Annotated in this window: 53 protein-coding genes, 1 pseudogene and 1 riboswitch (2 of these 55 only partly in view); of the genes and pseudogenes, 44 read left to right on the top strand and 10 right to left on the bottom strand. The window is 71.6% G+C overall.

Going from position 1 to position 56,935, the window contains the following annotated elements; genetic code table 11:
- From B5557_RS36705 to B5557_RS36755, 11 genes are all read left to right on the top strand, one after another.
- Window positions 1–415, top strand: the 3' portion of a protein-coding gene (locus B5557_RS36705; protein WP_079663526.1) for a PH-like domain-containing protein. It extends 164 nt beyond the left edge of the window; only the last 415 of its 579 coding nucleotides appear in the window; its start codon lies off the left edge, out of view; its stop codon occupies window positions 413–415.
- Entirely contained in the window at window positions 412–1,554 is a 1,143-nt protein-coding gene (gene carA, locus B5557_RS36710; protein WP_079663527.1) for a glutamine-hydrolyzing carbamoyl-phosphate synthase small subunit, read from the top strand. The genes B5557_RS36705 and carA overlap by 4 nt, the downstream gene beginning before the upstream one ends.
- The gene (carB, locus tag B5557_RS36715; RefSeq protein WP_079663528.1) at window positions 1,547–4,855 is read left to right on the top strand and encodes a carbamoyl-phosphate synthase large subunit; all 3,309 of its coding nucleotides are present in this window, start codon (window positions 1,547–1,549) and stop codon (window positions 4,853–4,855) included. Before carA ends, carB begins: the two co-directional genes overlap by 8 nt.
- A gap of 52 nt (window positions 4,856–4,907) precedes the next feature.
- A complete protein-coding gene (locus B5557_RS36720) occupies window positions 4,908–6,014 on the top strand; it encodes a quinone-dependent dihydroorotate dehydrogenase (RefSeq protein ID WP_079663529.1) in 1,107 nt (368 codons plus the stop codon).
- Window positions 6,011–6,853: an orotidine-5'-phosphate decarboxylase gene (gene pyrF, locus B5557_RS36725; RefSeq protein WP_079663530.1), complete on the top strand. Its 843-nt coding sequence runs from the start codon at window positions 6,011–6,013 to the stop codon at window positions 6,851–6,853. Before B5557_RS36720 ends, pyrF begins: the two co-directional genes overlap by 4 nt.
- A gap of 279 nt (window positions 6,854–7,132) precedes the next feature.
- Window positions 7,133–7,456, top strand: a complete 324-nt coding sequence (locus B5557_RS36730) for an integration host factor (protein ID WP_003977346.1) — start codon at window positions 7,133–7,135, stop codon at window positions 7,454–7,456.
- Window positions 7,457–7,516: 60 nt separating this feature from the next.
- Window positions 7,517–8,110 (top strand): guanylate kinase, encoded by a 594-nt coding sequence (gene gmk / locus B5557_RS36735; RefSeq protein ID WP_079663531.1) that lies wholly within the window; start codon window positions 7,517–7,519, stop codon window positions 8,108–8,110.
- A gap of 40 nt (window positions 8,111–8,150) precedes the next feature.
- Window positions 8,151–8,423 carry a DNA-directed RNA polymerase subunit omega gene (rpoZ, locus tag B5557_RS36740; RefSeq protein WP_003988945.1) on the top strand — a complete coding sequence of 91 codons (273 nt, stop codon included), beginning with the start codon at window positions 8,151–8,153 and terminating at the stop codon, window positions 8,421–8,423.
- Window positions 8,424–8,543: 120 nt separating this feature from the next.
- The gene (gene coaBC / locus B5557_RS36745; protein WP_079663532.1) at window positions 8,544–9,746 is read left to right on the top strand and encodes a bifunctional phosphopantothenoylcysteine decarboxylase/phosphopantothenate--cysteine ligase CoaBC; all 1,203 of its coding nucleotides are present in this window, start codon (window positions 8,544–8,546) and stop codon (window positions 9,744–9,746) included.
- A 240-nt stretch (window positions 9,747–9,986) separates the two neighbouring features.
- Window positions 9,987–11,195 carry a methionine adenosyltransferase gene (metK, locus tag B5557_RS36750; RefSeq protein WP_079663533.1) on the top strand — a complete coding sequence of 403 codons (1,209 nt, stop codon included), beginning with the start codon at window positions 9,987–9,989 and terminating at the stop codon, window positions 11,193–11,195.
- Window positions 11,196–11,377: 182 nt separating this feature from the next.
- Window positions 11,378–13,561, top strand: a complete 2,184-nt coding sequence (locus tag B5557_RS36755; protein ID WP_079663534.1) for a primosomal protein N' — start codon at window positions 11,378–11,380, stop codon at window positions 13,559–13,561.
- Window positions 13,562–13,680: 119 nt separating this feature from the next.
- Here the strand turns inward: B5557_RS36755 and B5557_RS36760 are convergent, their stop codons facing one another.
- Window positions 13,681–14,226, bottom strand: a complete 546-nt coding sequence (locus B5557_RS36760) for a hypothetical protein (protein ID WP_079663535.1) — start codon at window positions 14,224–14,226, stop codon at window positions 13,681–13,683.
- A gap of 242 nt (window positions 14,227–14,468) precedes the next feature.
- Here B5557_RS36760 and fmt point away from each other — a divergent pair, with 242 nt between their 5' ends.
- Both fmt and B5557_RS36770 read left to right on the top strand, forming a co-directional pair.
- Window positions 14,469–15,401 carry a methionyl-tRNA formyltransferase gene (gene fmt, locus B5557_RS36765; protein ID WP_079663536.1) on the top strand — a complete coding sequence of 311 codons (933 nt, stop codon included), beginning with the start codon at window positions 14,469–14,471 and terminating at the stop codon, window positions 15,399–15,401.
- Between the two features lie 179 nt (window positions 15,402–15,580).
- On the top strand, window positions 15,581–16,999 hold the full coding sequence (locus tag B5557_RS36770; RefSeq protein WP_079663537.1) for an RsmB/NOP family class I SAM-dependent RNA methyltransferase: 1,419 nt from the start codon (window positions 15,581–15,583) through the stop codon (window positions 16,997–16,999).
- An 81-nt stretch (window positions 17,000–17,080) separates the two neighbouring features.
- Here B5557_RS36770 and argG read toward each other — a convergent pair whose 3' ends face one another.
- Window positions 17,081–18,535: an argininosuccinate synthase gene (gene argG, locus B5557_RS36775; RefSeq protein ID WP_079663538.1), complete on the bottom strand. Its 1,455-nt coding sequence runs from the start codon at window positions 18,533–18,535 to the stop codon at window positions 17,081–17,083.
- Window positions 18,536–18,799: 264 nt separating this feature from the next.
- Between argG and rpe the strand changes: the two genes are divergently transcribed.
- From rpe to B5557_RS36800, 5 genes are all read left to right on the top strand, one after another.
- Window positions 18,800–19,486 (top strand): ribulose-phosphate 3-epimerase, encoded by a 687-nt coding sequence (rpe, locus tag B5557_RS36780; protein WP_079663539.1) that lies wholly within the window; start codon window positions 18,800–18,802, stop codon window positions 19,484–19,486.
- 90 nt (window positions 19,487–19,576) lie between these two features.
- Entirely contained in the window at window positions 19,577–20,620 is a 1,044-nt protein-coding gene (locus B5557_RS36785; protein ID WP_079663540.1) for a sugar-binding transcriptional regulator, read from the top strand.
- 176 nt (window positions 20,621–20,796) lie between these two features.
- The gene (locus B5557_RS36790; RefSeq protein ID WP_079663541.1) at window positions 20,797–21,141 is read left to right on the top strand and encodes a barstar family protein; all 345 of its coding nucleotides are present in this window, start codon (window positions 20,797–20,799) and stop codon (window positions 21,139–21,141) included.
- A gap of 311 nt (window positions 21,142–21,452) precedes the next feature.
- Window positions 21,453–22,895: a GuaB1 family IMP dehydrogenase-related protein gene (locus tag B5557_RS36795; protein ID WP_079665191.1), complete on the top strand. Its 1,443-nt coding sequence runs from the start codon at window positions 21,453–21,455 to the stop codon at window positions 22,893–22,895.
- A gap of 222 nt (window positions 22,896–23,117) precedes the next feature.
- The gene (locus B5557_RS36800; protein WP_055638498.1) at window positions 23,118–23,570 is read left to right on the top strand and encodes an Lrp/AsnC family transcriptional regulator; all 453 of its coding nucleotides are present in this window, start codon (window positions 23,118–23,120) and stop codon (window positions 23,568–23,570) included.
- 21 nt (window positions 23,571–23,591) lie between these two features.
- On the opposite strand, the gene B5557_RS36805 is transcribed toward B5557_RS36800, so the two are convergent.
- On the bottom strand, window positions 23,592–24,332 hold the full coding sequence (locus B5557_RS36805; protein ID WP_079663542.1) for a GntR family transcriptional regulator: 741 nt from the start codon (window positions 24,330–24,332) through the stop codon (window positions 23,592–23,594).
- A gap of 212 nt (window positions 24,333–24,544) precedes the next feature.
- On the opposite strand from B5557_RS36805, the gene B5557_RS36810 reads away from it, so the two are divergent.
- From B5557_RS36810 to B5557_RS36845, 8 genes are all read left to right on the top strand, one after another.
- On the top strand, window positions 24,545–25,702 hold the full coding sequence (locus B5557_RS36810) for an ABC transporter substrate-binding protein (RefSeq protein ID WP_079663543.1): 1,158 nt from the start codon (window positions 24,545–24,547) through the stop codon (window positions 25,700–25,702).
- Window positions 25,699–26,595, top strand: coding sequence for an ABC transporter permease (locus tag B5557_RS36815; protein WP_079663544.1), 897 nt, complete (start codon window positions 25,699–25,701; stop codon window positions 26,593–26,595). Before B5557_RS36810 ends, B5557_RS36815 begins: the two co-directional genes overlap by 4 nt.
- Window positions 26,583–27,395 (top strand): ABC transporter permease, encoded by an 813-nt coding sequence (locus tag B5557_RS36820; RefSeq protein WP_079663545.1) that lies wholly within the window; start codon window positions 26,583–26,585, stop codon window positions 27,393–27,395. The genes B5557_RS36815 and B5557_RS36820 overlap by 13 nt, the downstream gene beginning before the upstream one ends.
- 3 nt (window positions 27,396–27,398) lie before the next feature.
- Window positions 27,399–28,487 carry an ABC transporter ATP-binding protein gene (locus B5557_RS36825; protein ID WP_079663546.1) on the top strand — a complete coding sequence of 363 codons (1,089 nt, stop codon included), beginning with the start codon at window positions 27,399–27,401 and terminating at the stop codon, window positions 28,485–28,487.
- A 23-nt stretch (window positions 28,488–28,510) separates the two neighbouring features.
- On the top strand, window positions 28,511–29,992 hold the full coding sequence (locus tag B5557_RS36830; protein WP_079663547.1) for an HAD-IA family hydrolase: 1,482 nt from the start codon (window positions 28,511–28,513) through the stop codon (window positions 29,990–29,992).
- A gap of 88 nt (window positions 29,993–30,080) precedes the next feature.
- Entirely contained in the window at window positions 30,081–31,178 is a 1,098-nt protein-coding gene (locus B5557_RS36835; protein WP_079663548.1) for an MFS transporter, read from the top strand.
- A 180-nt stretch (window positions 31,179–31,358) separates the two neighbouring features.
- Window positions 31,359–32,147 carry a carbon-nitrogen hydrolase family protein gene (locus B5557_RS36840; protein WP_079663549.1) on the top strand — a complete coding sequence of 263 codons (789 nt, stop codon included), beginning with the start codon at window positions 31,359–31,361 and terminating at the stop codon, window positions 32,145–32,147.
- A gap of 40 nt (window positions 32,148–32,187) precedes the next feature.
- Complete coding sequence (locus B5557_RS36845; RefSeq protein WP_079663550.1) at window positions 32,188–33,885, top strand: flavin monoamine oxidase family protein; 1,698 nt, start codon at window positions 32,188–32,190, stop codon at window positions 33,883–33,885.
- A gap of 19 nt (window positions 33,886–33,904) precedes the next feature.
- Here the strand turns inward: B5557_RS36845 and B5557_RS36850 are convergent, their stop codons facing one another.
- Window positions 33,905–34,666: a DUF5995 family protein gene (locus B5557_RS36850; protein ID WP_269460191.1), complete on the bottom strand. Its 762-nt coding sequence runs from the start codon at window positions 34,664–34,666 to the stop codon at window positions 33,905–33,907.
- Between the two features lie 149 nt (window positions 34,667–34,815).
- Between B5557_RS36850 and B5557_RS36855 the strand changes: the two genes are divergently transcribed.
- Entirely contained in the window at window positions 34,816–35,274 is a 459-nt protein-coding gene (locus B5557_RS36855) for an acyl-CoA thioesterase (RefSeq protein ID WP_079663551.1), read from the top strand.
- On the opposite strand, the gene B5557_RS36860 is transcribed toward B5557_RS36855, so the two are convergent.
- Complete coding sequence (locus tag B5557_RS36860) at window positions 35,234–36,457, bottom strand: MFS transporter (RefSeq protein ID WP_443031308.1); 1,224 nt, start codon at window positions 36,455–36,457, stop codon at window positions 35,234–35,236. The genes B5557_RS36855 and B5557_RS36860 overlap by 41 nt on opposite strands.
- A gap of 129 nt (window positions 36,458–36,586) precedes the next feature.
- Between B5557_RS36860 and B5557_RS36865 the strand changes: the two genes are divergently transcribed.
- The gene (locus tag B5557_RS36865; protein WP_079663553.1) at window positions 36,587–37,774 is read left to right on the top strand and encodes an ROK family transcriptional regulator; all 1,188 of its coding nucleotides are present in this window, start codon (window positions 36,587–36,589) and stop codon (window positions 37,772–37,774) included.
- Between the two features lie 220 nt (window positions 37,775–37,994).
- Here the strand turns inward: B5557_RS36865 and B5557_RS36870 are convergent.
- Together B5557_RS36870 and B5557_RS43985 are read right to left on the bottom strand one after the other, a co-directional pair.
- Window positions 37,995–38,186 (bottom strand): annotated as a pseudogene (locus B5557_RS36870) (NAD-dependent epimerase/dehydratase family protein); the annotation flags it as partial.
- Window positions 38,187–38,279: 93 nt separating this feature from the next.
- Window positions 38,280–38,498 carry a hypothetical protein gene (locus B5557_RS43985; RefSeq protein WP_079663554.1) on the bottom strand — a complete coding sequence of 73 codons (219 nt, stop codon included), beginning with the start codon at window positions 38,496–38,498 and terminating at the stop codon, window positions 38,280–38,282.
- A gap of 460 nt (window positions 38,499–38,958) precedes the next feature.
- Window positions 38,959–39,089, top strand: a riboswitch (FMN riboswitch).
- Window positions 39,090–39,235: 146 nt separating this feature from the next.
- Between B5557_RS43985 and B5557_RS36880 the strand changes: the two genes are divergently transcribed.
- From B5557_RS36880 to B5557_RS36920, 9 genes are all read left to right on the top strand, one after another.
- Window positions 39,236–39,871 (top strand): riboflavin synthase, encoded by a 636-nt coding sequence (locus tag B5557_RS36880; RefSeq protein WP_079663555.1) that lies wholly within the window; start codon window positions 39,236–39,238, stop codon window positions 39,869–39,871.
- On the top strand, window positions 39,868–40,509 hold the full coding sequence (locus B5557_RS36885; protein WP_079663556.1) for a nicotinamide mononucleotide transporter family protein: 642 nt from the start codon (window positions 39,868–39,870) through the stop codon (window positions 40,507–40,509). Before B5557_RS36880 ends, B5557_RS36885 begins: the two co-directional genes overlap by 4 nt.
- Window positions 40,506–41,795: a bifunctional 3,4-dihydroxy-2-butanone-4-phosphate synthase/GTP cyclohydrolase II gene (locus B5557_RS36890; RefSeq protein ID WP_079663557.1), complete on the top strand. Its 1,290-nt coding sequence runs from the start codon at window positions 40,506–40,508 to the stop codon at window positions 41,793–41,795. The genes B5557_RS36885 and B5557_RS36890 overlap by 4 nt, the downstream gene beginning before the upstream one ends.
- Before the next feature lie 64 nt (window positions 41,796–41,859).
- Window positions 41,860–42,345 (top strand): 6,7-dimethyl-8-ribityllumazine synthase, encoded by a 486-nt coding sequence (gene ribH, locus B5557_RS36895; protein ID WP_079663558.1) that lies wholly within the window; start codon window positions 41,860–41,862, stop codon window positions 42,343–42,345.
- 34 nt (window positions 42,346–42,379) lie between these two features.
- The gene (locus B5557_RS36900; RefSeq protein WP_079665193.1) at window positions 42,380–42,652 is read left to right on the top strand and encodes a phosphoribosyl-ATP diphosphatase; all 273 of its coding nucleotides are present in this window, start codon (window positions 42,380–42,382) and stop codon (window positions 42,650–42,652) included.
- Window positions 42,653–42,696: 44 nt separating this feature from the next.
- Window positions 42,697–43,554 (top strand): ATP phosphoribosyltransferase, encoded by an 858-nt coding sequence (gene hisG / locus B5557_RS36905; protein WP_079663559.1) that lies wholly within the window; start codon window positions 42,697–42,699, stop codon window positions 43,552–43,554.
- A 22-nt stretch (window positions 43,555–43,576) separates the two neighbouring features.
- On the top strand, window positions 43,577–44,059 hold the full coding sequence (locus B5557_RS36910; RefSeq protein ID WP_079663560.1) for a PH domain-containing protein: 483 nt from the start codon (window positions 43,577–43,579) through the stop codon (window positions 44,057–44,059).
- A 206-nt stretch (window positions 44,060–44,265) separates the two neighbouring features.
- Window positions 44,266–45,591 carry a hemolysin family protein gene (locus tag B5557_RS36915; RefSeq protein WP_079663561.1) on the top strand — a complete coding sequence of 442 codons (1,326 nt, stop codon included), beginning with the start codon at window positions 44,266–44,268 and terminating at the stop codon, window positions 45,589–45,591.
- Window positions 45,588–46,673, top strand: coding sequence for a hemolysin family protein (locus tag B5557_RS36920; RefSeq protein ID WP_079663562.1), 1,086 nt, complete (start codon window positions 45,588–45,590; stop codon window positions 46,671–46,673). The genes B5557_RS36915 and B5557_RS36920 overlap by 4 nt, the downstream gene beginning before the upstream one ends.
- 53 nt (window positions 46,674–46,726) lie before the next feature.
- On the opposite strand, the gene B5557_RS36925 is transcribed toward B5557_RS36920, so the two are convergent.
- A complete protein-coding gene (locus B5557_RS36925; protein ID WP_079663563.1) occupies window positions 46,727–48,610 on the bottom strand; it encodes an AAA family ATPase in 1,884 nt (627 codons plus the stop codon).
- A 438-nt stretch (window positions 48,611–49,048) separates the two neighbouring features.
- The gene (locus B5557_RS36930; RefSeq protein WP_079665194.1) at window positions 49,049–49,699 is read right to left on the bottom strand and encodes a uridine kinase family protein; all 651 of its coding nucleotides are present in this window, start codon (window positions 49,697–49,699) and stop codon (window positions 49,049–49,051) included.
- Between the two features lie 164 nt (window positions 49,700–49,863).
- On the opposite strand from B5557_RS36930, the gene B5557_RS36935 reads away from it, so the two are divergent.
- The 6 genes from B5557_RS36935 (at window position 49,864) to B5557_RS36960 (ending at window position 56,169) form a co-directional block, all read left to right on the top strand.
- On the top strand, window positions 49,864–51,255 hold the full coding sequence (locus tag B5557_RS36935; RefSeq protein WP_079663564.1) for a peptidase C39 family protein: 1,392 nt from the start codon (window positions 49,864–49,866) through the stop codon (window positions 51,253–51,255).
- A gap of 92 nt (window positions 51,256–51,347) precedes the next feature.
- Window positions 51,348–51,488 carry an SCO1431 family membrane protein gene (locus B5557_RS43315; RefSeq protein WP_107472667.1) on the top strand — a complete coding sequence of 47 codons (141 nt, stop codon included), beginning with the start codon at window positions 51,348–51,350 and terminating at the stop codon, window positions 51,486–51,488.
- Window positions 51,489–51,562: 74 nt separating this feature from the next.
- Window positions 51,563–52,222, top strand: coding sequence for a TetR/AcrR family transcriptional regulator (locus B5557_RS36940; protein ID WP_079663565.1), 660 nt, complete (start codon window positions 51,563–51,565; stop codon window positions 52,220–52,222).
- A gap of 106 nt (window positions 52,223–52,328) precedes the next feature.
- Window positions 52,329–53,501: an acyl-CoA dehydrogenase family protein gene (locus B5557_RS36945; RefSeq protein WP_079663566.1), complete on the top strand. Its 1,173-nt coding sequence runs from the start codon at window positions 52,329–52,331 to the stop codon at window positions 53,499–53,501.
- A 399-nt stretch (window positions 53,502–53,900) separates the two neighbouring features.
- Entirely contained in the window at window positions 53,901–55,016 is a 1,116-nt protein-coding gene (locus B5557_RS36955) for a hypothetical protein (RefSeq protein ID WP_079665195.1), read from the top strand.
- A 31-nt stretch (window positions 55,017–55,047) separates the two neighbouring features.
- On the top strand, window positions 55,048–56,169 hold the full coding sequence (locus tag B5557_RS36960; protein ID WP_079663568.1) for a phosphotransferase family protein: 1,122 nt from the start codon (window positions 55,048–55,050) through the stop codon (window positions 56,167–56,169).
- Window positions 56,170–56,197: 28 nt separating this feature from the next.
- Here the strand turns inward: B5557_RS36960 and B5557_RS36965 are convergent, their stop codons facing one another.
- A complete protein-coding gene (locus tag B5557_RS36965; RefSeq protein ID WP_079663569.1) occupies window positions 56,198–56,662 on the bottom strand; it encodes a hypothetical protein in 465 nt (154 codons plus the stop codon).
- Window positions 56,663–56,892: 230 nt separating this feature from the next.
- On the opposite strand from B5557_RS36965, the gene B5557_RS36970 reads away from it, so the two are divergent.
- Window positions 56,893–56,935, top strand: partial view of an Lrp/AsnC family transcriptional regulator gene (locus tag B5557_RS36970; protein WP_079663570.1) — the 5' end (the start) only. 398 nt of this gene lie beyond the right edge of the window; 43 of the gene's 441 nt are visible here — the first part of the coding sequence; it begins with the start codon at window positions 56,893–56,895; the stop codon falls past the right edge of the window.

A 56,935-nucleotide genomic window follows, 5' to 3' on the forward strand; every position in this document is an offset into this window, starting at 1 on the left:
CCCCGAGCTGCCCACCGCGCCGCCCGAGTCCGGCGAGGCGAGACTGACTGTGCTGTCGATGAGCGGCCGCTACCACGGCTCCACCACCGCGGGGCAGTGGCTCGACCGCATCGTGGCGCACGGCCTGGGCACCCGCAGCCGGGTCGAGCTCACCCTGACGGACGCGGGACTGGACGTCGTACGCCCCGGCGCGACCGACTTCTTCATCCCCGTCGGCGCGCTGCGCGAGGCGCTGCTCGGCAAGGGCATCGCCGGCAAGGTCCTCACCGAGGGCGGGCTGCTGGTGGTGACCTGGGCGCACGGCGACAAGCTGATCGACTCCGGCTTCCGCTCCGACCAGGCGGCCGAGCACACCGAGTGGGTGGACGCCATCAACTCCATGATCAAGAACAACACGACGGAAGGCGCACGATGACGACCTCCACCAGGGGGGCCACCAAGGTTCCCGCCGTACTCGTCCTGGAGGACGGCCGGATCTTCCGCGGCCGTGCCTACGGGGCCGTGGGGGAGACCTTCGGCGAAGCGGTGTTCTCCACCGGCATGACCGGCTACCAGGAGACCCTCACCGACCCGTCCTACGACCGCCAGATCGTCGTCGCGACCGCCCCGCAGATCGGCAACACCGGCTGGAACGACGAGGACGACGAGTCCAGCCGCATCTGGGTCTCCGGCTACGTCGTGCGCGACCCCGCGCGCGTGCCGTCCAACTGGCGCGCCAAACGCTCCCTGGACGACGAGCTCGTCGCCCAGGGCGTCGTCGGGATCTCCGGCATCGACACCCGCGCCCTCACCCGCCACCTGCGCGAGCGCGGCTCGATGCGCGCCGGCGTCTTCTCCGGCGAGGCGATCGCCGCCGACTCCGAGCTCCTCGCGCGCGTGCAGGCCCAGCCGCACATGAAGGGCGCGAGCCTCTACGAGGAGGTCGCCACCAAGGAGGCCTACGTCGTCCCGGCGGTCGGCGAGAAGCGGTTCACCGTCGCCGCCGTCGACCTCGGCATCAAGGGCATGACCCCGCACCGCATGGCCGAGCGCGGCATCGAGGTGCACGTGCTCCCGGCGACCGCCACCGAGGAGGACGTCTACGCCGTCGACCCGGACGGGGTGTTCTTCTCCAACGGCCCCGGCGACCCGGCCACCGCCGACGGTCCCGTCGCCCTGATGAGCGCGGTCCTCGCGCGCAGGACGCCGCTGTTCGGCATCTGCTTCGGCAACCAGATCCTCGGCCGCGCCCTCGGCTTCGGCACCTACAAGCTGAAGTACGGCCACCGGGGCATCAACCAGCCGGTCCAGGACCGTACGACCGGCAAGGTCGAGGTCACCGCGCACAACCACGGCTTCGCCGTGGACGCACCCCTCGACCGGGTCAGCGAGACGAAGTTCGGCCGCGCCGAGGTCTCCCACGTCTGCCTCAACGACGACGTCGTGGAGGGGCTGCAGCTGCTCGACCAGCCGGCCTTCTCCGTCCAGTACCACCCCGAAGCGGCAGCGGGCCCGCACGACGCCGCCTACCTGTTCGACCGCTTCGTATCCCTGATGGAGGGCCAGCGTGCCTAAGCGCACCGATATCCAGTCCGTCCTGGTCATCGGCTCCGGCCCGATCGTCATCGGCCAGGCCGCCGAGTTCGACTACTCCGGCACCCAGGCGTGCCGCATCCTGCGCGCCGAAGGCCTGCGCGTGATCCTGGTCAACTCCAACCCGGCGACGATCATGACCGACCCGGAGATCGCCGACGCCACCTACGTCGAGCCGATCACCCCCGAGTTCGTCGAGAAGATCATCGCCAAGGAGCGCCCCGACGCCCTGCTGCCCACCCTGGGCGGCCAGACGGCCCTCAACACGGCCATCTCGCTCGCCGAGAACGGCGTCCTTCAGAAGTACGGCGTCGAGCTGATCGGCGCCAATGTGGAGGCCATCAACAAGGGCGAGGACCGCGACCTGTTCAAGGAGGTCGTCGAGGAGGTCCGCAAGAAGATCGGGCACGGCGAGTCGGCCCGCTCGGTCATCTGCCACACCATGGACGAGGTCGTCGCGGGTGTGGACACCCTCGGCGGCTACCCGGTCGTCGTCCGCCCCTCCTTCACCATGGGTGGCGCCGGCTCCGGCTTCGCCCACGACGAGGAGGAGCTGCGCCGCATCGCCGGGCAGGGCCTCACCCTGTCGCCGACCACCGAGGTGCTCCTGGAGGAGTCCATCCTCGGCTGGAAGGAGTACGAGCTGGAGCTGATGCGCGACAAGCACGACAACGTCGTGGTCGTCTGCTCCATCGAGAACTTCGACCCCATGGGCGTGCACACCGGCGACTCGATCACCGTCGCGCCCGCGATGACGCTGACCGACCGCGAGTACCAGATCCTGCGTGACATCGGCATCGCCGTGATCCGCGAGGTCGGCGTCGACACCGGCGGCTGCAACATCCAGTTCGCGGTGAACCCCGAGGACGGTCGCGTGATCGTCATCGAGATGAACCCGCGCGTGTCGCGGTCCTCGGCCCTCGCCTCCAAGGCGACCGGCTTCCCCATCGCCAAGATCGCGGCCAAGCTCGCCGTCGGCTACACCCTCGACGAGATCCCCAACGACATCACGCGGGAGACCCCGGCCTCCTTCGAGCCGACGCTCGACTACGTGGTCGTGAAGGCCCCGCGCTTCGCCTTCGAGAAGTTCCCGAGCGCCGACTCCACCCTCACCACCACCATGAAGTCGGTCGGCGAGGCCATGGCCATCGGCCGCAACTTCACCGAGGCCTTCCAGAAGGCCCTGCGCTCACTGGAGAAGAAGGGCAGCCAGTTCACCTTCGTCGGCGAGCCTGGTGACAAGGACGAGCTGCTGCGCGAGGCCGTGCGGCCCACCGACGGCCGCATCAACACCGTCATGCAGGCCATCCGCGCGGGCGCCACCCCCGAGGAGGTCTTCGAGTTCACGAAGATCGACCCCTGGTTCGTCGACCAGCTCTTCCTCATCAAGGAGACCGCCGACGACCTGGCCGCCGCCGACCGGCTGGACGGCGGGCTGCTCCTCGAGGCCAAGCGGCACGGCTTCTCCGACCAGCAGATCGCCGAGATCCGCGGTCTGCGCGAGGACGTCGTGCGCGAGGTCCGGCATGCGCTGGGCGTGCGCCCGGTCTACAAGACGGTCGACACCTGCGCCGCCGAGTTCGCCGCGAAGACGCCGTACTTCTACTCCTCCTACGACGAGGAGAGCGAGGTCGCGCCCCGCGAGAAGCCCGCGGTGATCATCCTGGGCTCCGGCCCGAACCGCATCGGCCAGGGCATCGAGTTCGACTACTCCTGTGTCCACGCCTCCTTCGCGCTGTCCGACGCCGGGTACGAGACCGTGATGGTCAACTGCAACCCGGAGACCGTCTCCACGGACTACGACACCTCCGACCGCCTGTACTTCGAGCCGCTGACGCTGGAAGACGTGCTGGAGATCGTCCACGCGGAGGCGCAGGCCGGGCCGATCGCCGGTGTCGTCGTCCAGCTCGGCGGCCAGACCCCGCTCGGTCTGGCGCAGGCACTGAAGGACAACGGCGTGCCGATCGTGGGCACGCCCCCGGAGGCCATCCACGCGGCCGAGGACCGGGGCGCCTTCGGGCGCGTGCTCGCCGAGGCCGGGCTGCCGGCCCCGAAGCACGGCACGGCCACCACCTTCGCCGAGGCCAAGGCCATCGCCGACGAGATCGGCTACCCCGTACTCGTCCGGCCCTCCTACGTCCTCGGCGGCCGCGGCATGGAGATCGTCTACGACGAGACCCGGCTGTCGTCCTACATCGCCGAGTCGACCGAGATCAGCCCCACCCGCCCGGTCCTCGTCGACCGCTTCCTCGACGACGCCATCGAGATCGACGTCGACGCGCTCTACGACGGCGAGGAGCTGTACCTCGGCGGCGTCATGGAGCACATCGAGGAGGCCGGCATCCACTCCGGCGACTCGGCGTGCGCCCTGCCCCCGATCACGCTCGGCGGCTTCGACATCAAGCGTCTGCGGGCCTCGACCGAGGCCATCGCGCGCGGGGTGGGCGTCCGCGGCCTGATCAACATCCAGTTCGCGATGGCCGGCGACATCCTCTACGTGCTGGAGGCCAACCCGCGCGCGTCCCGTACGGTCCCCTTCACCTCGAAGGCGACAGCGGTGCCGCTGGCGAAGGCCGCCGCCCGGATCTCGCTGGGCGCGAGCATCGCCGAACTGCGCGCCGAGGGGCTGCTCCCGGCGACCGGCGACGGCGGCGAGCTGCCGCTGGACGCGCCGATCTCCGTCAAGGAGGCCGTGATGCCGTGGAGCCGCTTCCGGGACACCTCCGGGCGTGGCGTCGACACCGTGCTCGGCCCGGAGATGCGCTCCACCGGCGAAGTCATGGGCATCGACTCCGTCTTCGGCACGGCGTACGCCAAGTCGCAGGCGGGAGCGTACGGACCGTTGCCCACCAAGGGGCGCGCGTTCATCTCGGTCGCCAACCGCGACAAGCGCTCGATGATCTTCCCGGCGCGTGAGCTGGTCGGCCACGGCTTCGAGCTGCTCGCCACCTCCGGCACCGCCGAGGTCCTCAAGCGCAACGGCATCAACGCCACGGTCGTGCGCAAGCAGTCCGAGGGCCCCGGCCCGAACGGCGAGAAGACCATCGTCCAGCTCATCCACGACGGCGAGGTCGACCTCATCGTCAACACCCCGTACGGCACCGGCGGCCGCCTCGACGGCTACGAGATCCGTACGGCGGCCGTGGCGCGGTCGGTCCCGTGCCTGACGACGGTCCAGGCGCTCGCCGCGGCCGTCCAGGGCATCGACGCCCTCAACCACGGGGACGTGGGCGTCCGCTCGCTCCAGGAACACGCGGAACACCTGACCGCGGCCCGCGACTAGCAGCCGACGAGGGGGACACCGGAAACGGTGTCCCCCTCTGCATGAGGGAACCATGTACAAGATCTTCTTCAACCTCGTCTTCCGGCGGATGGACCCGGAGCAGGCCCACCACCTGGCCTTCCGCTGGATCCGGCTCGCCGCCCGCATCCCCGTGCTGCGCACGTTCGTCGCCGCCGCCCTCGCGCCCCGCCACAAGGAGCTGCGCACCGAGGCCTTCGGGCTGCGCATGCACGGCCCCTTCGGGCTCGCCGCCGGCTTCGACAAGAACGCCGTCGCGATCGACGGGATGTCGATGCTGGGCTTCGACCACGTCGAGATCGGCACGGTCACCGGCGAGCCGCAGCCCGGCAACCCCAAGAAGCGGCTGTTCCGGCTCGTGCAGGACCGCGCGCTCATCAACCGCATGGGGTTCAACAACGAGGGCTCGCTGGTCGTCGCGGCGCGCCTCGCCTCCCGTGAGCCGGTCTTCAAACCCGTGGTGGGCGTCAACATCGGCAAGACCAAGGTCGTACCGGAGGAGGAGGCCGTCGGCGACTACGTGAAGTCGACCGAGCGGCTCGCGCCGTACGCCGACTACCTGGTCGTGAACGTGTCCTCGCCGAACACGCCGGGGCTGCGCAACCTGCAGGCCACCGAGGCGCTGCGGCCGCTGCTGAGCGCCGTCCGGGAGGCCGCCGATCGCACGGTGACCTCGCGGCGCGTCCCGCTGCTGGTGAAGATCGCCCCGGATCTGGCGGACGACGACGTCGACGCGGTCGCCGACCTGGCCGTCGAGCTCGGCCTGGACGGGATCATCGCCACGAACACCACCATCGCGCGCGAGGGCCTCGGCCTGGCGTCCGACCCCTCCCTGGTGAAGGAGACCGGCGGTCTGTCCGGGGCGCCCCTCAAGGCCCGTTCCCTGGAGGTGCTGCGCCGCCTCTACGCGCGCGTGGGCGACCGCATCACCCTGGTGGGCGTCGGCGGCGTCGAGGACGCCGAGGACGCCTGGCAGCGCATCCTGGCCGGTGCCACGCTGGTACAGGGCTACAGCGCCTTCATCTACGAGGGGCCCTTCTGGGGCCGCGCGATCCACAAGGGGCTCGCCGCCCGCCTGCGGACGAGTCCCTACGCCACCCTCGCCGACGCGGTCGGCGCCGACGTGAGGAAGACGGCATGACCCCGGAGCCCTTCGGCGCGCGACTGCGTCGCGCGATGGACGAGCGCGGCCCGCTGTGCGTCGGCATCGACCCGCATGCCTCCCTGCTCGCCGAGTGGGGATTGAACGACGACGTCGCCGGCCTGGAGCGGTTCAGCCGCACGGTCGTGGAGGCGACGGCGGACCGGGTGGCCCTGCTGAAGCCGCAGAGCGCCTTCTTCGAGCGGTTCGGCTCGCGCGGGGTCGCGGTCCTGGAGAAGTCGGTGCAGGAGGCGCGGGCGGCCGGCGCGTTGGTCGTGATGGACGCCAAGCGCGGTGACATCGGCTCCACCATGGCCGCCTACGCCGAGGCCTTCCTGCACCCCGACGCCCCACTGTTCTGCGACGCCCTCACGGTGTCGCCGTACCTCGGCTACGGATCCCTGTCGCCGGCGGTGGCGCTGGCCCGCGAGAGCGGCGCCGGGCTGTTCGTGCTGGCGCTGACCTCCAACCCGGAGGGCGGCGAGGTCCAGCACGCCGTGCGGGCCGACGGCCGCAACATCGGCGCGACGATGCTGGCGCATTTGGCCGCCGAGAACGTGGGGGAGGAGCCGCTGGGCTCCTTCGGGGCGGTCGTCGGTGCCACCCTGGGCGACCTGTCGACCTACGACCTCGACATCAACGGTCCGCTCCTCGCGCCCGGTGTGGGCGCCCAGGGGGCGACGCCGGCTGACCTTCCCCGGGTCTTCGGGTCGGCGCTGCGCAATGTCGTGCCGAACATCAGCCGGGGCGTGTTGCGTCAGGGTCCCGACGTCGTCGCGCTGCGTGACGCCGTGGAGCGGTTTGCGCGAGAGGTGCGCGCCGCCGTGGCCGCCGCCTGAGGGGCTCCGACCGCCCGACCGGGGGCTCGGTCGGGCGGCCCCGGGCCGACTTGAGTCTGGATACATCCTCAAATCCGGGGCAGTATGTCTTGAATGTCCGGCCCTACGGAGGCTGACCAGGACTTTTCCTCTGTTCTCGCTGACTCCGGCGGAGTTGGCCGCTAGTCTCCGACGGAGAGTGAACGGGCAGCGCGTGTTGCTCGTAACTCACCAGGTGTGGGGCGACTAGGTTCCTCACCGGTCCGTATCCGACAGTTCGACATCCGAGGTGACGTAGGCGTGGCTCTTCCGCCCCTTACCCCCGAACAGCGCGCAGCCGCGCTCGAAAAGGCCGCCGCGGCTCGCCGGGAGCGGGCCGAGGTCAAGAATCGACTGAAGCACTCCGGCGCCTCGCTTCACGAGGTCATCAAGCAGGGTCAGGAAAACGACGTCATCGGCAAGATGAAGGTCTCCGCCCTCCTGGAGTCACTCCCGGGCGTGGGCAAGGTCCGCGCCAAGCAGATCATGGAGCGACTCGGCATCTCCGAGAGCCGCCGCGTGCGTGGCCTCGGCTCCAACCAGATCGCCTCCCTGGAGCGTGAGTTCGGCAGCACCGGCTCCTGATTCCCGGGTCCTGCGGGAAGGGAGTCCCGGGCACTCCGGGATTGCTGGAATAATCGCTGCATGGCTGCAACATTCCGGGGGACGACCCCCGAGCCCCCGGACGTACGTCCGCGGCTGACCGTGCTCTCCGGCCCCTCCGGGGTCGGCAAGAGCACGGTCGTCGCCCATATGCGCAAGGAACACCCCGAGGTCTGGCTCTCGGTGTCGGCGACGACCCGTAAGCCCCGTCCCGGTGAGAAGCACGGAGTCCACTACTTCTTCGTCACCGACGAGGAGATGGACAAGCTGATCGCCAACGGCGAGCTGCTGGAGTGGGCCGAGTTCGCCGGCAATCGCTACGGCACTCCGCGCGCCGCCGTACTGGAGCGCCTGGAGTCGGGCGAGCCGGTCCTCCTGGAGATCGACCTCCAGGGCGCCCGGCAGGTCCGTGAGTCCATGCCCGAGGCCCAGCTGGTGTTCCTGGCTCCTCCCTCCTGGGAGGAGCTCGTGCGCAGACTCACCGGGCGGGGCACCGAGCCGCCCGAGGTCATCGAGCGCCGGCTGGAGGCCGCGAAGATCGAACTCGCGGCCGAGCCGGAGTTCGACGAGACCCTGGTCAACACCTCCGTCGAGGACGTGGCGCGCGAGCTGCTAGCCTTGACGGATGTCGTGTGATCACGACCATTCTTTTTTCCCATCCATCGGAAGGTAGAGCGTGTCCTCTTCCATCTCCGCGCCCGAGGGCATCATCAACCCGCCGATCGACGAGCTCCTCGAGGCCACCGACTCGAAGTACAGCCTCGTGATCTACGCGGCCAAGCGGGCCCGCCAGATCAACGCGTACTACTCGCAGCTCGGCGAGGGCCTCCTCGAGTACGTCGGTCCGCTCGTCGACACCCACGTCCACGAGAAGCCGCTCTCGATCGCCCTCCGCGAGATCAACGCGGGACTGCTGACGTCCGAGGCCGTCGAGGGTCCCGCGCAGTAGTATTTTCGGCTCGCAGTTGGTTTTTCCACAGGCCCGGCAGCACGACTGCCGGGCCTGTGGTGTCTGATGGACCCGTACGCCGGGAGCCGCGGCGTACGAGGTCGAGTCCGGGGAGAGACGGTGGACAAGCCGAAGGTCGTTCTGGGGGTCAGTGCGGGCATCGCCGCCTACAAGGCCTGCGAGCTGCTGCGCAGACTGACGGAGTCGGGTCATGACGTCCGCGTCGTCCCCACCGCCTCCGCGCTGCACTTCGTCGGCGCCGCCACCTGGTCCGCCCTGTCCGGCCACCCCGTCTCCACGGAGGTCTGGGACGACGTCCACGAAGTCCCGCACGTCCGCATCGGTCAGCACGCCGACCTGGTGGTCGTCGCCCCCGCCACGGCCGACATGCTCGCCAAGGCCGCCCACGGCCTCGCGGACGACCTCCTCACCAACACCCTCCTCACCGCCCGCTGTCCGGTCGTCTTCGCCCCCGCGATGCACACCGAGATGTGGGAGCACCCGGCCACCCAGGAGAACGTGGCGACGCTGCGCCGCCGGGGCGCCGTCGTCATCGAACCGGCCGTCGGCCGGCTCACCGGCGTCGACACCGGCAAGGGGCGGCTGCCCGACCCGGCCGAGATCTTCGAGGTCTGCCGCCGTGTCCTGGCCAGGGGAGTGCGCGAACCCGACCTCGCCGGCCGGCATGTCGTCGTCAGCGCCGGCGGCACCCGCGAGCCCCTCGACCCGGTTCGCTTCCTCGGCAATCGCTCCTCCGGCAAGCAGGGCTACGCCCTCGCCCGCACCGCCGCCGCCCGCGGCGCCCGCGTCACGCTGATCGCCGCGAACACCGGACTGCCCGACCCGGCCGGGGTCGACGTCGTCCAGGTCGGCACGGCCGTACAACTGCGCGAGGCGGTCCTGAAGGCCGCCGCGGACGCCGACGCGGTCGTCATGGCCGCCGCGGTGGCCGACTTCCGGCCACAGACATACGCGGCGGGAAAGATCAAAAAGAAGGACGGCCAGGAACCGGAACCCATCGTTCTCGTGCGGAATCCGGACATTCTCGCGGAGATCTCCGCCGACCGGGCGCGCCCCAATCAGGTGGTTGTCGGCTTCGCCGCCGAGACCGACGACGTCCTCGCCAACGGCCGGACGAAGCTACGGCGCAAGGGGTGCGATCTGCTGGTGGTGAACGAGGTGGGGGAGCGTCGCACATTCGGCTCCGAGGAGAACGAGGCGCTTGTTCTGGGGGCCGACGGGAGTGAGACCCCGGTGCCGCACGGCCCGAAGGAGGCCCTGGCCGAAATCGTGTGGGACCTGGTGACGACCCGCCTGACCTGACTGTTTGATGCGCATCGCCGTTCCCTCGTAGCTCGCTCGAATCGGGTGTGGCGCCCCTGGCCAAGGCTGCCGGGCATTCGGCAGAATGCTCGTGCCGCAGGTCACAGCGCTCCCGAGAGGCGAGACGGGTGGGCCGGTGGTGGGGCACGACCGATAAACTGTTCTCGGATGACGCCGGGCGCAGCTCCCGTCGCGTCCGCCAATGATCAGCCAGCAGCCGCTGCAACCCCAGGGAGCGTTGTGTCCCGTCGCCTGTTCACTTCGGAGTCTGTGACCGAGGGTCACCCCGACAAGATCGCTGACCAGATCAGCGACACCATTCTCGACGCCCTGCTGCGCGAGGACCCGACCTCCCGGGTCGCGGTCGAGACCCTGATCACGACCGGCCTGGTGCATGTGGCCGGCGAGGTCACCACGAAGGCCTACGCGCCGATCCCCCAGCTCGTGCGCGACAAGATCCTCGAGATCGGCTACGACTCCTCCAAGAAGGGCTTCGACGGCGCCTCCTGCGGCGTGTCGGTGTCCATCGGCGCGCAGTCCCCGGACATCGCCCAGGGTGTGGACACGGCGTACGAGTCCCGGGTCGAGGGCGACGACGACGAGCTCGACAAGCAGGGCGCCGGCGACCAGGGGCTGATGTTCGGCTACGCCTCCGACGAGACGCCGACCCTGATGCCGCTGCCGATCTTCCTGGCGCACCGCCTCTCCAAGCGCCTGTCGGACGTCCGCAAGAACGGGACCATCCCCTACCTGCGCCCCGACGGTAAGACGCAGGTCACCATCGAGTACGACGGCGACAAGGCCGTCCGCCTCGACACGGTGGTCGTCTCCTCGCAGCACGCGAGCGACATCGACCTGGACTCCCTGCTGGCCCCCGACATCCGCGAGTTCGTCGTGGAGCCGGAGCTCAAGGCGCTCCTGGACGACGGCATCAAGCTCGACACCGAGAACTACCGACTCCTGGTCAACCCGACCGGCCGCTTCGAGATCGGCGGCCCGATGGGCGACGCCGGCCTCACCGGTCGCAAGATCATCATCGACACCTACGGTGGCTTCGCCCGGCACGGCGGCGGCGCGTTCTCGGGCAAGGACCCGTCCAAGGTCGACCGCTCGGCCGCCTACGCGATGCGCTGGGTGGCGAAGAACGTGGTGGCGGCGGGTCTGGCCGCCCGCTGCGAGGTCCAGGTCGCCTACGCGATCGGCAAGGCCGAGCCGGTCGGCCTCTTCGTCGAGACCTTCGGCACGGCCAAGGTGGACGTCGAGAAGATCGAGAAGGCCATCGACGAGGTCTTCGACCTGCGTCCGGCCGCGATCATCCGTGACCTCGACCTGCTCCGCCCGATCTACGCCCAGACCGCCGCCTACGGCCACTTCGGCCGGGAGCTCCCCGACTTCACCTGGGAGCGTACGGACCGCGTCGAGGCCCTGCGGAAGGCCGCGGGGCTCTGATACGCGGTTGACGCCAGGACTCCGCCCCACTCGCAAGGGCGGGGAACCTGTAGACGACGTCGGCTCCCGGGACCTGATGGTTCCGGGAGCCGACGTCGTTCTGGACGGGCGCGGCTCCCGGCTTCTGGGGGCGGAGCGTCCGAGGGCGGCCGTTGTCAGTGGCGTTTGGTAAGAATGCAGGCGTGAGCAGCGAGAACGGGCAGGGGGGCGGTGGGGCGGCCGGCGAGGGCGCCCCACCGGAGCAGCTCGCGCTGATTCGGGAGAGCGTGCGGCAGGCCAAGGCGCCGCGAGCCATGCCCCGGACGTGGCGGGGGGCCGCACTGGCCGAGGAGTTGCCCGTCGCGCGGGTGCTCGTCGACAAGGGTGTGCTGCACCTGGACCGCTACTTCGACTACGCGGTGCCGGCCGAACTCGACGCGGACGCGCAGCCGGGGGTGCGGGTGCGGGTGCGGTTCGGGGCCGGGCGCGGGCGGGTCAGGGAAGGGCGCCGCGAGGGCGGCGGGCTCATCGACGGGTTCCTCATCGAGCGGCTCGCCGCATCGGACTACTCCGGCCCGCTCGCGGCGCTCGCCCAGGTGGTGTCGCCCGAGCGGGTGCTGAGCCAGGAGCTGCTGGGGCTGGCGCGAGCCGTCGCCGACCGGTACGCGGGGAGCCTGGCCGATGTGCTGCAACTCGCGGTGCCGCCGCGCAACGCACGCGCCGAGCAGCGGCCCTCGCCCGCCCCGCTGCCCCCGCCGAGGGCGCCGGAGGCCGGGCCCTGGGCGCGGTACGAGCGGGGTGGCGCGTTCCTCGAGTCGCTGGCGGCCGGGAGCGCGCCGCGGGCCGTGTGGAACGCGCTGCCCGGTCCCGAGTGGAGCGAGGCGCTGGCGCGGGCCGTCGCCGCGACGCTCGCCTCGGGTCGCGGGGCCCTGGTCGTCGTACCGGACGGGCGGGCCGCCGCGCGGGTCGACGCGGCCCTGACGGCGCTGCTGGGGGAGGGCCGGCATGCGCTGCTCACCGCGGACGCCGGGCCCGAGAAGCGGTACCGCGAGTGGCTCGCGGTACGACGCGGGTCGGTGCGGGCGGTCGTCGGAACGCGCGCCGCGATGTTCGCGCCGGTTCAGGACCTGGGGCTGGTCGCGCTCTGGGACGACGGGGACGACAGTCACAGCGAGCAGCACGCGCCGCAGCCCCATGCGCGGGAGGTGCTGCTGCTGCGGGCCGCTCAGGACAAGTGCGGTTTCCTGATGGGAGGTTGGAGCTGCACGGTGGAGGGTGCCCAGCTCGTCGAGAGCGGCTGGGCACGGCCGTTGGTCGCCGCGCGGGAGCAGGTGCGGCGCTCCGCTCCGCTGGTGCGCACCGTGGGGGACCAGGACCTCGCTCGGGACGAGGCCGCCAGGGCCGCCCGGCTGCCCACCCTGGCCTGGCAGACGGTCCGGGAAGGGCTGCGGCACGGGCCGGTGCTGGTGCAGGTGCCCCGACGGGGGTACGTGCCGCGGATGGCGTGTGCGCAGTGCCGTGCCCCCGCTCGGTGCCGACACTGCTCCGGGCCGTTGGAGGCGCGGGACGGCGGCGCGGCGGGCGGGTCGTTGTGGTGCGGGTGGTGCGGGCGTGAGGAGGGCGCCTGGCACTGCCCGGAGTGCGGCTCGTTCCGGTTGCGGGCCCAGATCGTGGGGGCGCGGCGGACCGCAGAGGAGCTGGGGCGGGCGTTTCCCGCTGTTCCGGTGCGTACATCGGGGCGCGAGCAGGTGCTGGACACCGTGCCGGGGGCGCCCGCGCTCGTCGTGTCCACGCCAGGGGCCGAGCCGGTCGCCGAGGGCGGGTACGCGGCCGCGCTGCTGCTGGACGGCTGGGCCATGCTCGGCCGGCCCGACCTGCGGGCCGGGGAGGACGCGCTGCGCCGCTGGATCGCGGCCGCCGCGCTCGTGCGGCCCCAGGGGGACGGGGGGATCGTGGTCGTCGTCGCCGAGCCCACGCTGCGGCCCGTGCAGGCGCTGGTGCGGTGGGATCCCGTGGGGCACGCCGTGCGGGAGCTCGCCGAGCGCGCCGAGCTGGGGTTTCCGCCGGTGTCGCGGATGGCGGCGGTGTCGGGGACCGCGGAGGCGGTGGCCGCGTTCCTGGAGGCCGTCGAACTGCCTCGGGAGGCGGAGGTGCTGGGGCCGGTTCCGGTGCCGGCCGGTCCGGCGGGGCGGCCTCGACGGGCGGGGGCGCCGCCGCCCGGGGAGCAGTGGGAGCGGGCGTTGATCCGGGTTCCGCCGGGCAGGGGCGCCGCGCTGGCTGCCGCGTTGAAGGCGGCGCAGGCGGCTCGGATGGCTCGGGCTTCCCGGCCGACCCGGGGTGGGGAGGACGTTGTCCGGGTGCGGGTCGATCCGCCGGACATCGGGTGAGGCGCTGCGTGGTCGCGGATATGCGGCTGCCCTCTCGGGCTTGGGCCGAGAGGGCAGGGTGGGGTGGAGCGGTGCGGTGCTGTGTGGGGTGGAGGCGTGGTGGGGGCGGACGGGGTGCGTCAGCCGCTGCGCGGGCCGGGGAAGGCGGTCGGCCTTGCCTCATCCCGCAGTGCCGGGCTGCCGGCCGTCGGCTGGGTAGGCATCGAGCGGGCGGCGGGGACCGTGGGAACCGCCGGGAGGCTCGTGGTCACGCCGACCGAGCGGGCACCGGTCGGCTCCGTCGGACGGTCGGCCTCGGCGGTGGTCGCCTGGGCCGCGGCGCGGCGGGCGCCGTAACGGCGGTGGACGGCCTGCTTGGTGACCCCGAGCGCGGAGCCCACCGCGTCCCATGAGAAGCCGAGTGAACGGTCGAAGTCCACCGCCGCGGTGACCAGCGTCTCGACGCTGTCCCGCAGTTCCTGGGCCAGGCGGACCGTGGGGGCGGGAGCGCGCCCGTAGACGACGAAGCCCGTGGAGGGGCCGGAGCGGCGGGGGCGGTAGACGTTGCCCAGCTGGGCGGTGAGGGTGCGCAGTGCGTCCACCTGCCGGCGGACGCGCTCGATGTCCCGCACCAGCAAGTGCAGGCTGGCCCGGGCCTGGGCGTCGTGGGTTGCATGGTCGGCCATGAACAAGCCTCTCGAACCGGCGTTGAAGTAGGTGTGGTCAACTCTTTCTTGACCAACGCGGGTTCGCTCCGCTGGTCACGGTGTGGGGGCGTATGGGCATATGCGTACGCCCCCCGGGGCGGGGGTACGCGGGGTTCTCGCCGTCGGTGGCCTTCCCTCGGGTGCCGGGGCGTTGGTCGTTCCCGCCCCATAAACTTGTGTGTCGCCCGTCATTCGAACCGTCCGAGAGGCCCCGCCCACTCATGAAGCTCGTCTTCGCCGGTACCCCCGAGGTCGCTGTTCCCGCTCTGGACGCTCTGCTCGCCTCCGTGCGGCACGAGGTGGCCGCTGTCGTCACGCGGCCCGACGCGCCGGCCGGGCGGGGGCGGCGGCTGATCGCTTCTCCTGTCGCCCAGCGCGCGGAGGAGGCGGGCATCGAGGTGCTGAAGCCCCTCAAGCCCCGGGACCCGGAGTTCCTGGCGCGGTTGAAGGAGATCGCGCCGGACTGCTGCCCCGTCGTGGCCTACGGGGCGCTGCTGCCCAGGGTGGCGCTGGACATCCCGGCCCAGGGCTGGGTCAACCTGCACTTCTCGCTGCTGCCCGCCTGGCGCGGCGCCGCTCCCGTCCAGCACTCCATCATGGCGGGGGACGAGATCACCGGCGCCTCCACCTTCCTCATCGAGGAGGGGCTCGACTCCGGTCCGGTGTACGGGACGGTCACCGAGGAGATCCGGTCCACCGACACCAGCGGTGACCTGCTGACCCGGCTCGCCTTCGCCGGCGCCGGACTGCTCGCCGCGACCATGGACGGGATCGCGGACGGCAGCTTGAAGGCCGTGCCGCAGCCGGGCGAGGGGATCACGCTCGCACCGAAGATCACCGTCGATGACGCCCAGGTCGACTGGGCCACGCCGGCGCTGCGCGTCGACCGCGTCGTGCGCGGCTGCACCCCCGCGCCCGGCGCCTGGACCACCTTCCGTGGCGAGCGGCTCAAGCTGATCCAGGTCAAGCCGGTTCCCGAGCGGACCGATCTCGCCCCCGGCGCGCTGGCCGTCGGCAAGAACAGCGTGCATGTCGGCACCGGCTCGTACGCGGTGGAGCTGGTGTGGGTGCAGGCGCAGGGCAAGAAGCCGATGCGGGCCGCCGACTGGGCGCGCGGCGTCCGGATCGGGGAGGGCGAGACCGTCGGGGCGTAACGCTCCTGCACAAGCCCCACAAGCCCTGCAAGCCCCACAAGCCCCACAAGCCCCACAAGCCCCACAAGCCCTGCAAGGCAGGCGCACAAAGCCGGGAAGTCTGCCGCTGCCGCCGCCGACGTACGCTGGAACGTCAGTCTGTCTGCGCATCCCATCCTGTAATCCGGAGCACCTTTTTCGTGAGCGATCAGCACCAGGGTTCCCGCAAGCCGGGCAAGCCCTACCGTCGGCCCCAGAAGGATCCTGTCCGTCTCCTCGCCTTCGAGGTGTTGCGGGCGGTGGACGAGCGGGACGCGTATGCCAACCTCGTGCTGCCGCCGTTGCTGCGCAAGGCGCGGGAGAAGGGGGGCTTCGACGGACGGGACGCGGCTCTCGCCACCGAGCTGGTCTACGGGACGCTGCGCCGGCAGGGGACGTACGACGCCGTCATCTCGGCCTGTGTCGACCGGCCGCTGCGCGAGGTCGATCCGCCGGTGCTCGATGTGCTGAGCCTCGGCGTGCACCAGCTGCTCGGGACGCGCATCCCGACGCATGCCGCGGTGTCCGCCTCCGTGGAGCTCGCCCGGGTCGTGCTCGGCGACGGGCGCGCCAAGTTCGTCAACGCGGTGCTGCGCAAGGTCGCCCAGCACGATCTCGACGAGTGGGTCGAGAAGGTCGCCCCGCCCTACGACGACGACCCCGAGGACCACCTCGCCGTCGTGCACTCGCATCCGCGCTGGGTCGTCTCCGCGCTGTGGGACTCCCTCGGCGGCGGGCGGGCCGGCATCGAGGAGCTGCTGGAGGCCGACAACGAGCGGCCCGAGGTGACGCTCGTCGCCCGGCCCGGCCGGGCCACCACCGAGGAGCTGCTGCGGGAGGAGGCCGCGGTCGCCGGGCGCTGGTCGCCATACGCCGTGCGGCTCACCGAGGGCGGTGAGCCAGGCGCCATCGACGCCGTACGGGACGGGCGGGCGGGGGTGCAGGACGAGGGCAGCCAGCTTGTGGCGCTCGCGCTGGCCAACGCGCCGGTCGACGGGCCCGACACGAAGTGGCTGGACGGATGCGCCGGGCCCGGTGGCAAGGCCGCGCTGCTCGCCGCGCTCGCCGCCGAGCGGGGCGCCACTCTCCTCGCCTCCGAGAAGCAGCCGCACCGGGCGGGGCTCGTCGCCAAGGCCCTCGCCGGCAATCCCGGGCCCTACCAGGTCATCGCCGCCGACGGGACCCGGCCGCCGTGGCGGCCCGGTTCCTTCGACCGGGTGCTGATGGACGTGCCGTGCACGGGGCTCGGCGCCCTGCGTCGTCGGCCCGAGGCGCGGTGGCGGCGTCGGCCGGAGGACCTCGACGGGTTCGCTCCGCTGCAGCGAGGGTTGCTGCGGACCGCGCTGGAGTCCGTCCGGGTGGGGGGCGTCGTCGGCTACGCCACCTGCTCGCCGCACCTCGCCGAGACCCGGGCGGTGGTCGCCGACCTGCTCAAGCAGTTCCCGCAGGCCGAGCTGATCGACGCCCGGCCCCTGCTGCCCGGCGTGCCGGCGCTCGGCGACGGCCCCGACGTCCAGCTGTGGCCGCATCTGCACGGGACCGACGCCATGTACCTGGCGCTGATCAGGAAGACCGGCTGAGGCCGGAACGGTCGAAAGAGCCGGGCCCGACGCAACGGCGTCGGGCCCGGCCCTTCCTGTGTGATGCGTCCCCGTCCGGGGTCAGTCCGTGCCGAACTCCATCGCGGCGCGGTCCAGCAGCTCGTCGGCCTCGGAGACCTCGCCGCGCGAGGCGATGACCTCGGCGCCGCCCTCCGGGAGCTCCGGCATGGTGCCGATCAGACCGGTCGCGGCCGCCTGGGAGGCGCCGATGGTGGGGCTGCCGGTGCCGATCAGACCGAGGCCCGCGTACTGCTCCAGCTTGGCGCGCGAGTCGGCGATGTCGAGGTTGCGCATGGTCAGCTGGCCGATGCGGTCGACGGGGCCGAAGGCCGAGTCCTCGGTGCGCTCCATGGAGAGCTTGTCCGGGTGGTAGCTGAATGCCGGGCCCGTGGTGTCGAGGATCGAGTAGTCCTCGCCGCGCCGCAGCCGCAGGGTGACCTCGCCGGTGATGGCGGCGCCGACCCATCGCTGGAGCGACTCACGGATCATCAGCGCCTGCGGGTCCAGCCAGCGGCCCTCGTACATCAGGCGGCCCAGGCGCCGGCCCTCGTTGTGGTACTGGGCGAGGGTGTCCTCGTTGTGGATCGCGTTGACCAGGCGCTCGTATGCGGCGTGCAGGAGGGCCATGCCCGGCGCCTCATAGATGCCGCGGCTCTTCGCCTCGATGATCCGGTTCTCGATCTGGTCCGACATGCCGAGGCCGTGCCGGCCGCCGATGGCGTTGGCCTCCATCACCAGGTCGACGGGGGAGGAGAACTCCTTGCCGTTGATCGTCACCGGGCGGCCCTGGTCGAAGCCGATCGTCACGTCCTCGGCGGTGATCTCGACCGACGGGTCCCAGAACCGCACGCCCATGATGGGATCGACGGTCTCCACGCCGGTGTCCAGGTGCTCCAGAGTCTTGGCCTCGTGGGTGGCGCCCCAGATGTTGGCGTCGGTGGAGTACGCCTTCTCCGTGCTGTCCCGGTAGGGCAGGTCATGGGCGACCAGCCACTCCGACATCTCCTTGCGGCCGCCGAGCTCGGTCACGAAGTCCGCGTCCAGCCAGGGCTTGTAGATCCGCAGGTGCGGGTTGGCGAGCAGGCCGTAGCGGTAGAACCGCTCGATGTCGTTGCCCTTGAACGTCGAGCCGTCGCCCCAGATCTGGACGTTGTCCTCGAGCATCGCCCGGACCAGGAGGGTGCCGGTGACGGCACGGCCGAGGGGAGTGGTGTTGAAGTAGGCGCGCCCGCCCGAGCGGATGTGGAACGCGCCGCAGGTGAGCGCGGCCAGGCCCTCCTCGACCAGGGCGGCACGGCAGTCGACCAGGCGCGCGATCTCGGCGCCGTAGGTCTTCGCGCGGCCGGGCACCGAGGCGATGTCGGGCTCGTCGTACTGGCCGATGTCGGCGGTGTAGGTGCATGGGACGGCGCCCTTGTCGCGCATCCACGCGACCGCGACGGAGGTGTCGAGCCCGCCGGAGAAGGCGATGCCGACGCGCTCGCCGGCGGGAAGGGAGGTGAGGACCTTGGACATAGGAAGATTATGCATCAACTCGCATGGTCATGCAAAGGGCTCGGTGAGGCCTCAGATCTCCGACTTCTCCAGCACCTGTGTGGACTCGGCCGACCCCGGCAGCCGCGAGGCCGGGTCGACTCGGTTCGACGGGGGGCGGGGCCGACACAGGTGCGGCTCCGCCGCGCGGGCGCGAGAGGCCACCCACAGCCTGCGCCGGACAACGCACCGTAGCCCTCCAGGACCGATGCGCCCAACCCCCGGAGGGCATGGCAGGCTTGGGTCATGGCCGTGCAGATCAACCCCAGCATCCTGTCCGCCGACTTCGCCCGCCTCGCGGAGGAGGCGAAGGCGGTCGAGGGAGCCGACTGGCTCCACGTCGACGTCATGGACAACCATTTCGTCCCGAACCTCACGCTCGGTGTGCCGGTCGTGGAGTCACTGGCCCGTGCCACGGACACTCCGCTGGACTGCCATCTGATGATCGAGGCCCCCGATCGCTGGGCCCCGCAGTACGTCGAGGCGGGCGCCTCGTCCGTCACCTTCCATGTCGAGGCGGCCGCCGCGCCGGTGCGGCTCGCCCGCGAGATCCGCGCCAAGGGCGCCCGGGCCTCCATGGCCCTCAGGCCCGCGACGCCCATCGAGCCGTACGAGGACCTGCTGCCCGAACTCGACATGCTGCTGATCATGACGGTCGAGCCGGGCTTCGGGGGCCAGGCGTTTCTCGACATCATGCTTCCCAAGATCCGCCGCACCCGCGAGCTGATCGGCAAGCACGGCCTCGACCTGTGGCTCCAGATCGACGGCGGGGTCTCGGCCGCCACCATCGAGCGGTGCGCCGAAGCGGGTGCCGACGTGTTCGTGGCCGGCTCGGCGGTGTACGGCGCCGCCGACCCGGCGGAAGCGGTCCGTGGCCTGCGGGCTCAGGCGCAGGCGGCTACCGCCGGGGCCTCGTGGGCATGTGAACACTGAACCAACCACTTGCCGACAGGAATGTGAACGGCTCCCATCAGAGCTGATCGACTGCGCCGGATCTGCGAGGATGAACGGCGTATCCAGAGTGTGAACAGCAGTGAGGAGATCGCCGTGTCGGGTATGTCGGCGGGCCGGTCAGCCATGCGGATGGGACCCGCTGAGCTGGTGCAGGCGGCGGCCATGGCCCGCCGCTTCTACCTCGAGGGAAAGTCCAAGATCCAGATCGCGGAGGAGTTCGGCGTCAGCCGCTTCAAGGTGGCCCGGGTCCTGGAGACCGCCCTCGAACGGGATCTCGTACGGATCGAGATCCGTGTGCCGGCCGAACTGGACGCCGAGCGCTCCGACGCGCTCCGCGCCCGTTACGGCCTCAGGCATGCCGTCGTGGTCGAGTCCCCGGCCGAGGCCGAGGAGACCACGGACCCCGAGAACCTGGGGGAAGTCGCCGCCGACCTGCTCGGCGAACTGGTCAACGAGGGGGACGTACTGGGGCTGGCCTGGGGCCGGTCCACCATTCACATGGCGGCGGCGCTGGACCGGCTGCCGCCCTGCACGGTCGTGCAGCTGACGGGTGTGTACGACGCAGGGACCGCCGAACGCGGCTCGGTCGAGGCCGTCCGCCGCGCCGCACAGGTGTCCGGCGGCGACGCGCACCCCATCTACGCGCCGATGCTGCTGCCGGACGCGGCCACCGCGCAGGCCCTGCGCCACCAGACCGGGATCGCCCGGGCCTTCGAGTACTTCGACAAGGTCACGGTCGCCTGTGTCTCCATCGGCTCCTGGGAGCCGGGCATCTCGACGGTGCACGACATGCTCAGCGACGAGGAGCGGTCGCACTACGCCTCGCTCGGTGTCGCCGCCGAGATGTCCGCGCACCTCTTCGACGCCGAGGGCCGCAGGGTCGGCCGCGACCTGGGCGAGCGGTGCATCACGGTCAAGACCGACCAGCTGCGCCGCGTCCCCGAGGTCGTCGCCATAGCGGGCGGTCAGCGCAAGGCGGCCGCGATCGACGCGGTGCTGCGCTCGGGTCTCGTCACCAGCCTGGTGACGGACACGTCGGCGGCCGACTACCTGATGACGGCGGGACCGACACCGAAGCCGGCCCTCAACCGGGCGGACCCGGACGGGATCTGAGGGAGTGTCATGCCGGGACGGCCGTGACGGCGCCGAAGGCGTGCGGTCACGGCCGTCTCCCGTGCAGGGGCGGGGCGGACGGCCCGCCGGGCCACGGGTCGGCTCATTGTCACCGCGGTCGCCGGTGGGGTGTACTACAGCGGTGATCACAACCGGATGTTCAGGGCGGTACTGAGATGACCGACGCGACGCTCGCCGAGGCCCTCGGCGCCGGGGGCTGGGCCCACACGGAACTGGACCTCACCGGCGTCACCGGCAAACCCGCCTTCATGGACCGCTGCGCCCGCGCGCTCGGCCTGCCCGACTACTTCGGCCGCAACTGGGATGCCCTCGCCGACTCCCTGACCGACCTGCCCGCGACCCCGGCCGGGCGCGGCCGACTGATCGTGGTGCGGGCATGGCAGGAGTACGCGCGGACCGCGCCGCAGGAGTGGACCATCGCGCAGGAGGTCCTCACCGAGGCCGTGCAGCGCCTGCGCGGCACCGCGCGCCCGCTGGAGGTGGTCCTGGCGCTCGGTTGACGGCCGCGCCACCGCTCGCTCGGGCCCCGGCCGTCTTCCTCGCCGACCGCGTCCGCGCGCCGACCGGCCTTTCACCCGGACCCCCGGGCCCCCGGAAGCCCGGACACGGACAGGGCCGCTACGAGGCGGACAGGGTGGACTGCGGCCACCGCAGCCGCCGCCTTCGGAGGATCCTCCCAAGGCCCCCGTGAGCTGCTTGGATGTTCTGTCCGGGCATTGCGGCCGGGCCTTCGTGGGAGAATGAAGTACGTGCTTCTCCCCCTGGCTGACCTGTCCGGGGGTCACCTCTGAACGACCGGGATGTGCAGCACGTGCGTTTCCTCAACGACATCCAGCCCGCCTACGACCTGACCTACGACGACGTCTTCATGGTGCCGAGCCGCAGCGCGGTCGGATCACGTCAGGCCGTCGACCTCTCCGCCCCGGACGGCACGGGCACCACGATCCCGCTGGTCGTCGCCAACATGACCGCCGTCGCCGGTCGCCGGATGGCCGAGACCCTGGCCCGGCGCGGTGGGCTCGTCGTGATCCCGCAGGACATTCCGATCGACGTCGTCACCGACGTCGTCTCCTGGGTCAAGAGCCGTCACCTGGTGCTGGACACCCCGATCGTGCTCGCCCCGCACCAGACGGTGGCCGACGCGCTGGCCCTGCTGCCCAAGCGGGCGCACAACGCGGGTGTCGTCGTCGACGAGGACTTCCGTCCCGTCGGCGTCGTCACCGACGCGGACCTCAGCGGCGTCGACCGCTTCACGCAGCTCGAGGTCGTCATGTCCCGTGACCTGCTGCTGCTCGACGCCGACATCGACCCGCGCGAGGCCTTCAACACCCTCGACGCGGCCAACCGGCGCTACGCCCCGGCCGTCGGCAAGGACGGCAAGCTCGCCGGCATCCTCACCCGCAAGGGCGCCCTGCGCGCCACGCTTTACACCCCGGCCGTCGACGCGCACGGCAGGCTGCGCGTCGCCGCGGCCGTCGGCATCAACGGCGACGTCGCGGGCAAGGCCAAGCAGCTGCTCGACGCGGGCGTGGACACGCTCGTCATCGACACCGCGCACGGCCACCAGGAGTCGATGATCGGCGCGATCCGCACCGTGCGCGCCCTCGACCCGCGGGTGCCGATCGTGGCCGGCAACATCGTCTCCGCAGAGGGCGTCAAGGACCTGATCGACGCGGGCGCCGACATCATCAAGGTCGGCGTCGGACCCGGTGCCATGTGCACCACCCGCATGATGACCGGCGTGGGCCGGCCGCAGTTCTCGGCAGTCCTGGAGTGTGCCGCCGAGGCGAAGAAGTACGGCAAGCACGTGTGGGCCGACGGCGGTGTCCGCCACCCGCGCGACGTCGCGATGGCACTGGCCGCCGGCGCGTCCAACGTGATGGTCGGGTCCTGGTTCGCGGGCACGTACGAGTCCCCGGGCGACCTCCAGCACGACGCGGACGGCCGCCCGTACAAGGAGTCGTTCGGCATGGCCTCCGCGCGGGCCGTCCGCAACCGCACGTCCGAGGAGTCGGCGTACGACCGGGCTCGCAAGGCGCTGTTCGAGGAGGGCATCTCCACCTCCCGGATGTTCCTCGACCCGGCCCGTCCGGGCGTCGAGGACCTGATCGACTCGATCATCGCGGGCGTCCGCTCCTCCTGCACGTACGCGGGCGCGGGCTCGCTCGAGGAGTTCGCCGAGAAGGCCGTCGTGGGGATCCAGAGCGCGGCCGGCTATGCGGAGGGCAAGCCGCTGCACGCCAGCTGGAGCTGAGCCGGCTCCTCGCCGCACGCCCCCGGCGAAGACCGGGGGCGTGCGGCGCCCGCGTCACCTGGGTGGTCTTCGGAGTCTGGATGACGGTCGGGCTCGTGTTCTACTTCCTCTACGGCCACCGCCGCTCCCGACTACCAACCACCGCGCCATCCGCGACCCCCGCGTCATCCGACACCCCCGCGCCCTCTGAGAAGTGAACATCCCAGAAGTGAACGACCCACAGTGCTGAACGATCTCGACGAACGCATCGTGCACGCCCTCGCCGAGGACGCCCGCCGCTCCTACGCGGACATCGGACACCTGGTCGGCCTGTCCGCGCCCGCCGTGAAACGGCGCGTGGACCGGCTGCGGGCCACCGGAGCCATCACCGGCTTCACCGTGCGGGTCGACCCGGCGGCCCTCGGCTGGGAGACCGAGGGTTTCGTCGAGATCTACTGCCGGCGCAACACCTCCCCGGAGACCATCCAGCGGGGCCTGGAGCGCTACCAGGAGGTCGTGGCGGCGTCCACCGTCACCGGCGAGGCGGACGCGGTCGCCCAGGTCTTCGCCGCCGACATGCGCCATTTCGAGCGTGTGCTGGAGCGGATCGCGGGGGAGCCGTTCGTGGAGCGCACCAAGTCGGTGCTGGTGCTGTCCCCGCTGCTGCGCCGCTTCTCCTCGGGCTCGCCGACATGAGCCGATCCGGCGTGGGTCGGCCTACTCGGCCGTCTTGCGGGCCAGCGCGTTGCTCTCGATCGAGTTGTGCACGCTGAAGCTGACCGCGTCCGAGCGGTATCGGTCGTCCGACCACTCCACCGGGCGGCCCTCACGGGTCGTCGTGACCCGGCGGATCCGCAGCAGGGGACTGGTGCGGCGGACGGCGAGCAGCTCGGCGTCCTGGGCGCCCGCCGCCACCGCGTCGATGACATGCTCGCCGTAGGCGAAGACCAGGCCGGTGTCGTCGAGGAGACGCTGGGTCACCGAGGGGCAGTCCGGCTCGATCGACTCCACGGCCGGGGAGATCCAGTCCGCGTACACGGTCCGCTCCAGGAGCACCGGCTCACCGTCCAGACCGCGCAACCGCAACACGTGCAACACGGGTGTCCCGTCACGGAGTTGGAGGCGCACGGCGTCCTCGGCGCCGGCCGGGCGGTACTCCTGTGCGACGACCCGGCCGGTCGCCTCGCGGCCCATCGCACGCGCCCACTGGGCGAAGCTGCGCAGTTCGGCGAAGCTCTGGCTGCGGCGGCTGGCCAGGACGACGCGGCGGGCGCCCTGGCGGGATCCGATGAGTCCCTCGGCGGCCAGCGCCGCGATGGCTTGGCGGACCGTGCCGCGCGAGACGCCGTAGCGGGCGGCGAGGTCGGTCTCGGCGGGCAGCCGTGCGCCGACCGCGTACTCCTCGCGGTCGATCGCCCGGCGCAGCGCGTCGGCGATCTCCTCGTGTCGCGCGGCCATGTTTCCCCTCTGCTTCGACTGCTGTACACAGTCTGACCAGCCTAGTCCACCTGCGGCGCGACTCGGAGCCGGTCACAACTGTGCGGGAAATAGGGGCTCATAGTTTCGCCAGTGTTTACGAAGGGGACACCACCGACGTGCGTACTGAGGTCAACTTGTTCAGACAAGTTCTCCTCATCTCCTGCATTCCAGCGCGTCCCCCTGGAGAAGCCGTGACCGTGCCCCTGCCGAGAACCGCCGTCCGTGGCGGCGCCCTCGCCGCCGTCGCCGTACTCGCCCTGAGCGCCTGTGGCGCCGCCCCCGAGACCACCTCCGCCACCGCGGACGGCAAGAGCGCCGCCACGGCCACCTCCGCCGCCGACTTCGGCGGCCTCGACGCCCTGGTGAAGGCGGCGAAGAAGGAGGGCACGCTGAACGCCATCGCGCTGCCCCGCGACTGGGCGAACTACGGCGCCCTCATCGACGGTTTCCAGAAGAAGTACGGCATCAAGGTCGCCGTCGAGAGCCCCGACGGCACCAGCCAGGACGAGATCAACGCCGTCACCTCCAGGAAGGGTCAGGATCGCGCACCGGACGTCCTCGACCTCGGCAGCTCCTTCGCGCTGAGCGCCGCCCAGCAGGGCCTGCTCGCGCCGTACGAGGTGGCGTCGTACGCCGACATCCCCGCGGGGCAGAAGGACGCGAAGGCCCGCTGGTACAACGACTACGGCGGCTACATCTCCATCGGCTGCGACGCCAAGCGCGTCAAGACCTGCCCGGCCACCTTCGCGGACCTGCTCAAGCCGCAGTACAAGGGCCAGGTCGCCCTCAACGGCAACCCGACCAAGTCCGGCTCCGCGTTCGGCGGCGTCTGGGCGGCCTCCCTCGCGAGCGGCGGCTCCTTCGACGACATCCAGCCCGGTCTCGACTTCTTCGCCAAGCTGAAGAAGAACGGCAACTACACGCCCGTCGAGTCGACGCCGGCCACCGTCGAGAAGGGTGAGACGCCCATCAGTATCGACTGGGACTACCTCAACGCCGGATACGCCGACGAGTTCAAGTCCAAGGGCGTGGACTGGAAGGTGTCCGTGCCCAGCGACGGCCAGTTCTCCCAGTACTACTCCCAGGCGATCAACAAGGACGCCCCGCACCCGGCGGTCGCCCGCCTGTGGCAGGAGTACCTCTACAGCGCCGAGGGTCAGAACCTGTGGCTCAAGGGGTACGCCCGGCCCGCCCTGATGACCGCCATGGAGAAGGCCGGCACCCTCGACAAGACGGCCGCGGCCAAGCTGCCCGAGGTCTCCGGGACGCCCGCCTTCCCGACCGAGGACCAGCAGAGCAAGGCCAAGACGGTCCTCGGGCAGGGCTGGGCCAAGGCCGTCTCCGGATGACCTCCACCGCCGTACGGGTCGACATGGCGCCCGCCGCTGAGGTGAAGCGGCGGCGCCGGTCGCTGGGCTGGCTCGCCGTCGTCCCGCTGCTCGCGTTCACCGCGCTCGCCTTCGGGCTGCCCGCCGTAGCCATGCTCGACGGCGCGTTCACCGTCAAGGACCCGGCCACGGGCGCCACCTCGTACACCGTCGACAACCTCACCGCCTCACTGCGGGACGCGTATCTGACGGCCCTGCTCGGCAGCGTGAAGCTGTCCGCCGTGTCGGCGGGGCTGGGGGCGCTGCTCGGACTGCCGCTGGCCCAGGCCGTGGTGACCTCCCGCTTCCGCACGCTGCGTGAGGCCGTGCTCACCGCGTCCGGGGTGCTGGCCAACTTCGGCGGCGTCCCGCTGGCCTTCGCCTTCGTCGCCACGCTCGGCAACGCCGGTGTGCTGACCCGGCACTTCGGGCTCACCGACCAGGGCTGGAACCTGTACAGCTTCTGGGGACTGGTGATCGTCTATCTGTACTTCCTGATCCCGCTGATGGTCCTCACCATCACCCCCGCCCTGGAGGGGCTGCGCTCCCAGTGGCGCGAGGCGGCGCAGAACAACGGCGCGACCCCCGCGCAGTACTGGCGGCACGTCGCCCTGCCTGTTCTGCTGCCCTCGCTGCTCGGGGGCCTGGTGCTGCTGTTCGGCAGCGCCTTCGCCGCGTACGCCACCGCTGCCGCCATGGTGGGCAGCTCCATTCCGCTGGTCACCCTCCAGATCGCCGACGCCATCTCCGGCAACGTGCTCGTCGGCCAGGAGAACGTGGCGCTCGCCCTCAGCCTCGACATGGTGCTGGTCGCCGGCCTGGTCATGGCGGTCTATCTGCCCCTGCAACGACGGAGCGCTCGATGGCTCGCCTGAACATGTGGCGGTGGGCTGTCCTCGGCCTCGCCGGCCTGTACTTCCTGGTGCCGCTGGCCGCTTCGGTCGTCTTCACCGTCGACGTGCCCGGGCAGGGCGTCACCTTCGACGCCTACACCCAGATCCTCTCCACCGACGGCTTCGGATCCAGCCTGCTGCTCTCGCTGGAGCTGGCCATCGCCACCATCGCCGTCGTCCTGCTGCTGATGGTGCCCGCCATGGTCGCGTTGCGGCTGGGCGCGCCCCGGCTGCGGCCGGTCGTCGAGGTGGTGTGCTCACTGCCCCTGGTCGTGCCGCCGATCGCGTTCGTCGCCGGCATCGGGACAGTGCTCAAATGGGGACCCGAGCATTTCTCGCGCACCCCGCTGTTCCAGACGTTCGTGGCGATCCAGAACCCCGACTTCCCCGTCGTGCTCGTCCTGGCGTACGTGGTGATGGCGCTGCCGTTCGCGTACCGGGCCCTGGACGCGGGTCTGCGCTCCGTCGACGTGGGCACCCTCGTCGAGGCCGCCCGCAGCTGCGGGGCCGGCTGGCCGCAGGCGCTCGTCCAGGCCGTCCTGCCCAACCTTCGCGGCGCGCTGCTCAACACCTCCTTCCTCACCCTGGCCCTGGTGCTCGGCGAGTTCACCGTGGCGCGACTGCTCGGCTTCCAGCCCTTCGCCGTCTGGATCGTCAACGTCAGCGGCTCGCAGGCCCAGCTGTCCGTCGCCGTGTCCGTGCTCAGCCTGCTCGTGACCTGGGTGCTGCTCCTCGTCCTCGCCGGTTTCGGCGGGCGCACCCGTTCTACTCCCCGGGGATGACCCATGACCGTGCTCGACAAGTCAGCGACGACCGCGACGAAGCCGCAGGCGCAGGCGGCGACCGTCGAATTCCGAGCCCTGCGCCGGGAGTTCGGCCCGACCGTGGCTCTCGACGGCCTCGACCTCACCGTCCGGCCGGGTGAGCTTCTCGCCCTGCTCGGCCCGTCCGGCTGCGGCAAGACCACCGCGCTGCGGATGCTCGCCGGGTTCGAACACCCCGACTCCGGCGAGGTGCTGGTCGACGGAGAGGACGTCACCAGGGTGCCGGCCCACCGCCGGGACGCCGGAATGGTCTTCCAGTCGTACAGCCTCTTCCCGCACCTCGACGCGCTCGACAACGTGGCCTTCGGGCTGCGGATGCGCAAGGTGCGCCCCGCCGAACGGCGCTCCCGGGCAGCCGAGTTGCTGGAACTGGTGGGCCTCGCCGACAAGGGCGCACGGTTTCCGCACCAGCTCTCCGGCGGCCAGCAGCAGCGCGTCGCCCTGGCCCGCGCCCTCGCCCTGCGCCCGCGCGTCCTGCTCCTGGACGAGCCGCTCTCCGCGCTCGACGCGAAGGTGCGGCTGACCCTGCGCGAGGAGATCCGGCGGCTCCAGCAGGAACTCGGCATCACCACCCTGTTCGTCACCCACGACCAGGAGGAGGCCCTGTCGATGGCGGACCGGGTCGCCGTGATGCACGCTGGGCGGCTCGAACAGTGCGCCGCCCCCGCCGAGTTGTACGGCCGGCCCGCCACGGCCTTCGTGGCCGAGTTCGTGGGCACGACAAGCCGGATCCCGGGCCGCCTCGAGGGCGGGACCGTCGAAGTGCTCGGGCGCCGCCTGCCCGTCGACGGCAGGATCCCGGCCGTGACCGACGTGGACGTCCTGGTTCGGCCGGAGGCGGTGCGCGTGCGGGCCGAGGACGGCGGGGACGCACGCGTCGTCGCCACCTCCTTCCTGGGCGCGGCCGTCCGCGTCACCGTCCGGCTCGCCGACGGCACCGACGTCAAGGCCGACCTGCCCGCCCACGAGGCCGCCGAACTCACGGCGGGCGCGGCGGTGGACGTCTCGCTCCCCGACCGCCCCGTCCTCGTCGTCGAACGTACTTCCTGATCGCCCCACCGAAAGAGGCAACCGTGACCCAACTCCCCCTCCAGGCCGTTCTGTTCGACATGGACGGCACGCTCGTCGACACCGAGCGACTGTGGTGGGAGGCGGTGGAACAGGTGGCCGGACGGCCCCTGACCGCGGCGGACCGGCCGGAGGTGCTCGGCCGTCCCGTCGAGCACACCGCCCACTGGCTGGCCACCACCACGGGCCGGCCGGCGCCGGAGCTCGCCGAGGTGCTCCACCGGGAGTTCGCGGACCGCGTCCGCACCGGCATCGTGCCGCGCCCCGGCGCGCTCGCCCTGCTCGGCGCCCTGGCCCGGGAGGGCGTGCCGACGGCCCTGGTGACCGCGTCGCCCAGGGCGGTCGCCGACACGATCCTCGACGCCCTCGGCGCGAGCCACTTCGCCGTCACCGTCACCGCCGACGACACCGAGTACACCAAGCCCGCCCCCGACCCCTACCTGGCTGCCTGCCGCGCCCTCGGCGTCGACCCGGCCGCCTGTGTGGCCGTCGAGGACACCGAGACCGGCGTGACCTCCGCCGAGGCGGCCGGCTGCACCGTGCTGGCGGTGCCGTCGCTGGCGCCCATCGGGAGCGCGCCCGGCCGGACCGTCCTGGCCGGCCTGCAGGGCGTCACCGCCGGGCTGCTGCGCTCACTGCTGCCGCACCGGCTCCGCGTCATGACCTGGAACCTCTGGTGCGGCGGGACGAAGGTCCGCGATCACCGGGCCAAACAGCTCAAGATCCTCACCGAGACCGACGTGGACGTGGTCGGCCTCCAGGAGACGTACGGCACCGCGACCGAGGAACTCGCCGAAGCCCTCGGCTGGTACCACCACCGGGCCGGGGAGAACCTCGGGATCATCAGCCGCCACCCGATCACGGCCGCCCTCGGCGACCCCGACGTCGGCTTCTACGGCGCGGTGGGCGTCCGCGTCGACGTCGACGGCAGCGAGGTCGACGTGTGGACGGCCCATCTGGACTGCGCTCCGTACGGACCCTACGAGTCCGCCTTCGACGATCTCGACGCGCAGACTTTGATCGCCCACGAGGGGGAGCGGCTCGCGCGGCTGCAAGACGCCCTGCGCCGGATCGAAGCGGGTCCGGACGTGCCCGTCGTCCTCGTCGGCGACTTCAACTGCCCCTCCCACCTTGACCGGCCCGACGTCGCCTGGCCGGTGACCAGGGCCGCCGAGGACGCCGGTTTCGCCGACTCCTACCGCGTGGCACACCCCGACCCCGTGCGGGAGCCCGGCGCCACCTGGTCTCCGGTCCACGTCGAGCACGAGGACGGCAGCGGACGCCCGGAACCGCAGGACCGGATCGACTTCGTGCTCCACCGGGGCCTCAGGGTGCTCGACTCCCGCACCCTTGTCACCGGCAGCCCCCGGCGGTGGCCGAACGTCGAGGACAACGACTGGCCCTCCGACCACGCCGCGGTCATCACCACGTTCGCGGTCCCCGGAAATCCGGTGGGCGGCGCGGTCCGAGCCGTCTACCATCGGTGACATGACCTGGCGACATTGATCCACGACCGGCCCCGACACCCGTCGACTGACCGCCACGCTGTACGCGTACGCGTTCCTCGACGAGTTCGTGCTGCTCTACCCGGTGTATGCGCTGCTGATGGCGGACAGCGGCCTGTCGGTCGGGCAGATCTCCTCCCTCTTCTTCCTGTGGTCGCTGACCGGCGTCCTGCTGGAGGTCCCCTCGGGCGCCTGGGCGGACGCCGTCTCACGTCGGCTGCTGCTGTGGCTCGGCCCGCTGCTGGGCGGGGCCGGCTTCGCGCTGTGGGTGCTGTTCCCGTCGTACTGGGCCTTCGCGGCCGGCTTCGTGCTGTGGGGCGCGCGCGGCGCCCTGGGCTCCGGGGCGCTGGAGGCGCTGGTGTACGAGGAACTGGACCGGGCCGGCGCGGCGGACCGGTACGCCCGGGTCATGGGCCGTGCGCACGCGGTGGGTCAGGCGGCCGTCATGGCGGCCATGGGCCTGGCCGGGCCGGTCTTCGCGCTCGGCGGCTATCCGGCCGTCGGCGCGGCGAGCGTGCTGGCCTGTCTGCTCTGCGCCGCGACCGCGACCCGCTTTCCCGAGCACCGGTCCCCGGACGCCGAGGCCGACGAGGGTCTCGCCGCCACGCTGCGCGACGGACTCGTCGGCGCCCGCCGGGACCGCGGCGTCCTCGGCGCCCTGCTGCTGGTCCCGGCCGTCACGGCGGTGTGGAGCGCGCTCGACGAGTACACCTCGCTGCTGGTCAGGGAGACCGGCGTACCCGACGCCGCCGTCCCCTATCTGCTCGTCGTGATCTGGGCCGGCGTCACGGCCGGCAGCCTGCTCTCCGGGAGGGCCGAGCGCCTCGACGGCAGCGGCCTCGCCGTGCTCCTCGCCGGCGCCGCGCTCGCCCTGGCGGCCGGCGCGCTGACGGGGAAGCCGGCCGGCATCGTCCTCGTTGCCCTCGCCTTCGGCGGCTTCCAGCTCGCGACCGTCCTGGCCGACGTCCGGCTCCAGCAGCGCATCGACGGCGCCGGCCGGGCCACCGTGACGTCTGTCGCGGGCCTCGGCACGGAACTGCTGACCATCGGCGTCTACGGCGCGTACGGCGCCCTCGGGTCGGCCTTCTCCCACGGCGCCGTGTTCGCGCTGTGCGCCGTGCCGTACCTGGTGACGGCGCTGATCGTGGCCGTGGGACGGCGGAAGTGAGGACACGCAACGAATCGCCGCCCGAGCCCCGACGCACGCAACGAACCGCTCACCGGCACGCAACGGCTCCTTCTTGTCCGGCCCGCGCGGCCGACCGTACCGTCTATCTGGCCCCTCGAAGGGCCGCCCGAACGGCCCTTGAACGGCCCCCTGAACCCCTTGTACCGGTGAGGATCACGCATGCGCACCGCCCTGCTCCAGAGCTCCGGCCGCCCCGGCTCCGTCGTCGAGAACCTCAAGGTCCTCGACGAGGCCGCGGGCCGGGCCGCCGCCGCGGGCGCCGGGCTGCTGGTCGCGCCGGAGCTGTTCCTGACCGGCTACGCGATCGGCGACGACATCGCCCGCCTCGCCGAACCCGCCGACGGGGACTCCGCGGACGCCGTCGCCGAGCTCGCCGCCCGGCACGGGCTCGCGATCGCGTACGGCTACCCGGAGCGCGACGGCGAGACGGTGTACAACGCGGCCCAGCTCGTCTCCGCCGACGGCGCCCGGCTCGCCGGCTACCGCAAGACCCACCTCTTCGGCTGCTTCGAGCACGAGCACTTCACGCCCGGCGACCGGCCGGTGGTCCAGGCCGAGCTGAACGGCCTCACCATCGGCCTCATGATCTGCTACGACGTCGAGTTCCCGGAGAACGTCCGTGCCCACGCCCTCGCCGGCACCGACCTCCTCGTCGTGCCGACCGCGCAGATGCACCCCTTCCAGTTCGTCGCCGAGTCGATGATCCCGGTGCGCGCCTTCGAGAACCAGATGTACGTCGCCTACGTCAACCGGGTCGGCCGGGAAGGGGAGTTCGAGTTCGTCGGGCTCTCCACCCTCGCCGGCCCCGACGGGGTCGCCCGGGCCCGCGCAGGACGCGGCGAGGAACTGCTGTTCGCCGACGCCGACCCGGTCGCCCTCGCCGCCTCCCGCGAGGCGAACCCGTATCTGAAGGACCGCCGCCCCGGCCTCTACGGGTCCCTGGTCTGACGCCCTCCCCCTCATTTCCCGTGCTAGGAGTCCGTACCCCATGACGTCCACCGTGCCCAACGCCGTCGAGCACGCAGACGAGCAGCAGTCGCCGATCACCATGTTCGGCCCGGACTTCCCGTACGCGTACGACGACTTCCTCGCCCATCCGGCGGGGCTCGGCCAGATCCCCGCGACCGAGCACGGCGCCGAGGTCGCCGTCATCGGCGGCGGACTGTCGGGCATCGTGGCCGCGTACGAGCTGATGAAGATGGGCCTGAAGCCGGTCGTCTACGAGGCCGACCGGATCGGCGGGCGACTGCGCACGGTGGGCTTCGACGGCTGCGACCCTTCCCTCACCGCGGAGATGGGCGCGATGCGCTTCCCGCCGTCCTCCACGGCCCTGCAGCACTACATCGACCTGGTGGGCCTGCGGACCCGGCCCTTCCCCAACCCCCTCGCCGAGGCGACCCCTTCGACCGTCGTCGACCTCAAGGGCGAGTCGCACTACGCCGAGACCGCCGAGGATCTCCCGCAGGTCTACCGCGATGTCGCCGCCGCCTGGAACAAGTGCCTGCAGGACGGCGCCGACTTCTCCGACATGAACCGCGCCCTGCGGGAGCGGGACGTGCCGCGCATCCGCGAGATCTGGGCGAGGCTCGTCGAGAAGCTCGACAACCAGACCTTCTACGGCTTCCTCTGCGACTCCGAGGCCTTCAGGTCCTTCCGCCACCGCGAGATCTTCGGCCAGGTCGGCTTCGGCACCGGCGGCTGGGACACCGACTTCCCGAACTCCATCCTGGAGATCCTGCGCGTCGTCTACACCGAGGCCGACGACCATCACCGGGGCATCGTCGGCGGCTCCCAGCAGTTGCCGCTGCGGCTCTGGGAACGCGAGCCGGAGAAGATCGTCCACTGGCCGTACGGGACCTCGCTCGCGGGCCTGCACGAGGGCGGCGAGCCCCGCCCGGCCGTCACCCGGCTGCACCGCACCGCCGGCAACCGGATCACCGTGACGGACGCGCACGGCGACATCCGCACCTACCGGGCGGCGATCTTCACCGCCCAGTCCTGGATGCTGCTGTCGAAGATCGCCTGCGACGACTCGCTCTTCCCGATCGACCACTGGACCGCCATCGAGCGCACCCACTACATGGAGTCCAGCAAGCTGTTCGTGCCCGTCGACAGGCCGTTCTGGCTGGACAAGGACGAGCAGACCGGCCGTGACGTGATGTCGATGACCCTCACCGACCGCATGACGCGCGGAACGTACCTGCTCGACGACGGCCCCGACAAACCCGCCGTCATCTGCCTCTCCTACACCTGGTGCGACGACAGCCTGAAGTGGCTGCCGCTGTCCGCGAACGAGCGGATGGAGGTCATGCTGAAGTCGCTCGGCGAGATCTACCCGAAGGTCGACATCAGGAAGCACATCATCGGCAGTCCGGTGACCGTCTCCTGGGAGAACGAGCCCTACTTCATGGGCGCGTTCAAGGCCAACCTGCCCGGCCACTACCGCTACCAGCGGCGCCTGTTCACGCACTTCATGCAGGACCGGCTGCCCGAGGACAAGCGGGGCGTCTTCCTCGCCGGCGACGACATCTCCTGGACGGCCGGCTGGGCCGAGGGCGCCGTCCAGACCGCGCTGAACGCGGTCTGGGGCGTCATGCACCACTTCGGCGGGGCGACCGACGCGAGCAACCCGGGCCCGGGCGACGTGTACGACGAGATCGCGCCGGTGGAACTCCCGGAGGACTGAGACCTCGCCGTACGAGGTCTCACAGCGGGGTGAGCATCATGCGGCCCGCGAAGCCGACGGCGGTGTCGAGCCGCCCGGTGAACTCCTCGGCCACGTCGGGGAGTCGGCGCAGCGCCCACAGCGCCCGGGCCGCCGTCCAGGTGGCGTCCCGGGCGCGTTCCAGGCTCCAGGAGCCGAGCAGGTGGGTGAGGGGGTCGGCGATCTGCAAGAGGTCGGGGCCCGGCATCAGCTCCTCACGGATGCGTTCCTCCAGGGAGACGAGAAGATCGCCCACGCGGTCGAACTCGTCCTCCAGCTCGGCCGGTTCGCAGCCGAGGCTACGACAGGCGTCCACGACGGCGAGTGCGAGGTCGTGCCCGATGTGCGCGTTGATGCCCGCGAGCGCGAACTGCAGGGGGCGTACGCCGGGATGGCGGCGGAACTGCAGCAGCGGACGCCAGCAGGCCGGTGGATGCGGGAAGGCCGGTGGAGGCGGGAAGACCGGTGGGCGCCGGTCGACCGGCGCGGGTTCCACTGCGCTCAGGTAGCGCTCCGCGAACCGTACGTCCAGTGTGGCGGCGGACCGCGCGTCCGGGAAGCGGCCGGTGTCGATGCGCCGGTCCACCTCCTGGGTCACCGCGAGGTAGACGCGGTTGAAGACCGCGATCCCGTCCCAGGCAGGCAGGGCGGCGTCGAGGGCACGCATCCGGTCGAGCACGTCGTCGACGCTCGTGTCGATCGTGTCCACGCGCGGCTCGACGTCTGTCCCGACGGGAGCGGTGAACTGTTCCAAGTGCGGCATGGGGGCAGGGTCGCAGTCCTGGGCGGCCCCGCGGGTCGGCGGGCCCGACGCTTCCCCGGAACGGGGGAACGAGACGTGCGGGTGAGCGACCGCTTAGTCAGCCCGTAGGATGGGGAGCGTCGTCTCATACCTGCACAGGAGTCCCATCCGTGACCGCCGAAGCCCCGATCGCCCCCGCCCTGTCCTACGGCCGGCTGATCCCCGTCACCGTCCACTTCGACGACCTGGACGCGCTCGGCATGCTGCACAACGCCCGCTACCCGCTGCTCGTCGAGCGAGCCTGGACGGAGTTCTGGCAGGCCAACGGCGTGCGCTTCGACGGCGACTGGGCGAGCGCCGGGGACGCCTGCAACGTGGTGAGGGAACTGCTGATCGGCTACGAGGCCCCGGTCACCCGCACCGGCGCCTACGCCGTCCACCTCTGGCTGGAGCGGCTGGGCGCCACGAGCCTGACCTACGGCTTCCGGCTCTGCTCGGCGGACGGCGCCACGACCTACGCGCGGGGCACCCGCGTCCTGGTGCGCCTGGACGCGAGCACCCTGCGCCCCACGCCGTGGAGCGACGCCTTCAGGGCCGCGGGCCGGGCACTGCTGCGGCCTGCGCACTGACCTTCGCGCCTGTCCGCCCGTCGCCGCCCCGCAGCACCGGCGCGAACACCGCGAGCCCGCACGACAGCGCCGTCACCACACCGAACGACACCATCAGGCTGGTCGCCTGCGCCACCCCGCCGATCAGACTCGGGGCGATCAGCCCGGAGGTGTACGTGATCGTCGCGACGCCCGCGATGGCCTGGCTGGGGTTCGGCCCGCTGTGACCGGCCGCGGCGAAGCACAGCGGTACGACGACCGCGATGCCCAGCCCCATCAGCCCGAACCCGCCCATCGCCACCGCCGGGTGCCCCGCGACGACGATCAACAGCCCGCCCAGCGCGGCGAGGACGCCGCCCGCCCGGACGGTGCGCACCGCGCCGAACCGGTTCACCAGCGCGTCGCCCGCGATCCGGGCCACCGCCATCGTGAACATGAAGCCGGTCGTGCAGGCCGCCGCGACCCCGGCCGACGAGTCGAGCTCGTCGCGCAGGTACACGGCCGACCAGTCCAGGCTCGCGCCCTCTGCGAACACCGCGCAGAACCCGACCGCGCCGATCAGCAGCGCCGAGCGGGGCGGCAGCGCGAACCGCGGGGGCGGCTCCTCGTCCTCGGTGGGCCGCAGGTCCAGCACCCAGCGGCAGAACAGCAGGCCGAGGACGGTCAGCACGGCCGCCGCCAGCAGGTGGTGCAGGCGGGCGTCCGACCCCAGGTGTGCGGCGAGCGTCCCGCCCGCCGAGCCGATCAGGGCGCCCGCGCTCCACATGCCGTGCAGTCCCGACATGATCGACCTGCCCAGCAGCCGTTCCACCTCCACGCCGAGCGCGTTCATCGCGACGTCGGCCATGCCGGAGGTCGCGCCGTAGACGAACATCGCCAGGCAGAGCGTGAGCAGGTTCGGCGCGAGGGAGGGCAGCGTCAGCGCCAGCGTCCACAGCGCGAGCAGTCCGCGCAGGGCCGTACGGCTGCCGAAACGGTGGGTGACCGAGCCGGCCAGCGGCATCGCGCAGGCCGCCCCGAACGCCGTGAAGGCGAGCGCGAACCCGAGCTGGCCGGTGGACACACCGGCGTGGTCCTGGATCCACGGCACGCGGGTGGCGAACGAACCGGTGACCGCGCCGTGCACGGTGAACACGGCCGCCACGGCGTACCGGGCGCGCCGCACCTCAGCCGGTGCGTGGATCACTTCGGCCACTCCGCTCATTCTTCCGCCTCCAGCCTTCGCGCCGCGCCGTCGCGATGCCGACGTAAACTATCAGGAACCCTGCCTGATAAATAGAGGGCGCTACGACGGCCGCCTGGAGCCCTCGACCGCCGTGGGAGGATTCCCGCCATGCCCGCATCCCCGAGCACCGCCCGGGCCATCAACGACCGGCTCGCCCTGCGGCTGCTGCAACACGAAGGCCCGTTGACGGCAGGGCAGTTGAAGCAGCTCACCGGCCTGTCCCGGCCCACGGTCGCCGACCTCGTCGAACGCCTCGCCGTCGCCGGTCTGATCGACGTCGTCGGAGAGGCGGGCGAGCAGCGCCGCGGACCCAACGCCCGGCTCTACGGCATCGTCGCCGACCGCGCCCACCTGGCCGCGCTGGACGTGCGCACGGACGGCGTCGCCGTGCTGGTGTCGGACCTGGTCGGCCGGGTGCTCGCCGAGGCATCCGTGCCGATCGGCGGCGACACGGGCACCGGGACGGCCGTGGAACAGGCGGTCACGCTGGTGGAGCGGACGGCGAAGGAGGCAGGGGTCGACCGGCTGCACAGCCTCGGCATCGGCGCGCCCGGCCTGATCGACCCGGCCTGCGGCGAACTGCGCGACTCCGGCGGGCTGCCCGAGTGGCACCGCCGCCTGGTGGCCGCCCTGCAGGAACGGTTCCCGCTCGCCCACGCACACGTCGAGAACGAGACCAACCTCGCCGCACTGGCGGAACAGCGCGAGGGCGCCGCCCGGGACCGCGACACCTTCGTCCTGCTGTGGCTCGGCCACGGCATCGGCGCGGCCGTCGTCCTGGACGGCGCCCTGCGCCGCGGAGCCTCCGGCGGCACCGGCGAGATCGGCTTCCTGCCCGTCCCGGGCACCGGCGGCCTGCCCTCGGCGACGGACTGCGAGGGCGGCTTCCACTCCCTGGCCGGCTCGGCGGCGATCGCCGCACTGGCGGGGGAGCACGGCCTGACGGCGGCGGCCGCGCACCCCGCCGAACCGGTGGCGGCGGCACTGGTCCGGCAGGCGGTGCAGCCGGCTCCCGGCGCCGCCGCCGACCGCTTCCTCGACGCCCTCGCCGACCGGCTCACCCTCGGCGTCGCCTCCGTCGTCGCCGTCCTCGACCCCGGCTGTGTGGTCCTCGGCGGCGAGGTCGGACAGGCCGGCGGTGAGGCGCTCGCCGACCGGGTGGCCCAACGCCTCCGCCGCATGGCCCCGCTCCCCACGGAGGTCCGCCCCAGCACCCTCGGCGGCGCCGCAGTCCTGCGCGGCGCCCTGCTCACGGCCCGAGAGTCGGCCCAGGAGGAACTCTTCGGGGCGCGATAGCCCCGGAGGGAACTTCTCCGGCCGGAGGCTCTCGGGCCGGCGCGCCGCCGGGCCGCAGAGATTCGGGGCACGGTGTTGCGGGGGTCGGAGCAGTTGGGAGTGCGGTGGCGCGTGGACCGCAGGTTTCGGGGTGGGGTGATGGTGGGGTCGGGGTGGGTCAGTGGGGGGTGTGGGTTGTGAGGTAGTTCTCGAACGTGCCCTTTCCCACCGCCCGTTCCGGGGCCAGGTGGCCTCCGGTGCGGAAGCCCCGATAGGCCGCGCCCCACGGCCCGGCCCCGCCCCTGCGCAGGTCGACGGCGTACGGCTCGGAGCGCCGGCTCAGCACCCGCACCTCGTGTCCGTCCGCCCGCAGCCGCGCGGTGACGAGCCGGCCGAGGGTTCCACTGCCACCGGTCACCAGGATCGTGCTCATGCTGTTCAGTCCCTTCGGACACCGGACGCTCCCGGTCGGAACGCCCTTCGGCAGCTGAGACCGAACAGCCCCCGCGGAATGTGACAGCCGCTGCTACACCCGCCCGACCTGACGCTCCACAAAGTCCAGCTTCTCCGGATTCATCACGACCTGAACCCCCGCGATCTCCCCGCCGAGACACTCGAACCCGAGCGCGGCCGTCAGCTCGCCGCCGTCCCGGACGAGCAGGCCCGGCGCGCCGTTGAGCTCGACGGTCGTGAACGTGGGACGGGTCGTGAAGTTCCGGAGCAAGCCGGCCAGGAAGCGCAGCACCTTCTCGCGTCCCAGGATCGGCCGCCGGGCCGTGGTGACCCGGCCGCCGCCATCGCTCCACCAGGTGACGTCGGCCGCGAGCAGCCGCTCCAGCGCGGCGAGTTCGCCGTCCCGGGGGGCTGTGACGACTCGTGCGCCGAGCCCAGCATCCGGTAGGCCAGCCCGAACAGCCGGGGGCGGTGGGCCTCGAACTCGTCGGCGCTCGCGGTCGTCATGGGATCACCCTGTCAGAGCCGCGACCGACCGGCCCGAGGAGACCCGGCGGCGGGCAAGGGCCGTCGTCACCGCCACCGGGCCGCACTTCGCAAACCCTAGAAAGGACTAGACCAGTACGTCAATGGGTGGGAGCTGTCCGGGATCGGCCCCGGCCCGAACCGGGCCTGACGGCCTGTGAGCCACCCCACACCCTTCACCTGTATGGACGCCTGCCGGCCGTGGCACACTGGCCGTGTACCTAAAGCAGCGCACTCCGGGGTCGGTGAAAGTCCGAACCGGCGGTTACAGTCCGCGACCCGGTCGCTTCCAGCGGCCGGTTGACCAGGTGAAATTCCTGGACCGACGGTTAAAGTCCGGATGGGAGGCAGTGCGCGGCGGGCGGGCATTCGTGCGCGCCGCCGTATATGTACTCGTCCACGGACGAGTCTGTCCGGCGTCGCCCCCGGTGCCGTCGCCCGTACAAGCTGTCGTCATCGACAGGCCCCGGAGTCCGTGCCCGAAGAGGCAGGAGGACCCGGGAAGTGTTCACCGGAATCGTCGAAGAGCTGGGTGAGGTCACCGCCGTCGAGAATCTCGGCGACGCCTCCCGCTTCCGGCTGCGCGGCCCCGTCGTGACCGACGGCGCGAGGCACGGCGACTCCATCGCTGTGAACGGGGTCTGTCTCACCGTCGTCGAGCACGAGGGCGACGAGTTCACCGCCGACGTCATGGCGGAGACCCTGAACCGCTCCAGCCTTGGCGCCCTCGGCGTCGGCTCCCGCGTCAACCTCGAACGCCCCACCGCCGTCGGCGCCCGCCTCGGCGGGCACATCGTGCAGGGCCATGTCGACGGCACCGGCGCCGTGTTGGAGCGCAAGCCCTCCGAGAACTGGGAGATCATCAAGATCTCCCTCCCCGCCGACCTCACCCGGTACGTGGTGGAGAAGGGTTCCATCACCGTCGACGGCATCAGCCTCACGGTCGTGGACGCCGGACTCGACCACTTCACCGTCAGCCTCATCCCCACCACCCTCGCCCTGACCACGCTCGGCCTCAAGCAGCCCGGCGACCCGGTCAACCTCGAGGTGGACATCGTCGCCAAGTACGTCGAGCGGCTGCTGACCACCACTCAGGGGGCTGCCGCTCAGGGAGCATCCCCTCAGGGAGCGGCGCAGTGAACTCGCTGAACTCCGAGGCCTTCGTCATGTTCGACCAGCACATCCTCTGGTCGGACATGATCGGCAACATTCTCGGCCTGATCACCCTCGCCCTGGGCTGGCGGCGCTCCCTGTGGACCTGGCCGGTGCAGTTCCTCTCCGGCCTCGTCCTCTTCGGCGCCTTCTACGGCCACCTGACCGGCAGCGCGGGCAAGCAGGTCGTCGTCATGGCCGTCGCCCTGTACGGCTGGTGGCAGTGGAACCGGAGCAAGGGCCGGTCCGCGGACGGCGCCATCACCCCGCGCTTCGCCACCTGGCCCGAGCGCGCGGCCATGGTCGGCGCCGCCGCCCTCGGCACGGTCGCCGTCGCCCTGCTCTTCAAGGCCTACCCGTCCCTGTCCTGGGACCCCTGGCCGGACGCCTACATCTTCGTCGGCACCATCGTCGCCATGTACGCCCAGGCGCGCGGCATGGTCGAGTTCTGGATCGCCTGGCTCCTCGTCGACGTCGTCGGCGTCCCCCTGAACTTCGCCAACGGCTACGCCTTCTCCGGCTTCGTGTACGTCATCTACGGCGCGCTGGTCCTGTGGGGCATGCGCGACTGGTGGCTGCGCTCCCGCAAGGCTTCGCAAACCGCTCTGGAAGGAGCGCCGGCATGAGTACGGCACCGATCCTCTACAGCACGGACGGCATCGAAGACTTCTCCCTCGACCCCGTCGAGCAGGCCATCGCCGACATCGCGGCCGGCCGCCCCGTCGTGGTCGTCGACGACGAGGACCGCGAGAACGAGGGCGACCTCGTCGTCGCCGCCGAGAAGGCCACCCCCGAGATCGTCGCCTTCATGATGAGCGAGTGCCGCGGCCTGATCTGCGCCCCCATGGAGAGCGACGAGCTGGAGCGCCTGAACCTCCCGCAGATGGTCGAGGACAACACCGAGTCGATGAAGACCGCGTTCACGGTCTCCGTCGACGCGAGCGCCGCCCACGGCGTCACCACCGGCATCTCCGCCGCGGACCGAGCCACCACCCTCCAACTGCTGGCGAGCGGTCAGGCGCAGGCCACCGACTTCGTCCGCCCCGGACACGTGTTCCCCCTGCGGGCCAAGCCCGGCGGCGTCCTGACCCGCAACGGCCACACCGAGGCCGCCGTCGACCTCGCCCGCCTCGCGGGGCTGCGCCCGGCCGGCGCGATCGTCGAGATCGCCGGCGAGGACGGCAGGATGCTCCGGCTGCCCGAACTGATCCCGTTCGCCCGCAAGCACGGCCTGACGATCATCTCCATCGAGGACCTGATCGCCTACCGCCGCGGCTCAGAGCCCACCGTCCGGCGTGAGGCCGAGACCCGGCTGCCCACCGTCCACGGCGCCTTCACCGCGTACGGCTACCGCTCCACCGTCGACGGCGTCGAGCATGTCGCCCTCGTCCACGGCGACCTCGGCGACGGCCGTGACGTCCTGGTCCGCGTCCACTCCGAGTGCCTCACCGGCGACGTCTTCGCCTCCCTGCGCTGCGACTGCGGCCCCCAGCTCGACGCGTCCCTGGAGCGCATCCAGAGCGAGGGCCGGGGCGTGGTGGTCTATCTGCGCGGACACGAGGGCCGCGGCATCGGCCTGCTGTCCAAGCTGCGGGCGTACGAGCTCCAGGAACAGGGCCACGACACCCTCGACGCCAACCTGGAGCTGGGCCTGCCCGCCGACGCCCGCGACTACGGGGCCGGCGCACAGATCCTCGAGGACCTCGGCGTGCACAGCGTGCGCCTGATGACCAACAACCCCGAGAAGACCGACGCGCTCGTCCGGCACGGTATCGAGGTGACCAGGCGCGAGCCGATGCCCGTCCAGGCGGGCGAGCACAACATCCGCTACCTGCGCACCAAGCGGGACCGGATGGGACACGACCTGCCCTGGCTGGAGACGGCCCCCGTGTCCCCCTGCGGCAACCAGTAGCACCAGCAGAAGCAGCACAGCCGGTAGCACCAGCAGACCGGTAAGAACAGCACTGAGGAGAGACGTGAGCGGCAAGGGCGCACCGGAACTGTCCGTACGCAATGTGGGTGACTTTCGGGTCGCCGTCATCGCGGCACAGTGGCACGAGAAGGTGATGGACGGTCTGGTCGACGGTGCCCTGCGCGCCCTGCACGACCTGGGCATCGACGAGCCGACCCTGCTGCGGGTCCCCGGCAGCTGGGAGCTCCCCGTCGTCGCCAAGGTGCTGGCCGGGCGGGGCTACGACGCGATCGTCGCCCTCGGCGTCGTCATCCGCGGCGGCACCCCGCACTTCGAGTACGTGTGCCAGGGAGTCACCCAGGGTCTCACCCAGGTCTCCGTCGAGACCGGCGTCCCCATCGGCTTGGGCGTCCTCACCTGCGACACCGAGGAGCAGGCCCTGGACCGGGCCGGCATCGAGGGCTCCCACGAGGACAAGGGCCACGAGGCGGTGACCGCGGCGGTGGCGACCGCGGCCACCCTCCGCTCAGTATCTGAACCCTGGCGGTAGGCCCACCGGCGATACGGCTAGGGTGGGCAGCACCATGTCCAAGAAGACGTTCGAGGAGCTCTTCGCCGAGCTCCAGCAGAAGGCCGCCAACGGCGACCCCACCACTTCCCGCACCGCCGAACTGGTCGGGAAGGGCGTCCATGCCATCGGCAAGAAGGTCGTCGAAGAGGCCGCCGAGGTCTGGATGGCGGCCGAGTACGAGGGCAAGGAGGCAGCCGCCGAGGAGATCTCGCAGCTGCTCTACCACGTCCAGGTGATGATGGTCGCCCGCGGAATCTCGCTGGACGACGTGTACGCCCACCTGTAAGCCGTATCCGCACCCACTCCGCACGAACGAAGGAAGCTCGCCTCATGCTGCGCATCGCCGTCCCCAACAAGGGTTCCCTGTCAGGCCCTGCGGCGGAGATGCTGCATGAGGCCGGCTACCAGCAGCGCCGGGAGTCCAAGGAGCTGCGGATCGTCGACCCGGGGAACGAGGTCGAGTTCTTCTACCTCCGCCCCCGCGACATCGCGATCTACGTCTCCTCCGGCCGCCTCGACATCGGCGTCACCGGCCGCGATCTGCTGATCGACTCCGGCGCCAACGCCGAGGAGATCCTCCCGCTCGGCTTCGCCCGCTCCACCTTCCGGTTCGCCGCCAAGCCGGGCACCGCGACCGGCGTCGAGGACCTCAAGGGCAAGACGGTCGCCACCTCCTACGAGGGCATCGTCGCGGGGCACCTCGCCGAACAGGGCATCGACGCCGCCGTCGTCCACCTCGACGGCGCCGTCGAGACGGCCATCGAACTGGGCGTCGCCGAGGTCATCGCCGACGTCGTCGAAACCGGCACCTCGCTGCGCAACGCGGGCCTGGAGGTCTTCGGCGACCCCATCATGACGTCCGAGGCCGTCGTGATCCGCCGCACCGGCGCGGACACCGAGGACGCCACCGAGCCGAAGGTGCAGCAGTTCCTGCGCCGCCTCCAGGGCGTCCTGGTCGCCCGGACGTACGTGATGATGGACTACGACTGCCGCGTCGAGCAGTTGGAGAAGGCCGTCGCGCTGACCCCGGGCCTGGAGTCGCCGACCGTCTCCCCGCTGCACAACGAGGGCTGGGTCGCCGTCCGCGCCATGGTCCCCGCCAAGGAAGCCCAGCGGATCATGGACGACCTGTACGACATCGGCGCGCGCGCCATCCTGACCACGGCCATCCACGCCTGCCGCCTCTGAGGCCCGAGAGATCCACGCGACGATGTCCAGACTGCCGGGTGGCGACCTGCCCACCCTCCCCGTCACCTTCCGGCCGGCCCGCACCCGCGCGGTGCTGCTCACGGCCGGGGTGGCGATCCTGCTCACCATCTCCACCATCGCGATGCTGCTGGAGAAACTCGGCCCGGGGGAGCGGCTCAGCTTCATCCTCACCGGCGCCCTCATCTTCTGGGCGCTGGCCCGGCTCGCCCGCGTGCGGGTCGTCGCCGACGACTCCGGCGTCACTGTGGTGAACATCGCAAGCAGGCGGCGGCTCGACTGGGCGGAGATCATCCAGGTGAACCTCCGTCCGGGCGACCCCTGGGTGTTTTTGAATCTCACCGACGGCACCAGCCTGCCCGCGCTCGGGATCCAGCCCGGCATCGACAAGCAGCAGGCCATCGCCGACACGCGCACCCTGCGGGCCCTCGCGGAAACCCGGTCCGGCCGGGACCCCGAAACGTCCCCAGGGCAAGATCAGGGCTGACTCGGGGCCGCCCACCCTGCCGCTGGAGCCCCTGTCTTGATTAATCTGGTGACGGAGGCGTTCCCCTTGTGCCTCCGCCCCTGTTGTGCCCTGCCGGGCTCACAGGGGTTCCTGCTACCCGAGGAGTGACTCCCTCCGGCGATGGACGGTTCGTCCTGTAGTACCTGCGCCGCCCCCACCCGACCTGGTTCGGAGGCGGCGGCATCATGACCATCCCCTTGCTGCTCCTGGCAGCCGCGTTCCTGCTCATCCTCGCCAACGGCTTCTTCGTCGCCGCCGAGTTCGGCCTCGTCACGGTCGAACGCCCGGAGGCCGAGAAAGCCGCGGCCGAGGGCGACAGACGAGCCCGTACGGTCGTCGAGTCGCTGAAGGAGCTGTCCTTCCAGCTGTCCGGCACCCAACTCGGCATCACCATCACCTCCCTCGTCGTCGGCATGCTCGCCGAACCGGCGCTGGCGGAGCTGCTGCACACCCCGTTCAGCGCGATCGGCATCCCCGAGGGCGCCGTCTCCGGGGGCGCCGTGGTCGTCGGCATGCTGCTGGCGTCCGCCGTGCAGATGGTGATCGGCGAACTCGTGCCCAAGAACTGGGCGGTGTCCAAGCCCCTGCAGGTCGCGCGGTTCGTCGCGGGCCCGCAAGCCGGCTTCTCCCGCCTCTTCCGGCCGGTGATCTCGGCCCTCAACACCGTCGCCAACCGCCTGGTGCGCGCCCTGGGCGTCGAGCCCACCGAGGAGCTGGCCTCCGCCCGCACCCCCGGCGAACTCGTCTCCCTGGCCCGTCACTCGGCCCAGGCCGGCGCCCTCGAACAGGACACGGCCGACCTCTTCGTACGGACGCTGTCGCTGGCCGAGCTGACCGCGCAGCACGTCATGACCCCGCGCGTGAAGGTCAGCGCCCTGCAGTCCTCGGCCACCGCGGAGGACGTGGTCAACCTGACCCGGGCCACCGGCCTGTCCCGGTTCCCCGTCTACCGCGAGAAGATCGACGAAATCGTCGGCATGGTCCACCTCAAGGACGCCCTGGCCGTCCCCGTCCACGACCGGCTGCGCACTCCGCTCGCCCGGATCGCCCGCCCGGCGCTGCTGGTCCCCGAGACCCTGCCCGTGCAGCCCCTGCTGGCCCGGCTGCGCAGCGAGCAGCCCATCGCCGTCGTCGTCGACGAGTACGGCGGCACGGCCGGTGTGGTCACCCTGGAGGACATCGTCGAGGAGATCGTCGGCGAGGTCCGCGACGAGCACGACGGCCAGGACACGCCCGAACTCGCCGCGGCCCCGCCCGAGGAGGGCAGGCCCGCCTGGGACGTGGACGGCAGCTGCCGCGTCGACACCCTCCAGCGCATAGGCCTGGAGGTCCCGGAGGGGCCGTACGAGACGGTCGCCGGGCTCGTCGCCGACCTGCTCGGCCGCATCCCGGCCGTCGGCGACCGTACCGAACTGCCCGGCTGGCGGCTCTCGGTACGCCGGGTCGGCCACTACCGGGCCGAACGGGTCCGGCTGGTGCGCACCGGCGTGGTCGTGGAGGTCACCCGATGAGCGTCCTCCAACTCGTCTTCGCCGCGCTGCTCGTGCTCACCAACGGCTTCTTCGTCGGCGCCGAGTTCGCGCTCGTGTCCGTCCGCCGCAGCCAGATCGAACCCCTCGGCACGGCACGGGCCCGCCAGGTCCTGTACGGCCTGGAGCGACTGCCGCAGATGATGGCGGCGGCCCAGTTCGGCATCACCGTCTGCTCCCTCACCCTGGGCGCGGTCGCCGAACCGACGGTCGCCAAGCTGCTGGAACCGCTCTTCGAGGGGATCCACCTCCCGCACGGCATGATCCACCCCCTGGGGTATGTCATAGCCCTGGCCGCGGTGGTCTTCTTCCACCTCGTCATCGGCGAGATGGTGCCGAAGAACCTCGCCATGGCGGCACCGGAGAAGGCCGCGCTGTGGCTCAGCCCCGGTCTGGTCGCCTTCGCCCGCGTCTGCCGGCCGATCACCGTGGCCCTCGGCGCCTGCGCCCGGGGCATCCTGCGGCTCTTCCACGTCGAGCCCAGGGACGAGGTCGAGGCCGTCGTCACCAGCGAGCAGCTCAACCGGCTGCTGGAGGACTCCGGACAGGCCGGGCTCCTCGCCCCCGAGGAGCAGGAGCGGCTGGAGGACGCGCTGGAACTGGGCTCCCGCCCGGTGACGGACGTCCTGTTGAAGCGCGAGTCCCTGGTCACGGTCAGCCCGTCGGTCACCCCGGGCGAGATCGTCGAGCTGACCGCCCGCACCGGCTACTCCCGCTTCCCGGTCGCCGCGGACAACGGCGCCTACATGGGCTACCTGCATGTGAAGGACGTCCTCGACCTGGAAGACTCCGAGCGGGCGGTGCCGCAGCAGGTGTGGCGTCCGATGACGACACTGCGGTCCGAACTCCCGCTGGACGACGCGCTGACGGTGATGCGCCGGGCGGCGACCCATCTGGCGCAGGTCGCCGACGCGTCCGGCAAGGTACTCGGCCTGGTCGCCCTGGAGGACGTACTGGAGCTGCTGGTGGGCGAGGTCACGGACCCCGCGCACCGGGAACTCCCCGAGGTCCGGCTGACGGAGCCCAGGGCGAGCGACGAGCCGGAGCAGGCGCTGGCCAGCTAGGGCGGGCCGCTGGAAGGCGGCCGGTGTGGTGCGGCGTCGAGCCGCGGGGTCCGTCATATCGCCGACGGATCCTGCGGCCCCCGTCCCGACAGCACCTCGCCGTACGCCTGCATCAGGTCCGGCAGCCGCAGTGTCGACAAGTCGTCCCGGGTCAGCATGCCCGGGTAGGTCGACAGCCGCAGATCACGGTACGCGCAGCTCTTCTCGTACAGGGTCCGCAGGAAACGCCCGTTGCCCAGCTCGTCGATCCACCCCTGGTCGACGACGTGCCCGGCGATCGAGCGCAGCTCGTCGAGTGCCTCCTCGTCCCACACGTCACCGTTCTCCGCGGCCAGCACCTCGCCGATGGAGGTCAGCTCCAGGGGCCGGTAGGAGGGGAAGTCGACGCGGGTGGTGAAACGGGAGGACAGTCCGGGGTTCGCGGCGAGCAGGCGGTCCATGCCCTCCGGGTAGCCGGCCAGGATCACCACCAGGTGGTCCCGGTTGTCCTCGGCCCGCTTCAGCAGCACCTGCAACGCCTCGTCGCCGTATGCGTCGCCCTTGCCGTAGCCGGAGTTGGAGAGCGAGTACGCCTCGTCGACGAAGAGGACGCCGCCGAGGGCGGAGTCGATCAGCTCGTTGGCCTTCACCGCCGTCTGGCCGAGGTACTCGCCGACCAGGTCGGCGCGCTGGGCCTCCACGAGATGGTCGCCGCCCAGCAGACCGAGGGCGTAGAAGACACGGCCGAGGATGCGGGCCACCGTGGTCTTGCCGGTGCCGGAGGGCCCGGAGAAGACGAAGTGCCGCTTCGGCGGCTGGACCGGCAGACCCTGCCCGGTCCGCAGGCGGGCCATGTTGAGCTGTGCGGACAGCGCTTTGACCTGGCGTTTCACCGGTTCCAGGCCCACCATGCGCTCCAGCTCGGCCAGCGCCTCCTCGAGTAACACGGGGTCCGTGGGCCCGGCCGGCAGCGGCGAGGGGACGCTGTTCTTCTCCCGCACCGCGGGCTCGGTCACCGGCGGCAGCGGGACGACGGGCGGCAGGTCGGAGGGCTCGCCGAGCCTCAGGTCCCGGCCCTCCGTGCCGAACAGCGGGTCGAAGCCGTCCGGCCCGTCCACCATGTCCTGCCCGACCCCGGTGAGCGTGATCGCCGCGAGGTCGGCCGCGTCGTCGTACCCGTCATAACCGTCGCCCTCGGCGATCGCGGCGAGCCGGGCCGAGGTGTCCATGAAGGCGGCGTCGACGCGGTGCACCGCCCGGTAAAGGGGGAGGGCCGCCGCCGAGCGGCCGGTGCCCTCGTGGGCCCTGGCCAGCCAGTACCGCAGCTCCTTGCGCTGCGGCTGCTCGCTGCGGCAGCGCATCAGCGCCGCCGAGAGCAGCGGCTCGGCCTGCCCGTACATCTCCAGGCGCACCCGGGCCATCCCGCCGAACAGGCCGGCCTCGATGCCCAGCAGCGGATCGTCGAGCAGCGGGTCGGTGTGCCGGACCAGCTGCTCCCAGTCCTTGACCAGATAGGCGCGGCAGGCGTGCAGGAAGCGGACCTGGTGATCGGTGTCGACGGGCGGGAGTCCGGCGAGCGCACGGTCCAGCTCGGGCACATGGCGGCCGTCCAGCCAGTGCGAGGCGTGCGCGAGGAGCAGATCGCGCGGGCTCTCCAGTACCGGCTGAACCCACCAGCCCAGCCAGTACCAGGAGTTGAGCGTGCGGCGGTGCCGGGTGCGCTGCTCGCCGAACCGCTCACGGTGCCGGAACATCCGCAGGAGCGCGGTCGTCGTGTCGACGCGCAGCGCGTGCAGCCCGAGCCAGCCGTCGGCCATCCCGGGATCGATCCGCACCGCCGTGCGGAACTCCTCCTCCGCCTGCGGATAGGCGCCCATCGTGTAGGCGTCCACGCCGCGCAGCCAGGCGAGGTCGGCCGCGTCGGCCGGGGCCTCGGGACCCTGCGTGCCGAAGTCCATCACGTCCCCCACAAACCGTGCCCCCGTCGGTGTGCCGGCGGGTTTCGCCCGTCGGCTGCCTTGGTCGAACCGCTGTGCCGCGGACCGGAGTTGCAAGGTGCGCGCAGCAACTGTCCAGGTCGCACCGAGGGCATCGTACCTGCGTGAGCGTCACCCGCCGTAGGGTGTCGTACCAGCCGCTCGGCGGTGTGGGAGCAGACGGGGGCGCATCCCGCGCGGTGACCCAGAGTGAGCGATCTGTGTCGCGTCGCGTCCGGAAAAGGGGCGGGAGACGGGCTGCGGACAGAACGAAGCCCCCGATCACGGGGGAACAACCGGGGGCTTCGCGTCCGAGGGCGGCTTCAATGCCGCACATTGAGAACGTAAGACCTGTACGGCCCGTCGGTCAAGCGGAGTTGAAGCAGTTGGCGAACTTCGAGCGGAGGGCCCTTCACAGGTTCACCACAATGCGGGTGGTCCCTCACGGTGGGTGACATCCTGGTGCGAACCAAGCTCTCCCGCCGGCCCCGACAGCACCTCGTACCCCTGCTTCAACTGCTGCACCAGCAGATCGGCATACGGTCGTGAGGGATCCTCGGCAAAATGACGGACTTCGGCCGGAACCCACTTGTCCCAGAAGTCCCGCTGTTCCTCTCCGTCCCGCGAGCGTCCACGCGCCCATGCCTCCTCGGGCGGCACATCCATCCACAGCAGGCACGCCAGAAACGGCCGCAGGGCGCGGCGGCCCGCGCCCACTCCCTCGATCAGGACGACGGGAGCGGCCGGGAGCGGCCGGGGCGGGCCGAAGCGGCGGGCGCGCCAGTCGTAGGCGGCGTAGTGCGCGCTCTCGCCCCGCCCGAAGGGCTCGATCACCTGGGGCAGCAGCCGCCCGGTCCACGCGAAGAGCTCGTCGTGGCTGGCGATGTCGTCCAGACGCAGCACCGGCGCGCCCCCCAGCTCCTCGGCGAGCCGGCCGGCGAAGGTCGACTTCCCCGAACCGGCGTGCCCGTCGACGCCGATCAGACGGACCGGCCCGCAGGACGGGGGCAGACGGCGGAGCCGGGAGGCGAGCTGGCGGATGGCGGGTCCTGGGGTGCGGAGAAAGGGCATCGGTTCGGCGCGAAAGTCTACGGCCGCACCGGCGCGCGCCGCGCCCATGCCAGTGACGCGGCGCCCTCTTCATGGGCGTGGCACGGCAAAGGTGCTGGAAGGCGTGCCCGCCCCCGTTCATAGTGGGCGCACAGCCGTGCCGACACCTCGGGGGTCATCCGCCCATGAGCAGAGCCGAACAGCCGTCCCGCAGAACGGTCCTCGCCGCCGCGGTCGTCGCCGCGACGGCAGGGGGCTCGGCCCCGACCGCCACGGCCGCCGACAGGGGCGCCGACGAAGCCGCCGCCACCGCGGACATGGGGGACGCCGAATCGGCCCCCGCCCGATCCGTCGACTACCGCGCCTGGACCACATACGCCGACTGGCGGGCCGGCACCGCCAAGGGCGCCCGAGCGGTGGCGGGCGTCCGCCCCGGAGTCGCCGTCGCGACCCCGCTCGGCACCGTCGGCTACACCGACCCGCACACCGGGACGACCGCGTCCTGGGAGTACGCGACCTGGACGTCCCCGCTGCACAGGCTCGCCGTCCCCTCGACCGAGGTGATCGCCTCCTGGAACGCGAGCACCCCGGCCGGGACCTGGCTCCAGGTCGAGCTGAGGGGCACCTACTCCGACGGCGCGGACACCCCCTGGTACGTGATGGGCCGCTGGGCCTCCGGCGACCAGGACATCAAGCGGACCTCGGTCGACGGCCAGAAGGACGGCAGGAGCACCGTCGGGACCGACACCCTCGCGATCGACGACGCCTCGACGGGCCTGCGCCTCACCTCCTACTGCCTGCGTCTCACCCTGTACCGCCGCCCCGGCACCGGCCTCACCCCGACGGTGTGGCGACTGGGCGCGATGGGCTCCGCCGTCCCGGACCGCTTCACCGTCCCCGTCTCCGCGCCCGGCCTCGCGCGCGAGCTGACCGTCCCGCGCTACTCGCAGGAGATCCACCGGGGCCAGTACCCCGAGTACGACAGCGGCGGCGAGGCCTGGTGCAGCCCCACCTCCTCGCAGATGATCATCGAGTACTGGGGCGGCCGCCTCACCCCGGAGCAACTGGCCTGGGTCGACCGCTCCTACGCCGACCCGCAGGTGTGCCACGCGGCGAGACACACCTACGACCACCAGTACGCCGGCTGCGGCAACTGGCCGTTCAACGCCGCCTACGCGGCCACCTTCAAGGACCTCCAGGGCGTGGTCACCCGGCTCTGCTCCCTCACCGACCTGGAGAGACTCATCGCGGCCGGGATCCCGGCCGTGACCTCCCAGTCCTTCCTCAAGGAGGAGCTCACCGGAGCGGGGTACGGCACCGCCGGACACCTGATGACCGTGATCGGCTTCACGGCCGGGGGCGATGTGATCGCGGGCGATCCGTTCTCGGCGGACGACAGTGCGGTGCGGCGCGTGTACCGGCGGCGGGAGTTCGAGAACATCTGGCTCAGGACCAAGCGGTACAACGCGAGCGGCAAGGTCGTCTCCGGTTCCGGGGGCGTCTGCTACCTCTACTTCCCGGCGCGTCCGACCGCGCCCCAGTGCACGGCCCTCACGGCGGTGGGCGTGCCCGTGTGAGGAAGGTCTCGGCCGCGAAAGCCCCGACGGGTGGCAAGGTGGACGGATCGGTGGGGGGAATCCACCCGGACGTCCGACCTCAGCGAGACACCATGACCGCACAGACAGCCACCACCGCCCGCGCCCGCACGGGCGGCCCCGACGCCGACGGCCCCAAGGTCCTCGAGCACGTCATGGGCTGGGTCCTCGTCGCGGTCGTCGCGATGCTGGTCACCCAACTCGGACTGCTCTGACGGGTGTGACTTGACGCACGGTTGACCTGACATACTGCGGATGTCCCGCCGACCGCCCGAGACCAGGGTCGAAATTGAATATCAGCGAACAGCGCGAAGTTGCCCGTCCCCGGGCACGCGGCACCGAGCGTTCACTGGCGCGCCGCGCCGAACTCATCTCCATCGGACGGAAGTTGTTCGCCGACACGTCCTACGACGCGCTGTCGATGGACGACATCGCCCGGCAGGCGCACGTCGCCAAGGGGCTGATCTACTACTACTTCCAGTCCAAGCGCGGCTACTACCTGGCGATCATCCAGGACTCCGTCGCCGACCTGGTCTCCTTCGCGGCGAGCGGCCTCGAACTGCCGCAGGTGGACCGGGTGCACCGCACCATCGACAGCTATCTGCGCTACGCGGAGCACAACCAGGCCGCCTACCGGACGATCGTCAGCGGCGGCGTCGGCTTCGACACCGAGGTGCACGCGATCCGGGACGGGGTGCGCGCGGCGATCGTGGCGACCATCGCCGAGGGCGCGTACGGCCGCGGCGACATCCCGCCGCTGCCCCGCATGGGCCTGCTCTCCTGGGTGTGCAGCGTCGAGGGAGCCACTCTCGAATGGATCGACCGCCCCGGACTCTCCCGCGAGGTCATGGGCGACCTGCTGGTGAAGACCCTCGGCGGCTCCCTGCGTGCCATCGAGGAACTCGACCCCTCCTTCCCGGCCCCGAAACCGGCCCGCCGCGAGGACTGACGCAGGTCCTTGCCTCTCCTTTGTGCTGCTCCCCGTGCGGCGACGACGTCCCGCGCGCATACTCACAGCGCGAGGCCGTCGGCCGGCCAGGGAGGAGGAGGCCGCCATGCCCGAGCGCGCGCCGACGCCGGTGGACCGGCCGCTGCCCACGGCCGAGGCCCGGGACCTCATGACCCTCGTCCGTGACCTCGCCCGCCGCGAGGTCGCGCCGCGGGCAGCGCAGGAAGAGGAGGCCGGCCGCTTCCCGCGCGAGCTGTTCACCCTTCTGTCCGCATCGGGGCTGCTCGGTCTGCCGTACGACTGCGCGTACGGCGGCGGCGGGCAGCCCTACGAGGTCTACCTCCAGGTCCTCGAAGAGCTCGCCGCGGCCCGCCTCACCGTCGGGCTCGGCGTCAGCGTGCACACCCTGGCCTCCTACGCCCTCGCGGCTCACGGCACGCGCGAGCAGCGGGCCGCGCATCTGCCCGCCATGCTCGGCGGCGGGCTGCTCGGGGCCTACTGCCTGTCCGAGCCGTCCTCCGGCTCGGACGCGGCCGCGCTGCGGACCAGGGCCGTACGGGAGGGCGACAACTGGGTGATCACCGGAACCAAGGCCTGGACGACGCACGGCGGGATCGCCGACTTCTACACCCTCATGGCCCGCACCGGCGGCGAGGGCGCCCGGGGGATCACCGCGTTCCTGGTGCCCGGCGACGCCGCGGGCCTGAGCGCCGCGGCCCCCGAGCGGAAGATGGGACTCAAGGGCTCGCCCACCGCCCAGGTCCACTTCGACGGTGTACGGATCCCCGACGCGCGCCGCATCGGCGACGAAGGGCAGGGCTTCGCGATCGCCCTGGCCGCGCTGGACTCCGGGCGGCTCGGCATCGCCGCCTGCGCGGTCGGCGTCGCCCAGGCGGCCCTCGACGAGGCCGTCGCCTACGCGAGGCAGCGGCGGCAGTTCGGGCGGCCGATCGCCGACTTCCAGGGACTGCGCTTCCTGCTCGCCGACATGGCGACCCGGATCGAGGCGGGCCGGGCGCTCTACCTCGCGGCCGCGCGGCTGCGGGACGCCGGCCGGCCCTTCGCCCGGCAGGCCGCCATGGCCAAACTCCACTGCACCGACGCCGCCATGCAGGTCACCACGGACGCCGTCCAGGTCCTCGGCGGATACGGCTGCACCGCGGACTTCCCGGTCGAGCGCTACCTGCGCGAGGCCAAGGTCCTGCAGATCGTCGAGGGCACCAACCAGATCCAGCGGATGGTCATCGCCCGTCACCTGCTGGGTCCGGAAACCCGCTGAACTGTCCGGGGCGCACCTGCGGGGCCGCCAGGCGCACCCACTCCGGATCGTGGCGCCCCGGCAACGTGCGGCCCCGGTCGGCCCAGACACGCAGCAGGTCACGGTAGATCGGCGGGTCCTGCGGGGGCGGCGGAGCAGGCGGAGCAGGCAGAGCAGGCTGAACCGATTCCGCACGGACGGGCCGCGGGCGCATGGGGACGAAGAGCGTGCGGTGACGCCCGGGCGCAGCCGAAGAAATGGGGGTCATACCGGGGCAACGCGGAGGTATGACGACAGGTCACCGAAAGATGCGATCGAGCGTCAGTTCGGGACGTGCCCCGGTTCCGGGCCGGTACGCATCTGTTCCGCGGGACACACCTGACGTACCGTCAAATCCCTTGCCCCCAGGGAGGTGTGTTCATGGACGACGACCGCCCCGTGCCGCTCGACGAGTACCCCGTCCACCAGGTGCCCCTGTCGATGAAGCACGTAGCGACCGGCGACCGCAACGCCTACGACCGCTGCATCTTCCACGTCCTCGACCACCAGGGGCGAGCCCTGCTGATCGCCGGCCTCGGGGTCTACCCCAATCTCGGCGTGATCGACGCCTACGCCACCCTGCGCGTCGGTGATCGCCTGCACGCCGTCCGCGCCTCCGACGCCCTCGGCGAGGACCGTATGCGGCTGGAGGTCGGCCCCCTGCGCGTCCAGGTCGAGCGCCCGCTGCGCGACTTCGTGCTGAGCTGCGCGGCGGACCCGGACGACCGCGAAGGACTGTCGTACGAGATCCACTGGTCGGCGGACTTCCCGGCCCTGTGGGAGCCGCACCACCAGCAGCGGCGCGGCGGGCGGCTCACGCTGGAGGGGAAGCGGTTCGTGCAGGCGGGCCGGTGCGTGGGATGGCTGCGCGCGGGCGGCGAGCTGACGCGGCTGACGGCCGGGGCATGGACCGGCACCCGCGACCGCAGCTGGGGCGTGCGGCCCGTGCCCGGTGAGGAGGGCGGGCGGCTCGCCCAGGACCACCTGACCGAGGGCTTCCACTGGATCTGGTGCCCGGTCCGTTTCGACGACCGCTTCCTGATGGTCATCATGCAGGAAGACGCGGACGGATACCGCTCCCTGAACGACGCCACGCTCGTCCGCCCGGGCCGACGCGACCGCCAACTCGGCTGGCCCCAGGCCGAGATCAGCTACCGGCCGGGCACGCGCCACCCGGAGCACGCCCTCATCCACCTCGGGGACCTCCGCAATCCGCTGGTGCTCGAGGCGGAGATCCTCACCTCCTCCCCGCTCGCGATCGGCGCCGGCTACCCGCCGGCCGCCGACTGGCAGCACGGCACCTGGCGCGGCCCCCGCTGGACCGACCGCCGCAGCTACGACCTGTCGAGCCCGCACCCCCTGGCCGGGTACGGGGTGACCGACCACGCCGCCCGCTTCCGCCTCGACGGCCGGACCGGCCACGGGATCTTCGAACACGGCTCGTTCGGCCGGCACGACCCGAGCGGCTTCACCGGCTTCGACTCGGTCGCGCCGTAAGGCAGTCGCAGCTCGGCCCTTTGGAGGTCACATGGCCACGACACCCCGCCCCCGCCCCCGCCCCCGCCCCCGCACCAGCACCCGCGACCCCGAGGAGATCGCCGGCCGGCTCACGGTCTGGCTCGCCACCCGTCTGCCCGGCGCCCGAGCCGTCGACGTCACCGTCCCCGCCTCCAACGGGATGTCCAGCGAGACCCTGCTCTTCGACATCGCGCATCCGAGGCGGCTTCAACCGCCCTTCCGGGCCTGCGCGTTGAGGCTCGCGGCCGACCCGTCGGCGTACACGGTGTTCCCGGTGTACGACATGGGCCGCCAGTACCGCACGATGCGCCTGGTGGCCCAGCACACGGACGTGCCCGTGCCGCGCGTGCTCTGGTTGGAGGAGGACCCCGTGCCGGTCGGCGCGCCGTTCTTCGTCATGCAGCGCATCGAGGGGCGCGTGCCGCCCGACGTCATGCCGTACACCTACGAGGGCAACTGGCTGCACGCGGCGAGCGACGCCCAGCGCGCACACCTGGAGGCGGCCACGATCGGCCTGTTGGCCCGACTGCACGATCAAGTGCCGCTGAAGGAAGCCGAGTTCCTCACCCTCCCCGGTGACGGCGACGCCCTCCACCGCCATGTCGAGGCCCAACGCGCCTACTACCACTGGGTCGTCGACAGCCTGCCCCGCTCACCGCTCATCGAGGACGCGTTCGAGAGGCTCACCGACCTCTGGCCACGCGATCCCGGCACACCGGTACTCACCTGGGGCGACGCCCGCATCGGGAACGTGATCTATGACGGCTTCGAGCCCGCGGCCGTCCTCGACTGGGAGATGGCGGCCCTCGCCCCGCGCGAGGTGGACCTCGGCTGGACGATCTACCTGCACCGCTTCTTCCACGACCTCACCGTCGCCTCCGGAGGGCGCGGACTGCCCGGCCTCCTGCGCCGCGAACGCGTCGAGGAACGCTACGCACGGCTCACCGGACACACCCCGCGGGACATGGACTTCTACACCCTGTACGCCGCACTGCGGCAGGCGATCGTGATGCTGCGCGTCGCCTACCGGCAGGTGTACTTCGGCGAGGCCGTCGTCCCGGCCGATCCGGACAGCCTGATCCTGCACCACGGCAGCCTGCGGGCCATGGTGCAGGGCAGCTACTGGAGTTGAGCCGGTGAAGCGAGCGCGGAAACGACGCTCAGGCGGCGACGCGGCGCAACGTCGGCACGCGCATCGGGCGTGAAGCCGGGCCACCGACGTGCGAGAAGGGCTGCGTACGCCAGTCCAGCCCCTGAGGGAGCGTCAGCAGGAGCGCGGTGTCCTGCTCCTGGGGCTCCACGGACTCGTCCGCGGGCCGGGCCTCGGATGCCGCGCGCCCCGTCCCCGCGCAGACCGTGAGCCCGAACGGGTTCCACGGCGAGGCGCACAGCGCGTGCTCCGGCAGGCTCTCCTCGTCCGCCAGCAGCGCGATGGGCTGCGCGCAGTCCGGGCAGATCACCCGGTACATCTCGAAGGTGTCGTACGCGTCGAAGTCGTCGGCCTCGTCGGCGTCGAAGCTGTCGGAGTAGTCCAGGTCGGCGGGTTCGACGCCCTCCGGCTGGGGCTCGACGACCGACTGGAGCCGCTTGGGCGCGGTGCGACCAGGGCGCTTAAGACTCTGCATGGGATTCTCCCCCTCGGGCTGGGCCGTGAAGGCACTGCGGCCTCGACCACAGCAAGCACTTCCCACCCCGTCTCGGCGGTAATCACGAGGGCATCACGAAGCCTTGACGAGTGCTGTGGCATTCGTCACATGCCGCATGCAGGTGCCGGGTGCCGCTCTCTCGTAAACCGGCTATGAGCTGGGGTGCATAGGTATACGCGGAGATCAGGCGCACTGTAGGTTCTTGCGTCATGGAGGAGCTGGACCGACAAATCGTGCAGCTGCTCGTCAAGG

The organism is Streptomyces sp. 3214.6 (assembly GCF_900129855.1).
Taxonomy (GTDB): Bacteria; Actinomycetota; Actinomycetes; order Streptomycetales; family Streptomycetaceae; genus Streptomyces; species Streptomyces soliscabiei.

Excerpts from the sequence above, each read along its gene's own strand:
- carA (WP_079663527.1), top strand. The coding sequence starts at position 412 with ATGACGACCTCCACCAGGGGGGCCACCAAGGTTCCCGCCGTACTCGTC.
- B5557_RS36720 (WP_079663529.1), top strand. The coding sequence starts at position 4,908 with ATGTACAAGATCTTCTTCAACCTCGTCTTCCGGCGGATGGACCCGGAG.
- pyrF (WP_079663530.1), top strand. The coding sequence starts at position 6,011 with ATGACCCCGGAGCCCTTCGGCGCGCGACTGCGTCGCGCGATGGACGAG.
- gmk (WP_079663531.1), top strand. The coding sequence starts at position 7,517 with ATGGCTGCAACATTCCGGGGGACGACCCCCGAGCCCCCGGACGTACGT.
- B5557_RS36760 (WP_079663535.1), bottom strand. The coding sequence starts at position 14,226 with ATGGCCGACCATGCAACCCACGACGCCCAGGCCCGGGCCAGCCTGCAC.
- fmt (WP_079663536.1), top strand. The coding sequence starts at position 14,469 with ATGAAGCTCGTCTTCGCCGGTACCCCCGAGGTCGCTGTTCCCGCTCTG.
- argG (WP_079663538.1), bottom strand. The coding sequence starts at position 18,535 with ATGTCCAAGGTCCTCACCTCCCTTCCCGCCGGCGAGCGCGTCGGCATC.
- rpe (WP_079663539.1), top strand. The coding sequence starts at position 18,800 with ATGGCCGTGCAGATCAACCCCAGCATCCTGTCCGCCGACTTCGCCCGC.
- B5557_RS36790 (WP_079663541.1), top strand. The coding sequence starts at position 20,797 with ATGACCGACGCGACGCTCGCCGAGGCCCTCGGCGCCGGGGGCTGGGCC.
- B5557_RS36805 (WP_079663542.1), bottom strand. The coding sequence starts at position 24,332 with ATGGCCGCGCGACACGAGGAGATCGCCGACGCGCTGCGCCGGGCGATC.
- B5557_RS36815 (WP_079663544.1), top strand. The coding sequence starts at position 25,699 with ATGACCTCCACCGCCGTACGGGTCGACATGGCGCCCGCCGCTGAGGTG.
- B5557_RS36820 (WP_079663545.1), top strand. The coding sequence starts at position 26,583 with ATGGCTCGCCTGAACATGTGGCGGTGGGCTGTCCTCGGCCTCGCCGGC.
- B5557_RS36825 (WP_079663546.1), top strand. The coding sequence starts at position 27,399 with ATGACCGTGCTCGACAAGTCAGCGACGACCGCGACGAAGCCGCAGGCG.
- B5557_RS36840 (WP_079663549.1), top strand. The coding sequence starts at position 31,359 with ATGCGCACCGCCCTGCTCCAGAGCTCCGGCCGCCCCGGCTCCGTCGTC.
- B5557_RS36845 (WP_079663550.1), top strand. The coding sequence starts at position 32,188 with ATGACGTCCACCGTGCCCAACGCCGTCGAGCACGCAGACGAGCAGCAG.
- B5557_RS36850 (WP_269460191.1), bottom strand. The coding sequence starts at position 34,666 with ATGCCGCACTTGGAACAGTTCACCGCTCCCGTCGGGACAGACGTCGAG.
- B5557_RS36860 (WP_443031308.1), bottom strand. The coding sequence starts at position 36,457 with ATGAGCGGAGTGGCCGAAGTGATCCACGCACCGGCTGAGGTGCGGCGC.
- B5557_RS36865 (WP_079663553.1), top strand. The coding sequence starts at position 36,587 with ATGCCCGCATCCCCGAGCACCGCCCGGGCCATCAACGACCGGCTCGCC.
- B5557_RS36890 (WP_079663557.1), top strand. The coding sequence starts at position 40,506 with ATGAGTACGGCACCGATCCTCTACAGCACGGACGGCATCGAAGACTTC.
- B5557_RS36900 (WP_079665193.1), top strand. The coding sequence starts at position 42,380 with ATGTCCAAGAAGACGTTCGAGGAGCTCTTCGCCGAGCTCCAGCAGAAG.
- hisG (WP_079663559.1), top strand. The coding sequence starts at position 42,697 with ATGCTGCGCATCGCCGTCCCCAACAAGGGTTCCCTGTCAGGCCCTGCG.
- B5557_RS36910 (WP_079663560.1), top strand. The coding sequence starts at position 43,577 with ATGTCCAGACTGCCGGGTGGCGACCTGCCCACCCTCCCCGTCACCTTC.
- B5557_RS36915 (WP_079663561.1), top strand. The coding sequence starts at position 44,266 with ATGACCATCCCCTTGCTGCTCCTGGCAGCCGCGTTCCTGCTCATCCTC.
- B5557_RS36920 (WP_079663562.1), top strand. The coding sequence starts at position 45,588 with ATGAGCGTCCTCCAACTCGTCTTCGCCGCGCTGCTCGTGCTCACCAAC.
- B5557_RS36925 (WP_079663563.1), bottom strand. The coding sequence starts at position 48,610 with ATGGACTTCGGCACGCAGGGTCCCGAGGCCCCGGCCGACGCGGCCGAC.
- B5557_RS36930 (WP_079665194.1), bottom strand. The coding sequence starts at position 49,699 with ATGCCCTTTCTCCGCACCCCAGGACCCGCCATCCGCCAGCTCGCCTCC.
- B5557_RS36935 (WP_079663564.1), top strand. The coding sequence starts at position 49,864 with ATGAGCAGAGCCGAACAGCCGTCCCGCAGAACGGTCCTCGCCGCCGCG.
- B5557_RS43315 (WP_107472667.1), top strand. The coding sequence starts at position 51,348 with ATGACCGCACAGACAGCCACCACCGCCCGCGCCCGCACGGGCGGCCCC.
- B5557_RS36945 (WP_079663566.1), top strand. The coding sequence starts at position 52,329 with ATGCCCGAGCGCGCGCCGACGCCGGTGGACCGGCCGCTGCCCACGGCC.
- B5557_RS36955 (WP_079665195.1), top strand. The coding sequence starts at position 53,901 with ATGGACGACGACCGCCCCGTGCCGCTCGACGAGTACCCCGTCCACCAG.
- B5557_RS36960 (WP_079663568.1), top strand. The coding sequence starts at position 55,048 with ATGGCCACGACACCCCGCCCCCGCCCCCGCCCCCGCCCCCGCACCAGC.
- B5557_RS36965 (WP_079663569.1), bottom strand. The coding sequence starts at position 56,662 with ATGCAGAGTCTTAAGCGCCCTGGTCGCACCGCGCCCAAGCGGCTCCAG.